This is a genomic window from Prevotella sp. TCVGH (genome assembly GCF_023522295.1).
GTDB lineage: Bacteria > Bacteroidota > Bacteroidia > Bacteroidales > Bacteroidaceae > Prevotella > Prevotella timonensis.
In genome coordinates this window covers 1-50,506 of record NZ_QFFX01000020.1, presented here as the reverse complement: position 1 = coordinate 50,506, position 50,506 = coordinate 1, and the positions used below count along the sequence as shown (strand labels likewise).

General features: G+C 42.4%; 37 protein-coding genes and 1 tRNA gene. 17 read left to right on the top strand and 21 right to left on the bottom strand.

Features of this window, described 5'->3' with window-relative positions; genetic code table 11:
* Positions 1-444: 444 nt before the first annotated feature.
* The 8 genes from DEM91_RS05625 (at position 445) to DEM91_RS05590 (ending at position 8,665) form a co-directional block, all read left to right on the top strand.
* On the top strand, positions 445-993 hold the full coding sequence (locus DEM91_RS05625) for a hypothetical protein (protein WP_410525625.1): 549 nt from the start codon (positions 445-447) through the stop codon (positions 991-993).
* 218 nt (positions 994-1,211) lie between these two features.
* Complete coding sequence (gene dnaK / locus DEM91_RS05620) at positions 1,212-3,137, top strand: molecular chaperone DnaK (RefSeq protein WP_195252386.1); 1,926 nt, start codon at positions 1,212-1,214, stop codon at positions 3,135-3,137.
* 1,098 nt (positions 3,138-4,235) lie between these two features.
* On the top strand, positions 4,236-4,442 hold the full coding sequence (locus tag DEM91_RS05615; protein WP_040557045.1) for a helix-turn-helix domain-containing protein: 207 nt from the start codon (positions 4,236-4,238) through the stop codon (positions 4,440-4,442).
* Positions 4,435-5,328, top strand: coding sequence for a protein adenylyltransferase Fic (gene fic / locus DEM91_RS05610; protein WP_195254088.1), 894 nt, complete (start codon positions 4,435-4,437; stop codon positions 5,326-5,328). The genes DEM91_RS05615 and fic overlap by 8 nt, the downstream gene beginning before the upstream one ends.
* A 35-nt stretch (positions 5,329-5,363) precedes the next feature.
* Positions 5,364-5,561, top strand: coding sequence for a hypothetical protein (locus DEM91_RS05605; protein ID WP_036906346.1), 198 nt, complete (start codon positions 5,364-5,366; stop codon positions 5,559-5,561).
* Positions 5,548-6,738: an LPO_1073/Vpar_1526 family protein gene (locus DEM91_RS05600; protein ID WP_195254089.1), complete on the top strand. Its 1,191-nt coding sequence runs from the start codon at positions 5,548-5,550 to the stop codon at positions 6,736-6,738. Before DEM91_RS05605 ends, DEM91_RS05600 begins: the two co-directional genes overlap by 14 nt.
* Before the next feature lie 230 nt (positions 6,739-6,968).
* Positions 6,969-7,871 carry a polyphosphate kinase 2 family protein gene (locus DEM91_RS05595; RefSeq protein ID WP_249858263.1) on the top strand — a complete coding sequence of 301 codons (903 nt, stop codon included), beginning with the start codon at positions 6,969-6,971 and terminating at the stop codon, positions 7,869-7,871.
* A gap of 173 nt (positions 7,872-8,044) precedes the next feature.
* Positions 8,045-8,665 carry a hypothetical protein gene (locus DEM91_RS05590; RefSeq protein ID WP_249858262.1) on the top strand — a complete coding sequence of 207 codons (621 nt, stop codon included), beginning with the start codon at positions 8,045-8,047 and terminating at the stop codon, positions 8,663-8,665.
* Between the two features lie 62 nt (positions 8,666-8,727).
* Here DEM91_RS05590 and DEM91_RS05585 read toward each other — a convergent pair whose 3' ends face one another.
* Together DEM91_RS05585 and DEM91_RS05580 are read right to left on the bottom strand one after the other, a co-directional pair.
* Positions 8,728-8,982 carry a hypothetical protein gene (locus DEM91_RS05585; RefSeq protein ID WP_249858261.1) on the bottom strand — a complete coding sequence of 85 codons (255 nt, stop codon included), beginning with the start codon at positions 8,980-8,982 and terminating at the stop codon, positions 8,728-8,730.
* A gap of 77 nt (positions 8,983-9,059) precedes the next feature.
* Positions 9,060-9,215 (bottom strand): DUF4250 domain-containing protein, encoded by a 156-nt coding sequence (locus DEM91_RS05580; RefSeq protein WP_345945831.1) that lies wholly within the window; start codon positions 9,213-9,215, stop codon positions 9,060-9,062.
* Between the two features lie 314 nt (positions 9,216-9,529).
* Here DEM91_RS05580 and DEM91_RS05575 point away from each other — a divergent pair, with 314 nt between their 5' ends.
* Positions 9,530-11,896: a TonB-dependent receptor gene (locus tag DEM91_RS05575; protein WP_249858259.1), complete on the top strand. Its 2,367-nt coding sequence runs from the start codon at positions 9,530-9,532 to the stop codon at positions 11,894-11,896.
* Between the two features lie 14 nt (positions 11,897-11,910).
* Positions 11,911-12,957, top strand: a complete 1,047-nt coding sequence (locus DEM91_RS05570; RefSeq protein ID WP_249858258.1) for a DUF4249 domain-containing protein — start codon at positions 11,911-11,913, stop codon at positions 12,955-12,957.
* An 89-nt stretch (positions 12,958-13,046) separates the two neighbouring features.
* Here the strand turns inward: DEM91_RS05570 and DEM91_RS05565 are convergent, their stop codons facing one another.
* The 9 genes from DEM91_RS05565 to DEM91_RS05525 form a co-directional block, all read right to left on the bottom strand.
* Complete coding sequence (locus DEM91_RS05565) at positions 13,047-14,288, bottom strand: D-alanyl-D-alanine carboxypeptidase/D-alanyl-D-alanine-endopeptidase (RefSeq protein WP_249858257.1); 1,242 nt, start codon at positions 14,286-14,288, stop codon at positions 13,047-13,049.
* 75 nt (positions 14,289-14,363) lie between these two features.
* Entirely contained in the window at positions 14,364-15,017 is a 654-nt protein-coding gene (locus tag DEM91_RS05560) for a carbohydrate-binding family 9-like protein (RefSeq protein WP_249858256.1), read from the bottom strand.
* A 2-nt stretch (positions 15,018-15,019) separates the two neighbouring features.
* Positions 15,020-16,123 (bottom strand): phosphotransferase enzyme family protein, encoded by a 1,104-nt coding sequence (locus DEM91_RS05555; RefSeq protein WP_008123445.1) that lies wholly within the window; start codon positions 16,121-16,123, stop codon positions 15,020-15,022.
* A gap of 130 nt (positions 16,124-16,253) precedes the next feature.
* Positions 16,254-17,642, bottom strand: a complete 1,389-nt coding sequence (locus DEM91_RS05550) for an MATE family efflux transporter (protein WP_249858255.1) — start codon at positions 17,640-17,642, stop codon at positions 16,254-16,256.
* A 1,315-nt stretch (positions 17,643-18,957) separates the two neighbouring features.
* Positions 18,958-19,620 (bottom strand): FKBP-type peptidyl-prolyl cis-trans isomerase, encoded by a 663-nt coding sequence (locus DEM91_RS05545; RefSeq protein WP_008123447.1) that lies wholly within the window; start codon positions 19,618-19,620, stop codon positions 18,958-18,960.
* A 10-nt stretch (positions 19,621-19,630) separates the two neighbouring features.
* Positions 19,631-21,175 carry a glycine--tRNA ligase gene (locus DEM91_RS05540; protein ID WP_249858254.1) on the bottom strand — a complete coding sequence of 515 codons (1,545 nt, stop codon included), beginning with the start codon at positions 21,173-21,175 and terminating at the stop codon, positions 19,631-19,633.
* A gap of 250 nt (positions 21,176-21,425) precedes the next feature.
* Positions 21,426-23,189 (bottom strand): RagB/SusD family nutrient uptake outer membrane protein, encoded by a 1,764-nt coding sequence (locus DEM91_RS05535; protein WP_249858253.1) that lies wholly within the window; start codon positions 23,187-23,189, stop codon positions 21,426-21,428.
* A gap of 25 nt (positions 23,190-23,214) precedes the next feature.
* Positions 23,215-26,301, bottom strand: coding sequence for a SusC/RagA family TonB-linked outer membrane protein (locus tag DEM91_RS05530; RefSeq protein ID WP_249858252.1), 3,087 nt, complete (start codon positions 26,299-26,301; stop codon positions 23,215-23,217).
* Between the two features lie 4 nt (positions 26,302-26,305).
* A complete protein-coding gene (locus DEM91_RS05525; RefSeq protein WP_249858251.1) occupies positions 26,306-28,879 on the bottom strand; it encodes a zinc-dependent metalloprotease in 2,574 nt (857 codons plus the stop codon).
* 434 nt (positions 28,880-29,313) lie between these two features.
* On the opposite strand from DEM91_RS05525, the gene DEM91_RS05520 reads away from it, so the two are divergent.
* From DEM91_RS05520 to DEM91_RS05495, 6 genes are all read left to right on the top strand, one after another.
* The gene (locus DEM91_RS05520; protein WP_249858250.1) at positions 29,314-30,072 is read left to right on the top strand and encodes a YaaA family protein; all 759 of its coding nucleotides are present in this window, start codon (positions 29,314-29,316) and stop codon (positions 30,070-30,072) included.
* Positions 30,073-30,614: 542 nt separating this feature from the next.
* Positions 30,615-33,335, top strand: a complete 2,721-nt coding sequence (locus tag DEM91_RS05515; protein ID WP_103003737.1) for a DNA gyrase/topoisomerase IV subunit A — start codon at positions 30,615-30,617, stop codon at positions 33,333-33,335.
* A gap of 7 nt (positions 33,336-33,342) precedes the next feature.
* The gene (locus tag DEM91_RS05510) at positions 33,343-34,152 is read left to right on the top strand and encodes a DUF3316 domain-containing protein (protein WP_249858249.1); all 810 of its coding nucleotides are present in this window, start codon (positions 33,343-33,345) and stop codon (positions 34,150-34,152) included.
* A complete protein-coding gene (locus tag DEM91_RS05505; RefSeq protein ID WP_249858248.1) occupies positions 34,149-35,165 on the top strand; it encodes a S41 family peptidase in 1,017 nt (338 codons plus the stop codon). Before DEM91_RS05510 ends, DEM91_RS05505 begins: the two co-directional genes overlap by 4 nt.
* Before the next feature lie 58 nt (positions 35,166-35,223).
* The gene (locus DEM91_RS05500) at positions 35,224-35,511 is read left to right on the top strand and encodes a hypothetical protein (protein ID WP_195254081.1); all 288 of its coding nucleotides are present in this window, start codon (positions 35,224-35,226) and stop codon (positions 35,509-35,511) included.
* A gap of 71 nt (positions 35,512-35,582) precedes the next feature.
* Positions 35,583-35,667 (top strand) — tRNA-Leu (locus DEM91_RS05495).
* A 95-nt stretch (positions 35,668-35,762) separates the two neighbouring features.
* Here the strand turns inward: DEM91_RS05495 and DEM91_RS05490 are convergent.
* From DEM91_RS05490 to DEM91_RS05480, 3 genes are read right to left on the bottom strand one after another with little or no spacing between them, the layout of a single operon-like run.
* Positions 35,763-36,686, bottom strand: coding sequence for a S1 RNA-binding domain-containing protein (locus tag DEM91_RS05490; RefSeq protein WP_249858247.1), 924 nt, complete (start codon positions 36,684-36,686; stop codon positions 35,763-35,765).
* Positions 36,687-36,728: 42 nt separating this feature from the next.
* Positions 36,729-37,460: an ABC transporter ATP-binding protein gene (locus tag DEM91_RS05485; RefSeq protein ID WP_249858246.1), complete on the bottom strand. Its 732-nt coding sequence runs from the start codon at positions 37,458-37,460 to the stop codon at positions 36,729-36,731.
* Positions 37,457-39,589 carry a cation:proton antiporter gene (locus DEM91_RS05480; RefSeq protein ID WP_249858245.1) on the bottom strand — a complete coding sequence of 711 codons (2,133 nt, stop codon included), beginning with the start codon at positions 39,587-39,589 and terminating at the stop codon, positions 37,457-37,459. Before DEM91_RS05480 ends, DEM91_RS05485 begins: the two co-directional genes overlap by 4 nt.
* Positions 39,590-40,525: 936 nt before the next feature.
* Here DEM91_RS05480 and DEM91_RS05475 point away from each other — a divergent pair.
* A complete protein-coding gene (locus DEM91_RS05475; RefSeq protein WP_249858244.1) occupies positions 40,526-41,533 on the top strand; it encodes an aspartate-semialdehyde dehydrogenase in 1,008 nt (335 codons plus the stop codon).
* Positions 41,534-41,691: 158 nt separating this feature from the next.
* Here DEM91_RS05475 and DEM91_RS05470 read toward each other — a convergent pair whose 3' ends face one another.
* From DEM91_RS05470 to DEM91_RS05440, 7 genes are all read right to left on the bottom strand, one after another.
* The gene (locus tag DEM91_RS05470) at positions 41,692-42,069 is read right to left on the bottom strand and encodes a RidA family protein (protein WP_008124457.1); all 378 of its coding nucleotides are present in this window, start codon (positions 42,067-42,069) and stop codon (positions 41,692-41,694) included.
* Between the two features lie 114 nt (positions 42,070-42,183).
* A complete protein-coding gene (locus tag DEM91_RS05465) occupies positions 42,184-43,338 on the bottom strand; it encodes an OmpA family protein (protein WP_249858243.1) in 1,155 nt (384 codons plus the stop codon).
* Between the two features lie 21 nt (positions 43,339-43,359).
* Positions 43,360-45,576 carry a hypothetical protein gene (locus DEM91_RS05460; protein ID WP_195253384.1) on the bottom strand — a complete coding sequence of 739 codons (2,217 nt, stop codon included), beginning with the start codon at positions 45,574-45,576 and terminating at the stop codon, positions 43,360-43,362.
* Complete coding sequence (locus DEM91_RS05455; RefSeq protein WP_195253382.1) at positions 45,573-46,061, bottom strand: T9SS type A sorting domain-containing protein; 489 nt, start codon at positions 46,059-46,061, stop codon at positions 45,573-45,575. Before DEM91_RS05455 ends, DEM91_RS05460 begins: the two co-directional genes overlap by 4 nt.
* A 28-nt stretch (positions 46,062-46,089) precedes the next feature.
* The gene (locus DEM91_RS05450) at positions 46,090-46,488 is read right to left on the bottom strand and encodes a DUF1573 domain-containing protein (RefSeq protein ID WP_249858242.1); all 399 of its coding nucleotides are present in this window, start codon (positions 46,486-46,488) and stop codon (positions 46,090-46,092) included.
* On the bottom strand, positions 46,463-46,948 hold the full coding sequence (locus DEM91_RS05445) for a hypothetical protein (RefSeq protein ID WP_195253378.1): 486 nt from the start codon (positions 46,946-46,948) through the stop codon (positions 46,463-46,465). The genes DEM91_RS05450 and DEM91_RS05445 overlap by 26 nt, the downstream gene beginning before the upstream one ends.
* Positions 46,949-47,056: 108 nt before the next feature.
* Positions 47,057-50,413, bottom strand: coding sequence for a hypothetical protein (locus DEM91_RS05440; protein WP_195253377.1), 3,357 nt, complete (start codon positions 50,411-50,413; stop codon positions 47,057-47,059).
* Positions 50,414-50,506 lie beyond the last annotated feature (93 nt).

Sequence of the window (50,506 nt, the reverse complement as noted above, 5' to 3'; positions counted from 1 at the left end):
TAAATATATAAATGGAACAAAGGTAATGATTTACAAGTAGTTGAAACGTTTTTATGCACATTTTTGTCACATTAGCCGGTTTTCTCTATAAATTCTGATAAGACAGAGCAACTTGACCTTGTCAAGATACGGACAGCCTTAGCTGGCTAAGGTATTTCAAGCATTTAACCATATCAACCGCCATGAGGCGGAATGATATGGTTTTCTTATTGATTATTTTTATTAAAATATAATGTCAAGTACAAAAATAGATATCGCTTTTGTAACTACAAAAGAACAGTAATGTTTTTTGAAAATATTGTTGAGTGAAGTAAAATTGCAAAACTTTCTATTTGCCCCTTTGTATTCAACACAATAAATTCGTAATTTTGCAATACATCAATTGTGGTAATGATAAAACTAAGGGATGCCTTCTAACTTTGCCCTTTTCAAAAGAAATATATGATGAATGAGAATCAACCTGTCACCGAATTTGCGAGAACACTACAAAAAGACCTTTACAACTACCTGCTATCTCTGAACAAAGTGGACACCCACCTACCCGATGCACCCGACATTGAAGAGAAGTGGCTACAAATAGCTAACGCTTATATGCCCGATGCTGTACGTGAATTTAATAAATACCCTACCGTTGTTTTTGGTTGGATGATGTACATTGGCATGGCTGTAGCCAAATATTGGGATGAAGATTGGGAACTATATAATAAGGTGGAAAATTTGTATCTCTATTTGCGCAACCGCATCGACTTTGATCACATGGACGACTACATACGTGAAAAAGTGTTGTGCTTGAACGCAGAACAAGCGAAAACACTACAATCCATCGTTGGCGAATGTGCTGCCCGCACCAATAACACTCTCCAACATTTTCCGATAACACATGGATCGGAAGATGCGTATCGTGCGGTAGTAACAGCTCTGCACCAACTATATTCTTTGGGAGCTGCCATACAACTTAAGTCCATGGGCTACCACATGACAAAATTAGAATGACATCGGTGGCTCATTCCTCTTCCTTGGCTCTTTCCACGCATGACAATGAGAATATGGAAATGACAGATTGACATATTCCTTGTCAGTATGCACTTAAATATTGTTTTTGGCATGGCATTTGTTTTTATATGAGCGAAACGATGAAATATGTAATATTACATGTGAACTCGTAAACTTATAAATTTATAAACTCGTAAACTAAAAAAAACAATATAAATATGGGAAAGATTATTGGAATTGACTTAGGAACAACAAATTCATGTGTTGCTGTATTTGAAGGCAATGAGCCTGTGGTAATTGCTAATAGTGAAGGTAAACGCACAACGCCTTCTGTAATAGGTTTTGTAAAAGATGGCGAGCGTAAGGTTGGTGACCCAGCTAAGCGTCAAGCTATTACCAACCCTGTGAACACCGTTTACTCCATTAAACGTTTCATGGGTGAAACTTATGCACAGAGCCAAAAAGAAGCTGAGCGCGTACCCTTTAAGGTGGTAGACGAAAATGGCTACCCAAGAATAGACATTGAAGGACGGAAATATACCCCACAGGAAATATCAGCCATGGTTCTTCAGAAAATGAAGAAAACCGCTGAAGACTACTTAGGACAAGAAGTTACCGATGCTGTGATTACCGTTCCTGCTTATTTCTCTGACTCACAACGTCAGGCAACCAAAGAGGCAGGCGAGATAGCTGGTCTTAAAGTTCAGCGAATTGTCAACGAGCCTACGGCAGCAGCTTTGGCATACGGTGTTGACAAGGCCCACAAGGATATGAAAATTGCTGTTTTCGACCTTGGTGGTGGTACTTTTGATATCTCTATCTTGGAATTTGGCGGTGGCGTGTTTGAAGTGCTTTCTACCAATGGTGACACACACTTAGGTGGTGATGACTTTGACCAAGTGATTATCGAGTGGTTGGCAGACGGTTTCAAAGCTGACGAAGGAATTGACTTGCGAAAAGATCCTATGGCTATGCAACGCTTGAAAGAGGCTGCAGAGAAAGCTAAGATTGAACTCTCAAGTACTACATCTACAGAAATCAACTTGCCTTATATCTCGGCAGAGGGAGGCGTGCCAAAACACTTAGTAAAGACGCTAACACGATCGCAGTTTGAGCAGTTGGCACATGACTTGATTCAGGCTTGCTTGGTTCCTTGTCAAAACGCTATTAAGGACGCTAAGCTATCCACATCAGATATTGATGAAGTGATTCTTGTAGGTGGCTCAAGCCGTATTCCTGCTGTACAAACCTTAGTAAAGAATTACTTTGGTAAAGAGCCTTCAAAGGGAGTGAACCCTGATGAGGTAGTTGCTATTGGTGCCGCTATTCAAGGAGCTATCTTGAATAAAGAGAGTGGCGTTGGTGACATCGTATTGCTTGACGTAACTCCGCTAACATTGGGTATTGAAACCATGGGTGGTGTAATGACCAAATTGATTGATGCCAACACAACCATTCCTACCAAAAAGAGCGAAACATTCTCTACCGCAGTAGACAACCAAACGGCTGTGACTATCCATGTATTACAAGGTGAACGTCCAATGGCATCACAAAACAAAAGCATTGGACAGTTTAATCTCGAAGGTATAGCTCCTGCACGTCGTGGTGTTCCACAGATTGAAGTAACTTTCGACATCGATGCCAATGGTATCTTGAATGTATCGGCAAAAGACAAGGCTACAGGCAAGGAACAGAAGATTAGAATTGAAGCTTCAAGCGGTTTGAGTCAAGAAGAAATCGACCGTATGAAGGCTGAGGCAGAACAAAACGCTGCTGCTGACAAGGCTGAACGTGAGAAGGTGGACAAGCTGAATCAGGCAGACTCTATGATCTTCACTACAGAGAACTTCTTGAAGGACAACGGTGACAAGATTCCAGCCGACCAGAAGCCTAACATTGAAAGTGCTTTGCAACAGTTGAAAGACGCACACAAGAATGCCGATGTAGCAGCCATTGATACTGCCATCAATAACCTGAATACCGTCATGCAAGCTGTCAGTGCCCAAATGTATGGACAAGCAGGTGGCGCTCAGCCAGGTGCAGACGCAGGCTTTACTGGTGAACAGCAAGCAGGTGGCGAACAGTCTCAAGGTAGCACAACCGACGACACTGTCCAAGATGCAGACTTTGAGGAAGTGAAGTAAAGCTGAATAAAAGCTAATTAGTAAATACAAGTGAATCCCAGTAGCGCAACAAGCTACTGGGATTTTTGTTTTCGAACAATGCTTAAATGTTGCTATTGTCAATCATTCCTATGCTTACATTTCTATCCAAACTTAGAATTATTAGATGCATTGGAATGATATGTGTTTGCAAAACTGATTTACAAGGATCATTTAATCTGCATTCTTTACGATAAAGGAGAAAGAGAAACACTATCGGATGTAAAGACTTATCAGCTTGAACTTGAAGATTGTCACTCGACTGGGACATTGCTAAAAAGGTTGGAATATATTACAGCACAGTGTTTCTGCATATTCGCAAATATTTATTATAAGGAAATATGGTGTGCACGGCTTACTTTTTGATGCCATATTCAAAAACATCTCGTTCGTCATTCCACTACCTTTTAAGCTGTATTTTGTCAATAAAATATCATAAAAATAAGTACTTCAAAATCTTGAAAATAGCTTTTCAATCGGTAGTAAAAAAAGGTAAAAGCACAAATTGTGTGGCAAAAAACTGACTGTCCGCAGTTCAAAAATGCAAAAAGCAATGACTTTTTCCCATTTTTTCATCTCTCCGCCGTGCTATGTCATGGTAATAGAGTGGCTATTCACACCACTTTCCCTGCCTATTTGTATGAGTTAATGCCCTTATCTCCATGCTTCAACTTTGATGAGAGCGTATCATAAAAACGAATAATTGCAAAACGCACTGATTTACATTGAATTATACGAGACTGAAAAATACGACGATATTTTCGACAAAAGTATTGATTGGCGAAAATAATCGAAGCATTTAGCATCATTTGTCAAGATATTTCTAATGGCGCCGAATCTATATCAGGCGAAAAAATGAGTGCCCCAACTATCAGTAAAAGTACCAAAAAGTAAACGGATAATGACCACATGTAACTGAAAGCAAAAGTGGATAGTCTGATACATCGGTATCTACAAAATAAAAATTGTAAATAGAATTGTAGATATATAACTTTTGACAGAGGAGGAGAAAATATCTTTTCTTTATTAGCTACCTATAAAATAATATTTATTATATTTGCATATAATCATATCACATTGATGGAAAGTCCAACCAACAGAATAAAAGAGGTGCTGACCGAAAAAGGGATTAAGCAAACATGGCTTGCAGAGAAACTCGGTAAGAGTTTCACTATTGTGAACTCATATGTTTGCAATCGTCGACAGCCAAGCCTCGAATTGCTATTTCAGATAGCAGAGATTTTACAAGTCAATCCAAAGGAATTGATTAACACCCCAGATGAGTAACTTTATTATGGTAGAGCATAAAAAATCTATTCGTTTTTTCAACGACCGTGAAGTGAGGGCGGTATGGGATGAGGAACAAAACTGTTGGTGGTTCTCAGCAACAGATATTGTTCGTGCTATTAACAATGAACCAGACTATACTAAAGCCAGTAACTATTGGCGATGGCTTAAAAGGAAGTTGAAGCAAAAAGATGTCGAAGTCGTGAGTGCCACTCACGACTTCAAGTTTGAAGCTCCTGATGGGAAGTTACGCGTGGCAGATGTTCTTAATAGTGAGGATGTTATATTGTTGGCAAAGAACTACCCCAACAATCGTGCTAATGACTTTCTTGATTGGTTTACCTACAGCGACAACACCATTGATGGGCAGAGTAAGAAAAAAGCTTATCAACTCTTTGAAAGTGGCATCTTGCAAACGGCAGAACCTGGCAGTATCAAGTGTCTGCAACAGATACATGCTTATCTCTTTGGAGGATTGTATGACTTTGCAGGACAAATCCGTACCAAAAATATTTCAAAAGGTGGTTTTACCTTTGCTAATTGTATGCACTTCCCTGCTACGCTACAAACGATTGAAAGAATGCCAGAAAACACCTTCGATGAAATATTGGACAAGTATGTCGAAATGAACGTAGCTCATCCATTTATGGAAGGCAATGGTCGCAGCACTCGTATTTGGCTTGACCTCATGCTGAAGCGTTCTCTCAAGCGGTGTGTGGATTGGAGTCAAATTGATAAGAACGAATATTTGTCTGCAATGCGTGAAAGTGTTTCTGATAGTACACACATCAAGGCTTTAGTGCTACCAGCACTCACTACAAAGATTGATGACAGAGAAATGTTTATGAAGGGTATTGACTATTCGTATTATTATGAGCAAGAATAAATTAACGAAGATCAAATCAATAAGTATAATGTTATATGGAAAATTACCAATGGATTTTTGATGGCATAGGAACTACCATTATAAGTACAATATTAGGACTAATCTTAGGGGGAACTATCGGTTATAAAATAGGTATCCACCAAAGGACTAATTTGAACCAAACTGCAGGTGATAATGCTACCCAAAGTCAATCAGGAATCGTAAATAACTATAACGGAAATGAGCAAAAGTGAACAAACTGCAGGCGATAATTCTACACAAGTACAAGCAGGTACTGTGAATAACTACTATAATACTACAAATATAGGCGGAATTGATGAAACACGTGCTCGTGATATTTGTAAAGAAGAATATGCTATTGCGAAAGCTAATTGGACTCATGAAGCTCAAGGTATTGCGCAAGAGCGTGTGATGGCACTAGAAGATAAAATAATGCCAAAGATGAAACAACATGATGAGGCTCTAAGAATTTTCGGTGATCCTGCTTTTCAATTTGTTATAAGAAAAGCGCAAATGTCAGCAGCGTCAAGTGGAGAAGAAAGAGACTTAGATATGCTTTCAGAGTTAATTGTGCATCGTGCTGAGCAAAATGGTAATAGAGAAAGGACGTTAGGAATATCAAAAGCAATTGAGATTATAGATCAAATTCCAGAATCTAGTTTAGTAGGGTTGTCTATTTTCTATGCGATAAGTAGGTATGTTTCAAATGCTTTTGATATACATATACAATTAAGAAATCTTGATGATTTATATAAGCAGATTCTTTGTGGTGTTAATTTACCTATAGGTAATCAGTGGATTGAGAATTTAGATGTGCTTTCTGCAATCCGAATCGGTTCATCAGGAATAGAATCATTCAAGAAGATGGAAGAATTCCTATCGAATAAATTAAAACACTTGCCTATTGGAATTGAGAGGAAATCAGTGGAATACAACGAAATCCTATTAGAATTGGGCGCTGTTGGATTAAATGATCTTAAAGAAAAAATCGAAGTTTCTAATGAGCAAAACGGAGGGAATACAAATACAGTGAATCTAACTTTACCTCTATTTAAGGAACATCCTCTTAGAGAAGGTTTCCTTTTATGTACGTATTCACCTGAACATTTTGCGGAAGGAAATACTATTACAGCAACAGTAAATATTGGATCACAAGAATTGCAAATACCATTAAATCGAGAACAATTTCTTGCATTTAAACATCTTTCGGAAATAACGTACAAGGATGGACGTAATATTGATTCATTAAAAACAAATCTTATCAAAGAATGGGATAAATTTGAAAATCTCCGAAATGCGCGTATATGGTGGAATCAACTGCCTATGTATTTTACTATAACTCCTATTGGAGTTGCTATTGCAAATGCCTATATTAGGACTAAATATCCTACAATTCCAAGTATGTATTAATTTTTGTTATAAATAAGATGACAACATCCAAGATATTTTCTAATCAATAGTACTCAAATTGAGGAAACTTATTTGTATCATGTAAATGTAAATCATTGATAATCAATATTGAATAATTTAGAGAAAGTGAAGTACGTACGAGATTAAAGTCGATGTATTCTTGTCAAGACATTTCTAAAGATTTCATATAACAGAGTCGTCATAACATTAACCATAAAATACAAAACACCATGGACAAAGATTTATTAAAAAAGCTGATAGCCGAACCAGGGAAGAAGCATCAGGTTGCAGATTTTGAAACTGATGATACGGCAACATTAACCAAAGACCAAGGTAAGAAGCTGCTCAAAGAGAATATTAAGGTGTTGGCTTCTCTGCAAGACAAGCTCTATGCTTTTAACAAATATGCTGTGCTGATAGTGTTCCAAGCTATGGATGCAGCTGGCAAGGATGGAACTATTAAGAATGTGATGTCGGGCATCAATCCACAAGGATGTCAGGTATTCTCTTTTAAAAAGCCATCGGATAAGGAGCTGGATCACGGATATTTGTGGCGCATACAAAAGAATGCACCTGAACGGGGACGCATCGGCATCTTCAACCGCTCGCATTACGAGGACGTACTGGTAGGTAGAGTTCATCCTGAAATATTTGTAGGTGGACAAATTCCTGGGATAGACAAAATAGACGATGTCAATGAAAAGTTTTGGGAAAAACGCTATAGCCACATTAATGACTTTGAACGCTATCTCACAGAGACGGGAACAGTTATCATCAAGTTCTTCCTCAATGTGTCGAAAGAGGAGCAAAAGAAACGATTCTTAAAACGACTGAACAGGGAAGAAAAGAATTGGAAATTCTCTTCCGCAGACTTAGAAGAGCGCCAATACTGGGATTGCTATATGGACGCTTATGGCAAATTGCTGACCAAGACATCCACTGATTATGCTCCATGGTATGTTATACCAGCTGACCATAAATGGTTTATGCGCTATGCCGTTAGCAATATTATCTGTGAACGCTTGGAAGAACTTCAGATGAGTTACCCACAACTCAGTAAAGAGGAAACCGAACAACTAAAAAATTATCGTGAGCACATCATGAAAGAAGAGGAAGAAAGTAAGAAAAAGTAAGAAAAATTCTATCAAGTTTCATAAGTATGAAGTTTGTCAGAAATCATTTGTAAATATTTGTCTGCATGCTTTGTTAATTCATTTATTTTCAGTATATTTGCGATACAAGATATAAATTTGAAAGCAATACTTGTCTACAAGTAAAAAAGCATCACCCTTTAATTTAAAAAAACATGGATAAAGAAGAAATGAAAAAGACTGCTGATGAATTGAAAGATAAGGCAGAAAAGAAAGTCGATAAAGTTGAAAATCAAGTAGAAAAAGCTGCTGATAAGGTTGCAGAAAAGGCTGACAAGGCGAAAGATAAAGCCGAGGAGGTTGTGGATAAAGCTGAAGAGAAGGTAAAAAAAGAGATTGACTCTTTAGAAAAGAACGAACATGTTCAAGAGGCGAAACAGAAAGTTGAAAAGGCTCTAAATGAGACGAATAAAGACGAGAACTGTGAAAAGGCCAAAGAAAAAGTGGAAGAGACAGCTAAAAACTTGAAAGAAAAAGCAAAAGACACAGCCGAAGATGTGAAAGAGAAAACGAAGGAAGCTGTAGAAGACGTAAAAGACACTACGAAGAACGTAGTAGAAGAAATACGCGATAAAACAAAAGAAGCTTCTGAAACGGTGAAAGAAAAAACAGAAGAACTTGCTGAAAAGATGAAAGACAACGAGAAAGTTCAAGAGGCAGCTAAATTTGTCAAAGAAAAGAGTGACGATGTCAGTCAGACTGTTGACAAGGCTGCTGACAAAGTTGAGCACTCAAGCTTTTGGCAGAAACTGAAAGACATTTTCGGATTTAAATAACTAACTGTCCATAACTCCACGCTGAATGACAAGTAAAGGCTGCACTCTGATGAGTAGGGGCTTTACTTGTCATTCTTCATTTTATCTAACTTGTCAACGGCATCTGCCAAGTCAAAAGCAAAGGTTTCTGGTTGCTGCAAATATTCCTCTCTTCCCTGTGACAACAGTGCATATAATTCTTGATTCATACGCTCCACATACGAACTAATAGCATATTCTATGTCCTCTTTCTGCCACTCCATGGTGGAATTACGATATACTTGCCACTTCTGATGAAAAAAGCAGTAAGCGGTCTCGATACTATCTTTGGTTATCATGAGGGGAAGTTTTTAAGTTGACGAGTTAACAAGTGCAAAGTAGATAAGTTTCGTCCATATACAGAACTCATAGACGGTTACCAAAATCTTTTATGCTCCGTAGAATAAGAGTATCCCGCAGCAGCCAGACGCTTTTCCAGATCTTCCCTATCAACATTGAAGTGATAACAGATTTGGTCAAGATTGTCGAACTCCTCATCACGCAACAAAAAATTAATGGCGGACACCAACATCGGTATATCATGTAATGGTAAATGATCCATGTTTCTTTCTCCTATCAATTAATGAATGCAAGCAAAACTACAACTGCTGGCACCACTGTCCCCTGCGACCAAGAGCCTCAAACGGGCATGGCTTATGGGGAGTACAAAGGTAAATAAAAAATTATCATCAATATTGATAAGCGTTAAAAAAAACGTTCGTCGAAAAAATATGATGGTGTCATAGTGTCTGCATCCTGCTTTTTTACTAATTTTGTAGCCAGTTTCTTATAACTCATTCTTTAGTAACGCCTTCGAAGCAAGAAGGCAAGACGTTTTTTGTATTTATGAACATTTGGAAAAAATGTGTATTATGCTTGGTCGCCTTACTGTGTCTTGCGGCCTCAGCCCAAAAGCGCATCACCATCAGCGGATATGTCAAGGACATCCACTCCAGTGAAACACTCCTCGGGGCAACCGTTCAGGACGCTATCAGTCACATGGGGACCACAACCAATTCGTATGGATTCTACACGCTGACGCTCCCCGCTGGACAAGTTCAGGTGAGCTATTCGTATGTAGGCTACGCACGCATGCAGAAGTCATTTGTGTTGAACAAAGACACCGTCATCAACATCCAACTGGCACCATCCGCCAACCTGCCAGAAGTGGTGGTATCATCGGCGAAAGACAATGCGGGAATCCTCGCCACCGGCATGGGCGTGACAGACATCGGTGTAAGCCAGATAGAGCACACGCCCTCACTGCTTGGTGAGACGGATGTCATCAGAACCATACAGCTCATGCCTGGCGTGCAGCCGGGATCAGATGGTGGATCGGCTTTCTACGTCAGGGGAGGCAATGGCGACGAGAACCTGATTTTGCTTGACGGCACGCCCATCTACAAGATTGACCACCTGTTTGGCTTCTTCTCGGTGTTCACACCAGAGGCCTTAAAGAAGGTCACCTTCTACAAAAGTTCCTACCCCGCACGCTACAACGGGCGATTGTCATCGGTCATCGATGTGAGGACAAAGGATGGCGACATGAACCACTTTCACGGAACGGCATCGCTGGGTTTGCTCACCAGCAGGGTGCAGTTGGAAGGGCCTATCGTAAAGAATCGCACATCGTTCAACTTCTCGGCGCGCACCACCTACATCAACTGGGTGCTGCAACCGTTTATGAAGGGCGACGAGAAATTTGGCTACCAATTCTACGACCTTCACTTCAAGCTCAACCACCGCTTCTCGCATACGGACCGTTTGTATCTGAGTGTGTACCGAGGACACGACATGTTGAAAGAAGACTACAAGGACCGCTACAGCTCATCCAGCTTCGAAATCAATTCTGCCTACGGCGACGACATCAACTGGGGAAACACCATCGCCTCACTGCGATGGAACCACATCTTCAGTAACAACCTCTTTGCCAACATCACAGCTGCCTACAACCATTACAACATGCACTTGGACAGCTACGAACACTCGTGGCGCACCGACATACTTGAGAAGAGCAGCGCCAGCTACCAGTCGAAAATACGGGACTGGTCAGCCGCCATCGACTTTGATTACGAGCCGCTTCCCTCACATAGAATCAAATTCGGGTCGTCCTACACCTATCATACCTTCAGCCCAGAGACTTCTGGAAACAGCTTCACCGAAGAGGGAAAGGATGGAAAGGTCAACAGATCGGGCGAGTATTCTTCCCCCAGCAATCCCATCTACGCTCACGAAGCCTTAGCTTATGCCGAGGACGATTGGCGGATTCTGCCATCGCTTACCCTCAACGCTGGTGGGTCTGTGTCAATGTTCCATGTCAGAAATAAGTCGTACCTCACGTTTCAACCGCGTGTTTCGCTGCGCTGGCAAGCCCTGCCCGACGTGGCATTGAAGGCATCGTACAGCGAGATGTCGCAATATATCCACCTGCTCACCTCGATGCCCATTGCCCTTCCCACCGACTTGTGGGTTCCCATCACCGACAACATCAAACCAGAAAGGTCGAGACAATACAGTGTTGGCGCCTACTACACAGGCTGGAAAGGATGGGAACTGTCGGCGGAAGGCTATTACAAGCTGCTCAACAACGTGCTGGAATACAAGGACGGCATGAGCTTTATGGGATTCTCGGGCAACTGGGAGCGTTTGGTCAGCATGGGCGAGGGACGTTCAAAAGGCATCGAACTGATGTTGCGACGCACTACAGGACGCGCAACAGGCTGGCTGTCGTACACGCTTTCCAAGAGCGACCGAAAGTTTAGCAAGGACAGTGGCGTGAATGGTGGAGAGCGATTCCCCTTCACCTACGACAGGCGACACAACGTAAATATGGTAGCAAACTGGAAGATGACCAAGCGCATCGACTTGGATGCGACATGGTCGTTCTACTCCGGAGCAACCGCAACGATTTCCTTGCAGAAAGGATTTGAGATGACTCCCGAAGGCACGGAAGAGAGTAGCTATGTATCAAGTCGCAACAACTACAGACTTCCGCCTACGCACCTGCTCTGCTTAGGCATCAATTTCCGCAAGACACTGAAACGAGGCGTTGAGCGAACATGGAACGTCAGCGTGTACAACGCCTATAATGCAATGAACCCAAACTTCATACTCAGAAAGACTGACGAGTACGCAAAGGAACAGCCGAACAAGCTAACCAAATTCACGTTGCTACCCTGTTTGCCGTCATTCACCCTCACTTATAAATTCTAATGACAATGATCAGAATGAAAACTTACATATATTGTTGCCTCTCGGTCATGCTCTTCGGTTTGTCAGCATGCGAGAACGAGTTGGAGCTTGACACGAAGACGGCCAGCAAGCAACTGTCGGTAAATGGATTCATCAATGCCGACAGCACCGTTAACAGACTGTTGGTGTCGTTCACGGGCATTGATCATCCTACGATTGTCACCGATGCCACTATCAAAGTATCGGTCAATGGAAACCTGCGCGAGACCGTTCGTGAGCTTCCAGCGGGTTCGGAGCAATACATTATTCATGGCCGTTTCAACCCAGGCGACCATGTACGCATCGAAGTATCTACACCTGACAACAACTATCAGGCTACTATTGAGGAAACGGTGCCGCAGCCCATTGACAAGATTGAGCGTATCAGCACCGAGTTTGTCAAGGATGTAAGCTATGTGGACGAATATGAAATGGCGCGAGTAGACAACCTGTATAAGATTAGTCTCTCATTTCAAGACAACGGAAAGCGAGCCGATTATTACCGTCTGACGCTGGCTGGATACCAGACAACCATGAACACACAGTTTAACTACACGCTACACAGAAAAGAGGCCACCTACCGATATTTCGCCAGCGACATGGGCAGTTCGTACATTGCCACGGGCGACCCAATCATCATGGAAGGCAGAGTCTACACACCTTCAACCGACATGGGCTTTGCCTCACCCAACAATGTGATGAACCGGCTGGGCGTCTTCAATGATCTTTTGTTCAACGGAAAGGAATGTTCCATCAGCGTATATTCCAAACTGTACCCATTCAATAGGATATCTGATCCAGATATAAAGACATCGCTTGACCTGGTAGCAACCATCTCATCGTACACATCAGCGGCCTATTACTATCTGAAGGCCATGAATTTGAAGAAGTCAACATACTATGATGACTACAACGACTTGACCGGTCCCATCAAGATGCCATCCAATGTAAATGGCGGAACAGGCTTGGTAGGATTCTATACTTCGACTTCAATACCAGTTCATGTCTATGGAACTTATCGATATCCGCACCTATACGAGTGATAGGATAGGAAGACAAAAGATGCGAAATGCCGTGTATCAATGCTCCAATCGTGATATTGATACACGGCATTTCCGTAAAATCATATAGGTCACTCAACAAGTTTCTCGCACAACCTGCGTTGCAACACGCGGGCATCGAGGACAGACATCTCGCTGCTCATTACGGCAAATGCCAAGTCGTGTCCGTTGCTTCCACGGCAATAACCCGCCAGTGAGCTGATGCCATAAGGATGAGACAGGGTACCCGTCTTGGCGTGTATCTTTCCCCCTGTCTTTGGTCCTGTCATCTCATGAGCCAACGAACCATCTACACCTGCAATTGCCAAGTTCTGCATGAGCATCGTATAGAGATTCTTATCCTTATAGCCATACACGAGAATCGCCGTCAACGCTTGGGGAGAAAGATGATTGTAAGTACACAAACCACACCCATCGTGTACGACCAATGAAGTGTCGGTCATACCGAGATCTTCCCTTAAAAACTTTCTAAGATATGCAACTCCCGTGGCTGTTAGGTCGGCTTGCGTGTTAATACGGTTGCCAATGGTGTACAGCAGTGCGGTGGACTGGGTGTTGGAACTGTTCTTCCACATGCGCTTAACAATGCGATGGATAGGGGTACCGTATCTGTAAATAACCTTTGAACCAGCAGGCATCGTACCCAACACCACCTGACTATCAGCGAAAGCGATACCCTGAGTGTGCATCACACTCTTCAAACTCTTCATCACCCGAGGCGCACCTTTGTAAAACAAACCGTATCGACTGAAAGATAAATCCCAAGGATACCAATGCTCTTCGCTTTTCACAGGTTCCTGTATCACGAGATCTACATAAATCTTGCCATTCACCTTATTGATTCCTCGCTTCTTTGCAGCCTGCCCAAATCGCACAAGTTCCTGTTCGGTGAGCTGTGGATCAAGGCTTCCCTTGAAGGTCAGGTCGCCCTGAAGGACACCATCAGACACCTTTCCTCGCTGATACAAGCCTGTAATGTACAGATAGTCGCTGCCCAAGAGGTGAAGACCCGCCACGCCACAAAGCAACTTCAAGCACGAGGCTGAAGGTTGTGATAAGGTTTCTTGGTAACCATATACGGGCTTGTCCGCTGTAAGGTCGTACACATGAAAGGCAAACTTACCCTGCACCCTGCGGTCTTGTGCGAATGCTGCCAACCGAGAACGCAGACTATCGTCAATAGCAATATCAACTTGCTTTTCTTTTGTTTCTTTCCGGTGCTTATCACCACAAGCCATGAACAGCAGCACGATACTCATCAAAACCAACACCGAAGTTGGCGCCACCGCCATCTTTCTAAAGATTTTCCTCATAGGTTGCAAAGTTAATCAATTCTTTCCTAAACAGCTTATCGAAAAGGAGAGAATGAGAAACGCCTTGCTACTCGTCTACTCAAATGTTAGCTCACCAAAGAAATCTGGGCGATGAAAATCGGGCTTCTCTATATCAATAGGATTCCAAGACAGAAAATGTGGTTTCTGTAAGGCATCGCCACACTTATAGAAATTGGCACGAATAGTTCGCCCACTCAAGGGTTTTATTTGATGTTGGAAGAATGTACTCAAAGGGATGATAAGTGCCAATTGCCAATCGTATGTTCCCACTCGTTCCTCAAAAGAACTACGTCCAAAAGTTGACCAACGGTCAATCTTTTCAAGAACTGATAGTGGAGCCAACTCGCGTCCTTCTCTTCCTTTGCCACAACCCACTAAAATGGTACCTGCACAATTACACTCTATATTATAATAGGTATCATCATCTGCAGGCTGTGAAAAGAATTCGCAGCATGAATCTTCCCAAACACGTCCGTTATCCTCGGTCGCCACAGCTCGCACGCTGTCTTCAGACACACAGTAGTGCAAATAAACAGCCACCTCATCATGAGCCATACGAAACCGCACCTGCGGTGTATATGGATATTGCTCACGCCAATTGGCAACCGAAATAGTCTCAAACGCAATCTTCTGAGAATCCATGATGCCAGGTATCATCGCGGCTGCGGATGGACGTTGGTGCAATTTTTGTATATTTAATGTCTTCATTCCTATTGGATTTCATTTAAGCATGCCTTGATAAATGTCCTCATTGCTGGCTCGTGTGTACAAGCACTTCTGAAGAGACAGAGCTGGTTTTTGGCACGAACTAAATTATGCTTGTCATACTTAATTTTATAATAGGTGTCACCATTGATATAATCTGCCAAGAAGCGCACACATTGCATAAATGGGAACAATTTGGCTGCGTAGGGTAAATTTTCTATTTCAATGGGCTCTAAAAAATGATGAGCAGACTCTAAATACCCTTTTGTAAACGCCTCGAAGATATCCATTCTAAAGTCTATTTTATCAAATTCGGAGGAATCTTCGGCTACCGTATTAGCCCCTGTTCGTAAGAAATCGCCATAATCTGAGAAGATAAAGCTCGGCATGACAGTATCTAAATCAATGACGCAAAGCACGTTGCCATTCTCGTCAAACAACATATTATTCACCTTGGTATCGCAGTGGCAGATACGCTTTTTCAGTTTTCCATCACGATATAACTGTTCTGCCTTGCACATCTCGTTGGCATGTGTCTCTAATTCGTCCAACATATCTTGCACTTCTGCCACCCTGCCGACGGGATTAGCCTCAACAGCTTCCCTCAGCTGATTCATACGCAGTTCCATGTTGTGAAAATCAGGTATCGTCTCGCCTAATTGTTCCGGTACATCTGTTAGCATTGACTGAAAATGCCCAAATGCCTTGCCTGCATCGTACGAGTGAGCTGCATCTACTAACTCATACGTTTTGGCATCTGGGATAAATACACTAATTCGCCAGTACTTGCCATCACTATCCTTAAAGTAGGTCTTTCCCTCCTTCGTTGGAATGAAACGAAGCACCTTTCTGTCCAACTCAGACTCACCTTGTTTTTGTAGTTTTTCACGAATGTGATTGGTCACCACCTCAATATTGTGCTGTAGCAAATCAACATCTGTAAACACTTCATTATTCACACGTTGCAAAACATAATCGGGAAAATTATCCTCTTTTGTTTCAATCTTATAAGTGTCATTGATAAGTCCATTTCCTAAAGGTGAAATTTTACTAACAGTTCCCTCGATGAGGAAAGGGCTAATCACTTGGTTGAGTTTTTCGGTTTCCATACAATTGTTTTTATTTATTGCTTATTATAAAGATTTAGATTTGTGCAATATTAGCTATTTGCACACCTCGTTTAACAAAAACGACAGCCACAAAATTATAAAAATATTATGATTTTCCCAAGTTCTAAGCCTACAAACTTATTTGATGCAGCTGATGTAGCCATTTCCCAGAAAACAACCGATATAGGAAGATACATCCTCTCAAGCATAATTCTATGGCCATGGCTATCCATACTCCCTTCAATCCATACTGTGGCGCCAACATTGCTGCTAACGTAAGTCGAACGCACCACATGGACAGCAAGTTCATGATGGCAGGTTTCAAGGTGTCGCCAGCACCTACACATACACTATACGTCACAATGGCAGCTGCAAAGAATGGCTCTGCAAACGCCTCAATTCGCAAGCTCTGAATGCCCAACACACGGATTTCCTCAACAGGTGTAAGAATACCTATCATTTCTGGTGCAAAAATATACATCAACACTGCCATGACGGACATCACTGCCATTCCTAAAAATACCGTCATATAGGCAAAACTTTTACACACGTCATAACGCCCCGCACCCACACTTTGTCCTACAAGCGTAGTTGCTGCTTCGCCAATTCCATAACCTGGCATATAGCATAAACTTTCTGCCGTTATGGCGAAAGTATTGGCTGCAATTGCAACTTTGCCCAACGGTGCCACAATAATGGTACTCACAATCTGTGCACCACTCATCAATATGGATTGAGCCGCCATGGGTGCACCAATTTTCAAGGCATTTTTAACGTAGTTACTCATCCACCGAAATGGCTCGTGATCTTGTCCAAGTGACAGTATCTTATTACGAAAAATGGCAAAATAGGCTTGAAGTAACGAACCTATTAAAAAGGCAGTAGCCGTACCAAATGCGGCGCCCAACACGCCCAAATGCAACACATAAATGAAAAAATAATTAAAGACGACGTCCATCACGCACATCCCCACGCTGATAATACTCGGAATGTGCATATTTCCAGAGCATTTTAGCATGGCTCCTGTCAAGCTGGCGAGTTGCATGAAAGGCATGGCTAATCCAAACACTAAGAAGTAAAGGGAGGCATCACGTGCAATATCCGATGTACCTCCCAGCCAAAAGGGTAAGGGTTGATAAATAAAAAGTGCAATGAAGGCTATTACCACACTCAACATCAGGGTACAAATCAGTCCATGCCGAAACACTTGTCGGGCTTTCACAAAATCATTGGCTCCAATAAAATGGGCTACTTGCACCGAGAAACCCATCGATGCAGCGGCAGTAACACTGCCCAATAGCCACGTGGTACTTTCCACTAAACCGATAGAAGCCGACGCCTCGGTGCCTAAATGGCCTACCATGGAGGCATCTATAAAGAACATTAACACAGTGGTTATCTGCGCAAGAATTGACGGAATACTCAACTCTACAATTAAATTGAGCTTTTCGCCTCGCGTTAATGTCCTATTTTCACGAATATTCGCTAATAAAGCTTCACTTTTTTTACTCGAAAACATTCCTCTTTATTCTCGCACAAAGATACAGATTAAAATTTACATATACTGAAATTTGAAAGAAAATCGCAAAAGACAAACAAAAATATCGCTGCCGATTTTTGGAGTGAACTTGAAACGATGAAAGCGCTTTCAAAACAAGTTTTTTGTCGTATAAATTTACCAAAAAACGACTATCTAAAATCTGCGAAATAGAAAAAATCAATAGGCAAACGACCAACAAAATGATGCCGATTTTGATAAAATTGAGGTCTCTTCGTGTTAGAACATTAACTTAACGGTCTTGGAAACATGTATTAGAGGTGTTATTCACATACCATAGCAGCCTTAAAGCATGCAAATTCTAAGCTTATATCAATGCTTTAATCGACAAAAAATCGTAAAAATGAGAATGAAAAGAAAAGATATCAGCGTAACATCTTCAACAGCAACAAATTATGAACATCGCTCATTTCTCGCGTATTTGCGACCCACTTTGCCGTTGGTTGTTTTCACGCGAGTTTTGAGAGGCTCTTTGTAAAGAATTTTCTGATTTAATTATCCTTCCATAGAGCGTTCCACCAGTATTACATACACGACATTGTCGGTGCTGTTTTTGATGTGGAGACCGTTATTAAATAAAAGACTCGCTATAACAAAAAAGCGACTCACTTTGTCTGTGAAATCGCTGTTGATATTCTATTTAATCATGAAGTTTCTCAAAAAATGGGGGAATCTTCTTCGAACTGTTTGTCCCACCCCCAGCATAGCCAGTGCAGCAATGCTGCAACTTGGCTTTTCATCTTGTCCTAAACAATCTTTTTCCTGTCTTTACTCCTTCTCTATGGAGTCTACCGCTATTGAAGATTTTTCCTTACTAACAATCCTAGATTTTACCTCTAAACCATCTACCTATTGGTTATCCTTTATCTTCGACCTTGAACTAATATCCTTCTTTTTACCTAACGACTAATACCTTTGTTACCCTTACTGTCTTTTCACCTTATCTAATACCTGACGATACCTGAATATTCGCTTTTACCTTAAAAACTAATAACCTAAGTATATCTCTCAAATAATATCTTTAATCGTATTCAATGGATGCCTCTCGGCATCTCCTTTTTGTCTTATTGACGTTGCAAAGATACGGCTGTTTCCGCACACAACAAAGAAAAATAGGACAAAAGGCGATGAAATATATTGATTCTTGACCTAAATCAACAAAACCGAGTTAAGCATATCCACCCCGACCGTATGCAGTACAAAGTTGCCAAGAAAAAGAAAGCGAACAGTTTCAACATAAAACTGCTCGCTCAAATATCATTTTCAACGGTGCAAATTACCGCTCTATCCACTTTCCTGTGGATGCGCTGGCTCGAACTGTAGGAGCCTCTGCACGATAAAAGCCTGCTAATCCGATATCAAAAATAAGGGTTGAATAAGCTGGAATAGTTCCGTTCGATTGCTCTTTGTTACCATACCCTAACTGGTGTGGTATATACACTTCCCAGCGATCTCCTATCGTCATATGCATCAATGCGGTGGTAAAGCCATCTACCAAACCATTCACTGCAAACTTTGCAGGACGCATTGTCTGTGGATTGTACTTACCATTATAACTACGGTCAAAGACATAACCTCCTGTATAGGTCGCAGATGGGATTAAACGTCCCCGATAATTCACCTTGACCGAATCGGTGTACAAAGGACTTCCTGATGTGCTGCTCCCTGCATTCAATATATGTACAATGATATAATCTCCCAAGTTCGCATGAAAATGTTGGTTATCTTCTGGCAATGACCACTTACGGATAATCTTCCAACTTTGGTCTCCCTTGGCAATACGCTGCTGCGTTGAGGCATACAACTGGTTAAAATAGGTCTCATTCTTATTTTGCCAATCGGCAAATTCCTCTACCTCACCATCATTTTCGCTACATGCCGCCATGATTCCCATTCCCAATAAGAGCATCATGAGATATAACAACTTGTTTCTTTTCATATCTAATATCTTAAGCTTGTAGTTTTTTCAGCAAGCTAACAATGCTTACCTTATCTTCAATATGCGCACACAGCTCACTAATGTCGATGCGCTCTTGCTGCATTGTGTCACGATGGCGCAAAGTTACCTTGTTATCTTTCAACGTATCGAAGTCGACTGTGACGCAATAAGGTGTTCCCACTGCATCCTGACGACGATAACGCTTACCGATGGAATCTTTCTCGTCATAGCTGGTATTGAAGTGGAATTTGAGCAAATTAACTATCTCGCGAGCTTTTTCTGGCAATCCCTCTTTACGCACCAAAGGCATCACTGCACACTTTACAGGTGCCAAAGCGGCAGGTAGACGTAGCACAATGCGCTTGTCGCCTCCTTCCAACTCCTCTTCTTGATAGCTGTGACACATCACAGAAAGGAACATTCTATCCACACCAATAGAAGTCTCAATAACATAAGGTACATAACTCTCGTTGGTTTCAGGGTCAAAATATTTGATGCTCTTTCCACTAAATTTCTCATGTTGTGAAAGGTCAAAGTTGGTACGTGAGTGCACACCTTCTACCTCCTTAAAACCAAATGGCATCTTAAACTCAATATCGGTGGCTGCATTGGCATAGTGAGCTAACTTCTCGTGGTCATGGAAACGATAGTTTTCCGCACCAAAGCCTAAAGCTTGATGCCATGCCATACGCAGCTCCTTCCATCGCTTAAACCAGTCCAGTTCTGTGCCGGGTTTCACGAAAAACTGCATTTCCATTTGTTCAAACTCACGCATGCGGAAGATGAACTGACGCGCCACAATCTCGTTGCGAAATGCTTTACCTATCTGAGCAATACCAAAGGGCAACTTCATTCTACCCGTTTTTTGCACATTAAGATAATTCACGAAAATTCCTTGTGCCGTTTCTGGACGCAAGTAAATCTTGTTCGTGGCATCCGATAGCGACCCCATCTCGGTTGAAAACATCAAATTAAACTGTCGTACCTCCGTCCAGTTCTTGGTTCCACTAATAGGGTCAACGATTTCCTCGTCTACTATAATTTGTTTCAATTCATCCAAATCTGGTCCCTGCATCGCCGCAGTATAACGCTCATGTAAAGCATCGCGCTTGGCTTGATAATCCAAAACACGTTTGTTGGTTGCCTTAAACTGCGCCTCATCAAAAGCATCACCAAACCGTTTGGCAGCCTTTGCCACCTCTTTGGCTATCTTTTCTTCATATTTGGCGATTTGGTCTTCTATCAAAACGTCAGCACGGTAGCGCTTTTTAGAATCACGATTATCTATCAATGGGTCGTTAAACGCATCTATATGTCCACTGGCTTTCCAGATAGTAGGGTGCATGAAGATAGCCGAATCAATGCCCACAATGTTATCGTGCAGCAGCACCATGCTTTTCCACCAATATTCTTTGATATTTTTTTTCAGTTCAACGCCATTCTGACCGTAATCATAAACGGCTGCCAATCCATCGTATATATCGCTACTGGGGAATACAAAACCGTATTCCTTACAGTGGCTCACAATCTTTTTGAAAACATCTTCTTGTGCCATTTCTTATATCCTATGAGTATATTTTATCGGACAAAGGTACGCAATATTTTTGAGTACTTGGCTATCTCAGCTTAAATTCTTTAGATTTTTGCAACGGTTCTCTTATTTATAAGAACTTTGTTCCTTTACAAATACCGCTTTATAACGTATCTGTGACAAAACAGCATCAACCAAAAAACATCCGCGACACCCTTATGAAAGAGCGCCGCGGACGTATAAATAATTTAAGAGCATGCTATAACGAGAAATACTATTTAATCTCGTGCCATCCCTCATTTTGTTCTATCCCATGATACCGCACCTCCGACCAAGGTATGGGATAGTAATATTGGTTAGCTCTAAATACCCGTTCGGCAGCCTGACTCTTCAGGTCGCTGACTGTATAGGTAGTTGTACCATCTGCTAACTTGACAATCTTCATGCCCTGCAAAGGGTTAGTGGAACCGTTCAATTTATCGAACGCTGTTCCCAATCGAAGATAATCCCAATATATAGACTCCTCGAAAGCTAACTCCACACGACGCTCATGAAGTATCTGCTCAAGCGTAATGGAGGGCAAAGCGTCCATGTGCACTCTCTTTCTAACCTCGTTAACAGCCTCCAAAGCCTTGGCAACATTGCCCACACGGAACTGAGCCTCTGCATAATCGAGCAGCGCCTCAGCATATCTCCAAATGATATAATGCTGTTTGCTGCCATATTTGCTATCACCGAAAAGCTCTGTTTTAGGGTCAAGAAACTTACGCATGTAGTATCCCGTGCGTGTTACAGCAGCGTTACGACTGGTACCGTATTTTGTAAGGTCAGCGCCAGGCACCTCCTTTCCCTTATCCACAGCATAATGTATCTCAAACTCATGTTTGTTATACGTTGAGCCATCATAAGTAATATTGGCGTAAAAGCGATAATCACGATTAGCGTACGGATGTTGTGCGTCATAGGTTTTGCCATCTCGCATACCATATTCATCCACGTGATTCTGGGTGGGAACATAGGCACAACTGGTTCCAGCAAAGAATGGTGAGGCAGCATCTTCGTCGAGACGGTGTCCGAAATCATCTACAATACCGTCAGCACTGTGTTGAACCTCATAGATAGACTCCGAACTGTTGTGAAGTCGGAAAAGTGAATTGTAGCTCTCGGCTATCTCACTTTCGGTATTGCCTGTAACTGGCACTAATGAGTAGCATCCCAAACGCATCAATTCTTCATAGGCATTAACAGCTTTTTGCATCATCTCTTTGGAACGGTCAGACTTGAAGCCGTAGATGGTTTTGCCCTTGTTTTGGAACGCTGGCGACCCCACCCAGAAGTACGCTTTGGCCTTGAGCATGATAGCTGCACCCTTTGTTACACGTCCCACATTCTCTGGTTCGTTTCTCACGGCGAGTAGACTGGCTGCTTTGTCGGCCTCCGAAGCGATATAAGCCACCATCTCCTCGTATGAGGAACGCGGGAATTTGCGTTGATCATTCAACGGGTCGTACAATTCTTGAATAAGCATTGGTGCACCAAAACGACGGAGAAGTTGGTAGTAATACCATCCCCTAAAGAAGTGAGCCTCACCCAAAACACGATTTTTATGTGGTCCATCGGCTATTTCGTTTGCATTGGCTAACAGCCTATTGATGTGCTGTATCATTTCATAGTCCTTGCCCCACTCATTTAAGCCCGCAGTATTGATAGCTTCTTCTTCGCCAGCAACTTCCTCAGCGAAAATAGTACGGCTCCATTCTGTACGCGAGTAGGTGATTTGGTCGGTAAACCATCCTGTGTACGGCTTTGACAGATAGCGCAAGAACCAACTTGTGGACATCATTGTACTGAAGCCGTTGGAGATGTTGTGATACCATACTAAACTGTACTCGTCCAAAAGGTTGGGGCTTGCCCAAATACTCGGCTCCGCAAGTTTATCAACAGGCGCGTCGTTAAATAGGTCGTCACAACCTGTTGTCACAAAAGTAAGCGACAAAGAGGCAAAGCCAGTCAATATATATTTACTAATTCTGTTCATAATCATAAGTTTATGTATTCCTTGTTTAGAAACCAATATTCGCATTGATACCATAAGTGCGCTGGATAGGATATCCTCGCATCGATTCGGGATCCATGTACTTGAGCTTGCTCCATGTATAAAGGTTGCCACCCATCAATGATATACTAAGCGATGATAGTTTGAGTTTGCTCAACACAGAAGAGGGCAGCGAGTAGCCAACACTGACAGATTTTAAGCGTACAAAACTGTTGTCTCGCACCCAGAACGATGACTTTTTACGGTTGTTGTCTCTTGCCGTTGCCAACTTGACACGTGGAAACGAGGCGTTGGGGTTATCGGGAGTCCAACAATCTGTGAGATGGTAATCCTGGAACTTGGGCAAGCTGTTGTTTTCTAATGAGTACATCTCGCTTACATATTGCTTGAAACCTGACACTCCTTGGAACATGACACTCACGAAGAACCCTTTGTAGCTCGCACCCAAACGTAAACTTCCTGTGAAATCAGGATATTGTGAATCTCTGAAAGGTTTCAAGTCTTTGTCATCCAAAACGCCATCATCGTTCTGATCCTTGTATTTGATATCACCAGGCTTTATCGTTTTGTTTTTGCCTTTGTACGTTCCGTCTTGGTTAAGTTTCCAATTATCGATCTCTTCTTGCGTTTGGAACAAACCTAACGACTCGTACATCCATGTGGTTCCAGTGCTTTGACCCTTTCTTCGCATGTTTTCCAATTGGTTGGATTCATCGCCCCAGTCTATCACCTCGTCACGTCCTAATGACAGCGTGAGTGCAGCGTCATACCTAAACTTGTTGATGCTGTTTCTGTGCGTGAGCGTTAAATCCCATCCCCAAGCCTTCAACTTACCAAAATTCATCAATGGTACACTACCATTGGTACCTGTGGAGGCGGGGTACAAATAGTCGGGAGCAGGTGTCAGCATATCCGTGCGGTAGCGAACGTAATACTCGTAAGTAAGCCCAAACCTGTTATCCCAAAATCCAAGGTCTATGCCAACATTGTAATCGCGGTTCTTTTCCCATGACAAGCGTGTATTAGGATAATTTCCAGTAGCCACGATAACTGCGGGTTTGAACACGCCGCCAACATTATAGCCATAAGCGGGCGAATAAATGTATTTAAGCAAGTATGAGTAATCTTGCACACTTCCATCACGCCCTAACAAGCCAGTAGACAAACGAAACTTAACATTGCTCAACACTTTCTGTCTCCAACTCTTGAAAAACTCTTCATTAGAGAGAATCCATGATGCAGAGACTGTTGGGAAAAACGCCCAACGATGATCGGGGTGGAACTTTGTAGATCCGTCCATACGGAAGCTGAACTCAGCGAAATATCGATTAGAGAATCCGTAAGTGGCACGCCCAATCAACGATGCACGCTGTACTTCGCTGTCAACTCCATGCAACGTTCCCGTATTGGTAGAACCAAGAACCTCGGGATATAAACCTGGCAAGTCGTGGTTGGTTCCATCCATAGATTTGCGCTTATAAGATTGATAGTTAGCCACTAATAATCCTGTAACATGATGTTTGCCACCAAACGTGCGGTCGTAATTGGCACCAAATTCTATCAAGGCGTTATCAACAAACTGGGTTCCCTGATATACACTTATTTTGGCTTTAGGATAAATAGTAGTCTTGTCCACCGTTATCTCCTTGTTTTTTTCGTTGTATAGATACAGCGTAACGGGGTTGTTATAGTTCTTGTTTAACGAGCTATTATTATCAACGGTTACCCTTCCGTAAACCGATAGTCCCTTAACCCAAGGCAATTCCCACTTGAGATTAGCCGTAACGGTGTTCATCTTGGTTGTCATTTGTTTATAACCTCCTAATCCACGCACCGATATCAAAGGGTTGGCATGACCGATACTTGCCAAATCGCCATTATCATAGACAAACGGTTGAGTCGGGGCATAACTGTATGCTGCGTCGATAGTGGTGTAGCTTGTGTTCTTATATTCTGAACGAACGCCACTCATGTCAAGCGATAATGTCAATCCTTTGGCTAACGTGGCATCGAGCTTTGCAGCGTAATTGAAACGATCGCGTCCTACGCCACTATACAATCCCACCGTATTGGTATAGGCACCAGAAATGTAATACCTTACAAACTTATTACCACCAGAGAGAGATACAGCGTTTGTGGTGGACGTTCCGTGCGATTTCAAATAGTCGAGCAAATTGGTATCAGCATATTTATTGGGCATGGATTGTGTCCTAATTAGCTCCAATTCTTCCTCTGTATAAGGCTGAGCGTTTCTCACACCCTCCACCGCTTTGTTATAGAGCTTGGCATATTCGTAGCTCTTTAGGAAATGAGGGAATTGCGTAGCTTCTTGGATATTAAACTGTCCACGATAGTTCACACGCACTTTAGAGTCGCCAGAGGCGCGTTTTGTTTTAACGAGTATAACGCCATTGGCGGCGCGCACACCATAAACGGCAGCGGCAGCAGCGTCCTTAAGGATGGAAATACTCTCTATATCATCAGGATTGAGGTCAGACAGACGCTGTTCTCCCTCTGTGGTGTTCTCCGAAAAACGAGGAATACCATCTATGACCAACAATGGCGAACTGACCGCTCCCGACATAGCACGAATACGAATGGTAGCTTCTCGAGCCGCACCTGGGTCGCCAGAGAGTGACATTACTTGCAAACCAGCCACCTGACCATTCAAAGCTTGGTCGAGGTTGGGGGTGGGCATGCGCAGTAGGTCTTCGCCCTTCACCGTCTCGATAGAGCTCGTCAGCGCCGACTTTTTCTGTGTTCCGTAACCCACCACGACGAGCTCATCCAAGTTTTGAGCGTCTTCTTTCATCTTGATGTTTAAGAGTTTGCCAAGAATGGCTTGCACTATCATCTCTTTATAACCTAAATAAGACACGACAAGGTTGTTCTTTCCCTTAGGCATCACAATCTTGAAATTGCCGTCCTTATCAGTAATCACACCTGTTTTTTCTCCTTGTGCTTTCACCGCTGCTCCTATGATAGGAGTGCCTGAGGAGTCAACAACTTTCCCTGATACGGTGATGTCTTGTGCCAATACAGGCATGAAACACACAACCGACAACAGCAATGTTAACAAAAAGAATTTTCTCATAGCCTTACTTTTTTAACAGTTTATCTATTTGCAAAATTTGATATTCGTAATAATTGCGCGTCTTCGCATCTCCCGTCGCTCTTTTCTGCTTGTAGAGAGCTACCACTTTTTTCAGTTGACTAAGCATAAGTGGCTCCAGCAAGTTGGGCGACAAGGCTGGTAAACCGTAGTTAATGCGCATGAAAGAATATTCTGCTTCTGTGTGGCTGCATGGCAGAGAGGGCAGGCAAATGTTGTCATCCGTCAACTTCTCTTGGAGCAATGACAGTCCTTTCTTTTTAGAAGCGTCGCTGTCCAATCCAGCACTCTTCTTGAAAAGTGAGATAATGGAAGCCTGCAAATTAATGTCCGATTCAGAAAGAGCCTTACCCTTCAATGTGTTTTGAAATATCTCATTGAAAGCGTCGTTCATATATTGTCCGAGACTATAATTCTTGTTCGGATTAACTTTATAACCCTCGCTCACCCTGAACAACGTGGTAGCGCCATAGATCCCACCAGCCAACGATTTTTGTAGCTTCATATTTACAGTGGACGGCAAATCCAATTTCACTAACAACGATTGCGGAGACAACCACGAGTTGTATGTGAGTGCTTGATTCACCAACCACTTCATAGCCTTGCGTTGTGTAACCTTGTCCACATAGGTCTTGGCACCTTTTTGGTTGTCGCCTTGTCTAATCTCATGGAAACAAACACCACCCAAATATGGTATGACATGATGAAGATGTCTTGAGTATTGAGACACCACCTCTTTGTACATTGCAGTCACGTCATCATAGCTCTTACCCTTCTCAAAGGTCCATTTCTCAAGGTTTTTCACGATAATTTTTAAGTTGCTGATGGCATAATTACCAGCCTTGATATGGTCATTACCCAAGTCTTCCGACTGTGCAGTAGGGTCAACAGTTCCCATAAATTGCTGAGCGCCAAACTCAAACATAGGATTTCCCTTCTTCGCATCTATCCAAGCCTCCAATGTTTTTTTCTCCGCCTCTGGCGTGTCAGCGCCTTTAATCAATCGATACCCCCAGTTGATGGCATAAATATCAGCCACGCCCAATACGGGTGGCGTAAGTTTTACACCACGCTCCAAATCACCGGGTTGTGCAACGAAGTTGTTGCGAGCATAATCCATGATACTTGGCGTAGTGCCGTATTTTTGTGTGAACGAGGGGCTGCGCAATGAATCCACAGGAAATGCGTAACTTGCACCCATGTTATGCATTAGGCCAAGGGTGTGTCCCACTTCGTGGGCGGCAACGTAACGCATGGACTCTTGCATGAGGTCATCATCAAAAACAGCCTTATGTGTGCGTGCGTCGACAGCGGCAGTTTGGACAAATCGCCAATCGTGCAACAACGACACCACATTGTGATACCATATCACATCAGCAGTCAATATCTCTCCCGTGCGCGGGTCAACATAGCTCGGACCCATAGCATTGGCAATGTCGGTAACAGCATATTTCACACAATTGTAGCGCATGTCATCGGGGTCGAAGTTGGGATCATCCTTAGGATAGTCTAAGGCCTTTACCACATTCTTGAAACCCGCAGCCTCAAAAGCTTTGTTCCAATCCTCGATACCTTGTCGAACAGTGGCGCGCCATTTTTCGGGGAAAGCCGTGTCCACATAGTAAACAATTTGTTGTTTGGGTTCAACAAGTTCACCGTTATAATATTTTTCCCATTCCCCATCCTTGGGTTCCAACCGCCACCTATTAATATAGGTCTCTGTCTCTATATTATCTTTGTTCGAAGAATAAATGTTCTTTTCTGTGTCGAAGAAACCTACGCGTTTGTCTTTTAGACGCATACGCATGGGCTTATCAGGTGCCAAGAACAGTGAGCGGTGCATCTCCACTGTGTATGGCATGTCCTTGTCTGTCAAATTGTAAGACAGCACAGTCTTAATCTCCACATTCTTAGGAAAAGCTTTCACTTCGGTGATACCCGATGCATCAGCGACGAAAGTTCCTTTGAGCGATTTTTTTCCACCAAGAAGAATAGACAGGGGGTTGTCCTTCTTTATCGGACTAATACATCTTTCATTACCACCAAAGAAGCTCGTTACCTCAATGAGCACGTTTTTGTCCTTTTGTCCAACTATCTTGAACGCCTTTAAGACTGGATCAGCAAAGTTAGAACGAAATGCCACAGCTATCGGATCGTCTTTCGCCACCACATTATCATTTTGAACCAAGTGCATGTACACACGCGTGCTGTCCTTGGTGAAACGCAGCAACATGGGGTACGTAACCATCTGTCCAGCCACATAGTCGCTGGTGTTGCTGGTCTTTGAAATACGATTGGACAATATATAGAAGTGCGAGAACACCGAATCTGGCATTTCAAAATACAACTTCCCATCCTTTTTCTGATAGGTATTGAACATTCCTTTGCACACCTTGGCGTCCTTGATAGCTTTGTTATAATCTTCTATCCCACCCGTTTCCTTGGGTTTATCGGTCAACACCTTGAGTGCATCAGTCTTCTTCTTGTCTTTTTTCTTGGCAAGTGTAGGATTGGGGAACATCATTCCCATCAAAAAAAGAATCATCAAAAATTTTCTCATAGTAGCATTTTTAATTATTAATATTGTTTACAGTTCTTAAAATTGCCGCTCTCCATCAATACCCTAAACACGGTGTCCCAACTCGTCCTACATAGGGAGTGCGATTCATGAACATGGCGATTTCTTTTCTATAATTTTGCAAATATATAGATTTTTTGCCTATTCTTTATCTTTTCTTCAAAATTTGTAACGAAAACTATCATTTTAACATATAAGCAGATGCTTATTTCTGCGACAAACTCTTTGCTCAAGCAAAAATTATTTGCTACATGAATAGAAGTCGCCCCTGCACATACCTCAACTTTCATAGCGCATTGCAAGTTGGTAACTGCTGAAGTAAAACCATCATCATAGAAAAATGGTCGTGAGATTTTGCATTTGTTTCCCCTAAATTGTCTAATACTTTTCGTACTTTTGTTGCCAAAACTATCAAGATGCAAATACTACTCTCTTGCGCAAAGGACATGGCTGATGCTGCACCAAACTTGGCTTTATCAACCACGCTGCCACAGTTTCAGCAAGAAGCTGAGCAAACGTCGGTGTACTTAATGAAATATAGCACCACTGAATTGTCGGAGATGTTACAAATCAATCCCCAATTGGCTTCACTCAACAAGCTCCGTTATACGCATTTTTTAGAACCTTCGCCCACCCTACCCGCTATTCTTGCTTACAACGGAATCGTATATAAGAGGTTGGATGCAGCATCGATGGCGGTTCAACAACTTCAATATGCCGACCAACATTTGTGGCTCACTTCGTTTCTCTATGGACTACTACGCCCTCTCAATGGCATTAAGAACTATCGACTGGAGGGGTGCGTTCAGCTTCCCGAATACGACAACCAAACGATGTTTGATTTTTGGAAGCCACGCCTCACACAACTCCTCATTGATGCCGTTCGTGCTGACGACGGTGTGCTGCTGAATTTGGCGAGTGCGGAAATGAAGAAAATGTTTGATTGGAAGCGCATCAAGCAATCGGTTCGCATCATAGAACCCGCCTTCAAAGTGCGAAAAAATGGGAAGCTGAAGACCATTGTAGTGTACACTAAGATGTGCCGTGGCGGTTTAGCACGTCATGCTATTATACATCATGCCCACACTGTCGATGCCCTCAAAGCCTTTGAATACGAAGGATTTGTGTATAATGAGCAAGAGAGCAAGGGCGATGAGCTGGTATTTGTCCTCTAATCGTTTGACTAATTTGCACTATGTGGACATCTTTTTGTTGCATTAAAGATGATTTTTATCTTACACTAAGAAGCACAAAAACACGCCTGTTTTGTCCGAAAATTTCAAAATTTTAAAGTTGCAAAATAGAGAAAAAACGGAGATGAAAATGGGATAAAATCTCCATTTTAAGTGCTGAAAATACATAAAGCATTGAGATAACACTCCTATATATCGCAGATAAGAGTCTTAGAGTATGTAGATTGAGCGGTTAACTACATGCTTCAACGCCATTATAGCATTGCTTCAACAAACGAAAGGATATACTATTTTTAGTAAAGTCGTTGATTATCAGCCAACTATAAAATTCGCATATTTCCGACCAAAGAGACACTTGGTTGTAAAAACGCGCGTATTTTGAACGAATGTCCTAATTTTTCAACATTTTTATTTGCTTTATTTTCATCACATCATGGGCGTGTAAAGATGGTAAATGATTTGCAAAAGTGCCATTTTTTTCCTACTTTTGCAAGTTGAGTAAATCTACCTATACAGAAAAGTTCATGAGCAAAGAGACAAACCAACAAGACGATATAGAATTAGAAGACGACGAATTGACTACCGACCAGCATTCTGACTACCAACCAGCCGACCGATTTGATGCTTCGGCAGTGCACCATTTGAGTGGGATGTACAAGAATTGGTTTTTGGATTACGCCTCGTATGTCATCTTAGAGCGTGCCGTTCCACACATAGAGGACGGACTAAAACCTGTGCAACGACGCATTCTGCACTCCATGAAGCGCATGGATGATGGACGATACAATAAGGTTGCCAACATTGTGGGGCATACCATGCAGTTTCATCCTCACGGAGATGCTTCTATTGGCGATGCGTTGGTGCAAATGGGACAAAAGGATTTACTCATTGACACGCAGGGTAACTGGGGAAATATCTTGACAGGTGACCGTGCTGCTGCACCACGTTACATTGAAGCTCGACTGTCTAAGTTTGCCCTTGATGTTGTTTTTAACCCTAAAACGACCGACTGGCAACTCAGTTATGACGGCAGAAACAAAGAACCTATCACACTACCAGCCAAGTTTCCATTGCTCCTCACACAGGGTGCCGAGGGCATTGCGGTAGGTTTGAGTTCGAAGATACTACCTCACAATCTCAATGAAATCTGCCAAGCCGCTATTCACTATTTGAAAGGCGAACCCTTTACATTGTATCCAGACTTTCCTACGGGTGGCAGCATTGACGTAGAAAAATACAACGACGGACAACGAGGAGGAACGCTAAAAGTACGTGCCAAGATTGAAAAGTTAGACAATAAGACGCTGGTAATCAAGGAAATTCCATTTAGCAAGACAACGACAACGCTCATTGACTCTATTCTCAAAGCCATTGACAAGGGAAAAATAAAAGCCAGGAAAGTAGACGACAACACAGCTGCCGAAGTGGAGATACAAGTTCATCTGTCGCCGGGAATTAGTAGCGACAAAACAATTGATGCCCTATATGCTTTCTCCGATTGCGAAATCAATATATCACCCAACTGCTGTGTGATAGAAGATAATAAGCCCGTGTTTTTAACTGTGAGCGATGTGTTGCGCCACAGCGTAGATAGCACCATGGGATTGCTGCGCAAGGAATTGGAAATTAGACGCAACGAACTATTAGAACAATTATTTTTTGCTTCGCTTGAGAAGATATTTATCGAAGAACGTATCTACAAAGATAAGAAATTTGAAGAAGCCAAAGATATAGATGCGGCTGTGGCACACGTGGATGACCGATTGGAACCCTTTAAGCCGCATTTCATCAGAGAGGTAACACGCGACGACATCTTGCGACTGTTGGAAATCAAGATGCACCGCATCCTAAAGTTCAACAAAGACAAAGCAAATGATTTCATTGTACGTACCAAAGCCGAAATTAAAGAAATAGACCACGACTTGGCACACATGACCGATGTAACCATCAATTGGTTTGAATTTATCCAAACCAAATATGGCAAAGAGCATCCACGACTTACAGAGATACGCAGCTTTGACACCATTGAAGCCACGAAGGTGGTAGAAGCCAATGAAAAGCTATACATCAACCGACAAGAAGGGTTTGTAGGAACAGGACTGAAAAAGGACGAGTTTGTATGTAACTGTTCGGACATTGACGACATCATTATTTTTTATCGTGACGGTAAGTACAAAATCATAAGGGTAGCAGACAAGATATTTGTGGGCAAGAATGTGATTCATGTTCAGGTGTTCAAGAAAAACGACAAGCGTACCACTTACAACGTTGTTTACAAGGACGGCAAAAGCGGAATATATTTCATCAAGCGTTTTAATGTTACCAATTTCACTCGTGACAAAGAGTACGACTTGACTCAGGGTAAGCCCAATTCCAGAATAGTATATTTTACTGCCAATCCAAACGGAGAAGCTGAAGTGATAAAGATAACGTTAGAGCCTGATCCTTCCAAGCCAAGACAAAACATCTTCATCGAAAAAGATTTCTCTGACATCATGATTAAATCGCGCAGTGCCAAAGGAAATATTGTTTCCAAGAAGCCTATTCACCGAATAGGACTAAAGAGTCATGGGCACAGTACACTGGGCGGTAGAAAGGTATGGTTCGACCCTGATGTAAATCGCATTAACTATGAGGAACACGGACGCTATTTAGGTGAGTTCAACGATGATGACTCTATCTTGGTGGTGCTTGACAACGGGGAATTCTACATCACCGACTTCGATGCCAACAATCACTATGATGACAATATCCAAATCATAGAGAAATGGGACGATGCGAAGGTATGGACAGCCGTGCTGTTTGATGCAGACAACCAAAACTATCCGTATGTAAAGCGCTTTACAATGGAGGCAATGAAGAAAAAGCAAAACTACTTAGGAGAGAATCCAAACAACAAATTGGTTTTACTTACCGAAGTTGCCTATCCTCGCTTGCTACTTACCTTTGGAGGTAATGATTCCTCACGTCCCAGCCAAGAGATAGACGTTGAGGAGTTTATTGCCGTAAAAGGCTTTAAGGCAAAAGGAAAGCGTCTTACTACTTGGGAAATAGACCAAATAGAAGAACTCGAACCAACACGCCAACCTGTAGTTGAGCAAGATGACGAGCCAGAAGAAGACGCCAATGATGATGAAGAAGAAGAAAATCTTGACCCTGATGCTGGAAAGAGTCAGCAACAAGTGATTGACGAAATAACGGGGCAACTAAGTTTGTTTAACGATGAGGAACTGGCTCCTAAATAAGATAAGCGTGAGGGGAATAGCAGTCGCTTTCATCTTGATGGGCGGAGTGACAAGCACAATAGCGCAAGAAGAGAGGGCAATACCCCAACGTATCACGACAAAAAGCGATATGATAGGCTATGGACAAGCGTCTTTGTTGGACACTTATCTGTCTGCCGAAACATATACGGGGTATCGCATTGACTACCTTTCACACATCATGCGAACAAAAGAAGAGAGTCACTGGATGCAACTGAAAATTCATCAAGGCAACTTCACTTACGCCAAAAATCGGGCAAAGAACGCTTACGAAATGGAAGGAATGTACCAGTTTGAATATGGTGTCTTTTACCAATGGCAGCTCTTTGAAAAGCATTTACAGTTGATGACGGGTGGAAAAATGAACCTTCATGCAGGCGCACTCTATAATGGAAGGAACGGGAATAATCCGATGCAAGCCAAGTTAGGAATCAATATCGCTCCCGCTCTCATCCTTTCCTACGCATTAAAAATACAAAAAGTTCCATTACAATTACGCTATGAATTATCTACTCCTATCGTAGGAATGATGTTCTCGCCTAATTACGGACAGTCTTATTACGAGATTTTTTCAAGGGGCGACTACGACCACAACATCGTTTGTACCCATTTAGGAAACGCACCTGCTTTGAAACAGTTGGTTACACTTGACTTTACACTTTGGAAGACAACTTTCAGAGTGGGTTATTTGGGAGATTACCAACAAGCAAACGTGAACAACTTGAAGTATCACTCCTATTCAAACGCTCTCGTAATAGGCTTAGTGAAGAAATTTACACTCACACATATCCTACCATGAAAAAACTCTTATGCATACTCGTCGTAAGTCTGGGACTATGTAGTTGCACGCAGAACGAAGTGTTTGAAGATACCCCACAAGGCAATTTAGAAGCCCTATGGAAAATTTTAGATGAGCATTATTGCTTCTTCGAAGAGAAAGGAATCGACTGGTATGCTATCTATCAACGATACGCTCACCAAATGAATCAACGGCTCACGGAGTACCAACAGTTTCAAATTATGGCTAAAATGCTTGCCGAACTCAAAGATGGACATGTGAATCTTTACGCAAGCTTTGATCATGGACGGTATTGGAAATGGCATGAAGACTATCCAAAGAATTTTGATGAAACACTTATTGATCACTATATCGGCACCGACTATCGCATCACGGCTGGCATGAGGTATTGCATTTTAGACGATCACGTGGGATACATCTCTTGTCGTTCGTTTGAGGGAGCTATTGGATCGGGCAACTTGGACAACATTTTATTCTATTTAGCACCTTGCAATGGACTCATTATAGATATTAGAGGAAATGGCGGTGGGATGTTAACTTCTGCAGAACAGTTAGCAAGTCGCTTTACCAATGAGGATTTATTGGTTGGCTACATACAACACAAAACAGGCAAAGGGCATCAAGATTTTTCAAGGATGCGTGAACAAATTTTACACCCTGCCAAAGGTGTTAGGTGGCAAAAGAAAGTGATTGTGCTAACCAATCGGGAGGTTTTTAGTGCAGCCAACGAATTTGTTAAATACATGAAGGCTTGTCCACAAGTGACAATAGTAGGAGATAAGACTGGTGGAGGAGCAGGACTTCCTTTTTCGAGCGAGCTACCGAATGGGTGGGGAGTAAGATTCTCTGCATGTCCTATATTTGACGCCAACAAGAAAAGTACAGAATTTGGTATAGCCCCCGACCACGTTGTCATGATGAAAAAGACGGACACCTTAAAAGGCGAAGACACGCTTATTGAGTTTGCACGAAAGCTATTATCAAGTACTCACGTTTCAACAACAACGAAATAGCGAGATGTCATACCATTATCTTCACTGTTATTGCTAACCCAAAAGTATCATCAACAGCATGAAACAACTATTCACTCTCTTTCATCAATGGTTAAAAAGCATGTCCTTTCGGACAGGTGTCATCGTATTGGGCATGTGCATTCCTTTTTACATTCTTTCCTTTGCACAAATGTTATTGCCAATAAGCGCAACTGCCAAAGGTGTTTGGTGGACAATACTCTTTGGTTTGGCTAAAACCTGTCAGTATAGTGGGCTTACTATCATCGGAGTGGAAGGGTGGAAAAGGCTGAAGAAAAAGTTACAACTTGAGAAGAAGTCTCCTAAAAGAGGAACTTCTGAAGAATAAAACAACATTTTTCGAGCAAACAAGATTATTTTATAAAATTATTGATTAACTTTGCAACCGCAATGTTTTTTGCGCCCGTGGCGAAATTGGTAGACGCGCTAGACTTAGGATCTAGTGTTTTGCGACGTGTAGGTTCGAGTCCTATCGGGCGCACCACAAAACTTCCGAAATGCTGTAGCGATGAATCTACAATATTTCGGAAGTTTTTTTAGATTGTATAGACGGGAGTGCTGAAGATGTTCGCAATCCTATCAAGAGCGGTCGTCAACTAATCGGATGCCATCTGGTTGAATATTAATCAGCCGACGTTTATACAAGTCACCAACAGCCTTTTTATACGTTTTCTTGCTCACCTGAAAACGTTGTTTGATGAGTTCGGCATCGCTCTTATCCCCCAACTCACAATATCCACCATGCGAACGGAGATATTGCAACAACTCTTCTGCAAAGTTCTCTGTTTGTTTCTGCCCAAACGGTTGCAACGTTACATCAATCTTTCCGTCTTCACGCACCATAGAAATGTACGCTTTTAGCCGATCACCAGTATGTACTGGTCGAAATATCTGATTGCTATAAATAAGTCCGCCATAACGATTGTTGATGATCACCTTAAAGCCCAAATCTGTTTTTTGCCACACCAAGATATCTACCTCTTCTCCACTCTTATACGAAGGTGTGTCGGAAGAGAGAAAATGTTCCACCTTCGCAGAAGAAACAATTCGATAACTTTCCTCGTCCACATAGACATAAACAATGTATTGATGCCCTATCTCCATGCGTTTCTTCTGTTCACGAAAGGGACAAAACAAGTCTTTCATCAAGCCCCAGTTCAAGAACGCTCCATACTCATTGACCCATGAACACGACAAGAACGCAAACTCACCAACCTTAGCTAAAGGAGTTTCGGTGGTTGCTACCAACCGTTCATCTTGATCTAAATAGACAAAGACATCTAAGGCATCGCCAACCGTATAATGTGCTGGCACATAACGTTTCGGCAACAATATTTCGCCTTCATCCCCACCATCAAGATATAAACCAAATTCCACCTCTCTTAATATCACTAAACGATTGTAATCGCCGAGGCGAACCCATGAGTGTTCGGGTGCATGGGCTTGTTCAAGCACTTCTTCTCCCGTATGGTCTTTATGCTGTTTTTGTTGATTGTATTTCATTATTCAATTGGATATTTAGATAGAAGATTCTTGTGAATGCTCCTAAGAATGACGTGTATCATCTTCAGAGCATTGAGCGGAAGGTTGACATTGCGCATCATTTTCTGCTTGGCATGGCGTAGTCTGGATAAGCCTACCGTCTTTCATGTGGATGGTGCGGTCGGTGATGGACGCCAAGCCCTCGTCATGTGTCACAATAACAAAGGTTTGCCCAAACTCTTTACGCAAATCAAAAAACAACTGATGCAGCTCTGTCTTGTTCTTAGAATCCAAACTACCACTGGGTTCATCTGCCAATATCACGGCTGGATGGTTCACCAATGCTCGTGCCACTGCCACACGCTGCTTCTCACCTCCTGACAATTCATTGGGTTTATGACGAGCACGATCCAACAGTCCCATATATTGGAGTAGCTCTTGGGCACGCTGCTTTGTTTCAACTTGGCTTTTACCTGCAATCAATGAAGGAATCATGACATTCTCGAGTGCAGTGAACTCGGGCAATAATTGATGGAATTGAAATACGAAACCAATGTGTTGATTTCTAAAATCACTTAGTTTTTTGGAAGATAACTGGTCTACTCTAACGCCATCTACCATGATTTGTCCTTGGTCTGCTTGGTCTAATGTACCCATTATCTGAAGCAAAGTCGTCTTGCCAGCACCACTCGGTCCCACAATACTCACAACTTCTCCTTTGTTGATGTGCAAATCAATGCCTTTTAATACTTGGAGATGACCAAACGACTTTGTAACGCCTTGTATATCTATCATATCTTTTTTGTTTTTTCAATTTTATTCTTTATCCATCCTCCAACAACGTCATACGCTGAACGTTCTTCTTGATGTTGGGATTGAGAGTAAGTCATATCGCCCTCTACAGCCTCATATTGATCGGGGAAAACAATGAGAATCGTTTTTCCTGAAAAGTTCTGTCGTATCTCTTCTGCCAATTCCTCTAATGCATTTTTATAAGAAACGGTGCCTTTGCGCGCTGTAATAACCACAAACATGTGATCGTCAGCAATCGTAGAAGCCAACTGCGGAAACTGATTCCAGTGTTCCATGTCCTTAAATGCCGCTCTCACCACAGGATGTTTCTCTTGTATATATGCACTTATCAACGCCAATGTGTCTTGTCTGCCATGGAACTCTATTCGACAATCTAAATGCGTCGCCATACGCAAAAGGCGTTCCAACCACCGGTAGAAGCCAGGTTCAAATTGAGCTCTCGAAGGTACTGCCACCACAATACGGCGGAGTGTGTTGAGGGGTTGCATCAGTCTTGCCATGATAATCTGACAATTCAATCCGTTAAACAAACTTTGATGAAATTGTCCCCAGAACTTCTTTGAAACCTCAGCGTGCGTGTGCATCCCAATAATAATCTCATTTGCGTGGAACTCTTGGAAAGCATGCTTGATGCCATTGGCGATATTCACGGCTATTCTCACCTGCGACTGTACTTGCACATCCGACCCTGCCGCATAACGTGTAACTTGTTCTAATAAATGTTTGCCTTTTTCCTGATTCACTCGCATTTGCTCATCTTCATACACCACGTTAATAGCCGTGAGTGGTCTGTTGAGCTTTCGACTTTTCATCAAGATTGCCAAACCAATGAGTTGTTCTGCATAATTGGGATATTTTATAGGAACAAGGATATGCTCATCGTCGAGAGACGCCTCTTCATCCGATGCAATTTGCTGATCACGCAATGTTATTTTCTGGGCAGAACGCTCTGTGATTAACGAAGAAATGATACAGGTGAGCAGTATCATCAGCACCACACTGTTGAGAATTTCATCATTCACAAGAAACTCTCCTGGTGCCAGTTCTATCCTCATCCCTACCATCACCATGGCGATAGCACCTGCGGCATGCGCCGAAGTCAATCCAAACATCATTGTTCCCGAAGAGAGTGGAAGCTGAAAACGATGGCTCGCAAGGTAGGCAGCTAACATTTTTCCAACGGTTCCCACAAAGGTTATCACCAATAGAAAGAATACTACTTGTCCGCCTGCAAAGAGGATTCGCAAATTGATGAGCATCCCCACCCCTATCAAGAAGTAAGGAATAAACAGCGCATTGCCTATAAACTCTATCCTGTTCATCAGTGGAGAAACGGCTGGTATATAACGGTTCAGTATCAAACCTGCAAAAAAAGCGCCAAATATACCTTCAAAACCAACGGCTTCACTCAGGGCTGCACTCATGAACATCATCGCCATTACAAACACATACTGCATCACCGCATCACTATAGCGACGCAGAAAGTAACGTGTAAATCGAGGAATCAAAAGAATCATGGCGGCACAATAGAGGGTAAATTTCAACGTGAGCAGCAACCAAAATCCCACATCCGACCCACTTTCAGCAGAAGAGACAATGCCTGCCAACAGCACTAACGCTAACAACAGCGACAGCATAGTGGCACCGACACTCAGCATCACACTGGGTTTGCGCTGTAATCCATATCGGCTTACTATGGGATAAGCAATAAGAGTATTGGAAGACATGATGCACCCCAACAGCAACGAAGCCTGTGCGGAGAAATGTAAAAGGTAAACACATGAAAAATAAACCAGCACAAGGGGTACTGCAAAGGTAAGAAGACCGAACGCCAACATACGATATTTGTTCTTCTTCACCCCCTCCATCTCCATTTCGAGCGATGCCAAGAACATGATGTAATACAGCCCTACTTTGCCAAACAATTCGAACGAGTTGTCACGAACCAAGATATTTAGTCCATACTTCCCTAACACAACGCCCGCCAACACCATGCCAATGATATGGGGAATACGCAATTTTCCCATGATTATCGGTGCCAAGAGTATGACCGATAATACTACTAAAAACACCAAAGTGGGGTCCGTAATGGGGAAATATGCTGATATCATGCGGTTAGTTATTTTTACACATCAAAGGTAGCGCAAGCCGAAGACAGAGAAAATTTATTTTCTTTGTTAAGGCGCAGCCTACCTTATGCAAAAAGAGTACGAGCCGAACGCAATCAGGCAAGCCTGAAATTGCTAAGGCGAAGTCTCTTTTATGCAAAGGTGGCGCAAGCCGAAGACAGAGAAAGTTTACTTTCTCTGTTGAGGCGTAGCCTACCTTATGCAAATGTAGATAAATTTTCCGAATTATAAGCGAGTGGAAGAAAGAAAGAGTTTTTTCTTTGAGAGCAGAATCAACAAAAGCACTTTCCAAATAGCATTTTTGTCCTGTTAATTTACCAAAAAACGGCCATCCAAAATCTTCAAAATAGAAAAAACCAATAGGCAAACGACATGCAAAAATGGGCTGATTTTGCCAAAATTGATGCCTTTTCAAGTTGGAACATCGACTTAACGCACTTAGAAACACTCTTTAGAGGTGTTATTCACATACTTCAACGACCTTAAAGCATGCAAATAGCAACCTTATCTTAATGCTTCAGTCGCCAAAAAGTGGTGAAAAGACGAAAGAAAGGAAACTGTTTAAGCGTAACACACGCAACAACAACGAGTTATGAAAGTTGCTCATAATTTGCGTATTTGCGACCCACATTGCCGTTGGTTGTTTTCACGCGAGTTTTGAGAGGCACTTTGTAAAGAAAATTCAGCATTAATTCTTCTTTCTTCCAATGTACCTTCAATTTTACAGAAACTATATTTTTGATATTTTTCATAGTAAGAATATCACTCTTCAATAAAAGAACCAGCATAACTTAAAGAAAAAAGCATTTTCTTTATTCTACAGGCTTATAAATCACAGTTTTTATGTAAATTTGTCGGGTACTATGTACATAAGAGAAGTTGGAGCTTTGCTCAGTTTTAATAAAAATAGATACGACAATGAAAGTAGCAATAGTAGGCGCAAGTGGCGCAGTAGGTCAGGAGTTTTTACGCATCTTGGAAGAACGTAATTTCCCTATCGACGATTTAGTGCTGTTCGGCTCTGAACGCAGCGCAGGTAAGACATACAACTTTAAGGGTAAAGACTACACGGTGAAACGTCTTCAGCACAACGATGATTTCAAAGGTGTCGATTTTGCCTTTACCTCGGCTGGTGGTGGCATTTCTAAAGAGTTTGCCGAGACCATCACAAAACATGGAGCCATTATGATTGACAACTCCAGTGCATTTCGCATGGATAAGGACGTGCCGTTGGTAGTACCCGAGGTGAACGCTGAAGATGCGCTCAATCGTCCACGCAACATTATTGCCAATCCCAACTGCACGACCATTATGATGGTGGTGGTACTGAAACCCATTGAGCAACTAAGTCACATCAAACGGGTTCGCATTTCCTCCTACCAAAGCGCAAGTGGAGCTGGAGCGGCAGCCATGGCAGAAGTACAGCAACAGTATAAAGAGTTAGTGGAAACGGGCGAGGTGAAAACCATTCAGAAATTTCCACATCAGTTGGCATACAATGTCATCCCGCAAATAGATGTGTTCACAGAGAACGGTTACACCAAGGAAGAGATGAAAATGTTTAACGAGACGCAAAAAATCATGCATTCGGACATCAAGACGAGTGCCACTTGCGTACGTGTGTCTTCGCTTCGTTCGCACTCTGAATCAGTATGGATAGAAACCGAAAAGTCACTTGATGTTGAAGAGGTGCGCAAAGCTATAGCTGCTGCACCGGGTTGTAAGGTAAAGGATAACCCTAATGCAGGACTTTACCCCATGCCTTTGGAATCAGCAGGACACGATGACATCTATGTTGGTCGCATCCGTAAAGACTTGGCAGACGACAACAGTATCACGCTATGGCTAACAGGCGATCAGATTCGCAAGGGTGCTGCACTGAATGCTGTGCAAATTGCAGAATATTTAATCAAAAAGGAGAGATAAACGAACCAGCCTTTCTCCTTTTTTCAATACTTTCACTGAAAGCTCATTGGTATAACCACAAATCTAAAGCTCAGTGAAATATCTTACTATTGCAACGGAATTTCATGAAACGGCACAAATATACTGTGCAAATCCGTGAAATTCCGTTGCAATTAACTTTATGCTTTCACTGCGATGCACTCTACTTCTACCAAAGCTTCCTTAGGGAGTGTGCGGACAGCAACAGCAGAGCGAGCTGGATAAGGTTCTGCAAAGAACTCTGCATACACTTCGTTCATGGCACCAAAGTTGGCCATATCGGATAGATACACCGTTGTCTTGATTACTTTGGACAAGTCTAACCCAGCCGCTTTTAATACCGCTTGAGCATTAAGTATGGACTGACGTGTTTGCTCCTTGATACCACCCTCGGGGAACTTTCCTGTTGAAGGGTCTATTGGTAATTGACCAGATGCGAAAACAAAACCGTTGGCTTCGATAGCCTGACTGTAAGGTCCAACAGCTGCTGGAGCCTTTTCTGAATGTACTGATTTCATTATGTTGTGTTTTATAGGATGATGATGCAAATTTAATCATAAAATCTGAATCATGCAAAAAAGAGAGCCCAACATGATGAGCTCTCTTTTTAATGCAACTTTATATCGTAAGTATTATTCTGCGATACAAATCGTAACGCGGTTTTTATTGTTTACAGCAAATGGTTGTACTCTTGAACCCTTTGAATCTGAAATAATGCGATCGGCAGGGATATTGTACTTCTCCTTTAAGGTCTTCACTACGATTTGAGCACGAAGACGAGCCAAGCGGTCGTTAATTCTATTGTTACCAGTACCAGCGTCAGCATAACCTGTAACAGATACCTTTGCGTTAGGGTTGGCATTGAGGTAGTCGACCATTTCTTGTATCTTACCTGCTTCTGAATTACGAATCTTAGCAGAGTTAATCAAGAAGAATACATCACGACGGAAAGGTTCTACTTTCTTTTCAACCACTTCTTCTTTAACCTCAGGTGCTGGAGTTGGAGCAGGTGTAGGCTCTACATACTCTTGAACAGGAGCTGGCTCGGGTGCAGGAGCTTCAACCTTCTTATAGGTCTTTCCCAAGTTGATACGGAATCCAGCCAAAGCATTGAAGTACCAGTCTGGATTGTCGGCTTTCTTGGAGTTGTACTTGTCACTCAAGATGTTAGCATTACCCTCTACCAAGAAGCTAACAGCATCGCTCAAGCGGAAAGCTAATTCAACACCACCACGACCATAGGGCTGTACTTTAGTACCATCCCATAAATTCTGCAACTGATAGTTGTCTAAATTCTTCAAGGTCTTGGCAATGCCATTCACCTCATCATTTTTCCATGCGATGTTAGCACCACCGCCTAAGAAAGCTGTTACGTTGAATACGCGGTTGGGATTCCAGCCACAGAATAAATTTGATAAATTAAACATCAAATCTAAACCTGGAGCCACATAATTAAATTTATAGTCAGCAGTGTATGGATTACCAGTACGAGCCAACTCATAACCGTTCCAGCCTCCCTTGCTCTGCCAGCCATTGGCTTGCAAACGCAATGCAAAGACAGGTGAGAACTGATAACCAAGACCCAACTGTACATTTGGAGACAACAATTTGTCAAACTTAGCTTCGCCAAGTGTGTACTGTGCACCACCCTGAAGATTCAGGAAAGCATGTTTCTTAAACTGATACTCGTTGTTGTTTACATCAGTATAAGTAGCTTGTGCAAAAGCGGTGGCAGCGCTCATAGACAACAGAGCAACAGCCATGAAAGTTTTCTTAAACTTTTTCATAATTATTGTATTTAGATAAAATTAATAATTCATCACAGGCCTGATCAAGGCTCCGTATTCCCTAGACAGACTGCTTACATAGAAACCGCTACTGGCTAAAGACAGGGCATAGGCAGTGCTCTTGCTCGTGTCCTTATAAGTAAAAATTCGGTCAGTCCAATATTTTCCAAAAGAATCGGTACCAGCAACTGAAGTTCCATTGTTATAACCACCAGCAGGCAGGAAGATATGATTCTTCACATTTTTCTTGTTCGTAATCAGATAACCAGAGACTCCATCCTGGAATGTCCACTCCAGTGTGCAATTGTTCTTTAGTTCACCCACCTCGTCATCGGTTGGCATTCGCCATGTTCCGCCCCACAATACACGGGCAGCATCAAACTTGCTCCCAGCAATGTGGCTCACGGAAACGGAGTCGGTGAACGCTCCAGTCATAGTATCATATCCGGCAGTGTAACTTTTCCTGGTGTACTCGGTCTTGTCACTGATTTCAGCCCAAGCGAAATACTTACCTGCATCTGAAGCCTTAACAGCACCTATGTTACGGTCGGACCACATGACAGACACGCCCAAATCAACTGCTTTTCCAGCCGTAGGAGATGGTGGCTCGGGGTTAGGGCCTGGTTCTGGATTTGGATTTGGCGTAGGATCAGTTCCTGGATTAGGTGTCGGATCGGGTGTGTAGTTTTCGCCTGGTTCGTCATAAATGGCACGGACAGGAATCAGGATAGTCTTCAAACTCAACTCTATTTCAACATAATTCTTTCCTAAGAGCTGAGCATACTTGGCTGAGTTTGGGCTGTTGTCGGCTAACTCTGACGACCAATAATAGGCGTCGTCACCAATACCGTGCGATGAATTATCTGACCTTCTCCAGCCTGCACGTGGGAAGAAAATTTGCTTGCCATTGTTGGAAACAATCCACCCCTCGATGCCCTTGTCGTTGTAATTTGGAGTATACGACCAAGTGCATTTCTCTAATTCCTTTAACTCCTTGGTTGTAGGCAGTCGCCATTTACCACCCCACTGCGCACGTGCAATGTCATACTTGGTTCCACCAATGTCTTTAGTGGTCAATCCCTTGGCGTATTCAGTGACATCATTCGAGAACAACTCGCCCGTTGGATCACCCCAGCCAAAGTAACCTCCATAATCGGCCTCGGTCTTAGCGCCCATGTTCCACTTTGCCCATTTGACCGACAACCCCAAGTCTACAATCTCAGGCTCTGGGAATTTGGGTTGTGTGGTAAATTGCAACTTTTCACCATAAACGTAATCACTCCCAACTAAAGCATAAGCTTGATAATAATAAGTGGTTCGCTGAGATAAATCTGTGAGGACAAACGTTTTGGTATTTCCTTCAGGTATGGTTGTATCTGAAACCTTAGGTCCTTTGATAGGATCTAAATCAACAGGATTTTTAGCATAGCAAACACCGTACTCTTTTACCTGGTCAAGACCTCCTGAAAGAGAAACGTTAACATTAGCAGTTTGATAGGTTACCTCTGCAGCTGGGGCGGTTACAGCATATACAGCTTGTACATACTTTCCATAAACGGGTCGCACGCTACAACCTACGTAACGTTTCAAAGCTGTTTGCAGCTTGTCGGTATCTGTAAACTTCAAGGCAACAGCGTTGGTCTTATCGGTATCCAAGATACCAGACCAATAGTAACCAGCAATGCCTTCCTCGGCCATGATGGCTCCGGTACGCGAACCCGTGACAGGGATGAAAATGGAATTAGTATTTCCTGGCTTCTGACTGGCAACTTGGTAACCAGATACGCCATTCTTTGTGGTCCATGTCCATGTACAGTGGTCTATCAACTCTTCTATTTCGTCAGTTGATGGCAATCGCCATAGGTCGCCCCACTTCTGCTTGGCAATGTCATACTTGCTCATGATGATATTGCCCAGCGGATGCTCAACGGGGAAGTATTTCAAATTGACGGACCTGTTGGTACCTGTCACGTCACCCCATCCTACCAAATAACCTCTCTCTGTTTCGCTGCTGGCACCTAAATTAAAGTCTGCCCATTGCACGGAGAGCCCTAAGTCAACAGGCTTGGCTTTTGCGGGAACAACAAGAGGATCTGCCTCTTTGAATGTGATGCTATCCACCTCCCATGTAAACCAGTCAAAGGTTTTGTCAAGTGTGTGTACATAAACCTTCTGCTGAGCTTGCACCTGAAAGAATGAGGCGAAAAGCAATAATATAGTTAGTATTCTTTGTTTCATCGTTTGGTTACTTTGAATGAATGATTGTTACAACGAATAATGTATATGCCCTTTGGATAAGCCGCTAAATCAACTTTGATGGAGTTAACTTGTCTTTCAACATTAAGCGACATCATCTTACCATCCAAAGCAAATACACGAATCGCAGTGTTTCCTTTGAGTCCGTCAATCTGAACAGTGTGCCCATCAAGATAAGTAAAAGTCATCTCATTTGCTTGAACATCTTGCGGTAAGGTCACATCTGTAGTATATTCTTCAAAATATATTTTTTGAACGTCTTTGTATTCTGCACTAAAGTCGGACGAAACTATTTTGATTCCGTCTGGCCAGAAAGTAACAACAGGACGCTCTGTCAAGTGAAATTTATACAAATCACCTGATTTCATCTGAACCATCAGCACATCATCTTCGTTACTTGCCATGGAAGGTGAAGTCACCATACACAGCAACAACACAAGCATGGCAAAAATTCTTAATCTTCTCATGCTCTATTCATTTATCTATTACTCCTACTCATATAACATGTCCTTTAATGGTTATCACCACAGGCTGTGGTTGCCCATTGGTATAAATAGCCACTTTTTTTAATATTGGACCAGGAAAGAAAGGAGTTAAATCCACTCTAATTTTAATTTTATCGCCCGAACGGTGCTTATATGCATCCTTCGGATACTGAACAGTTGTGCAGTCGCAATCGGTCTTAATATCATTAATTATCAATTCCCCTCCACCTTTATTTGTAAAAGGAGCGAGTATAGTCTGCACTCGATGTTCGCTGTCCAAGTTACCTAAATCGTATTGCTGCGTTTTGAGCTGAAGCTCAGGCTTACCTGTTGCACACGATAGTGTAGTACAACATACTATAAGCAACAGCCATGCGAATAGGTTACTGGTTTTCTTTATATTTATCATAAACGCTTTCTACGCCATCAGCGTATTCATCCAACAACGTAAGATACCATTTCCCGTCTTTTAACACAGGATTCAAACAAAAAGTTGTAACACCTTTCTCTTCTTCAATACTACCGTTAGGCATAATTTGTACTGACACCTGCACCTCGTTGTTCTTATCACTTCGTAAAATAATACCCTTCACAGCGCAATCGTAGATGGGCATATGCGAATAGGCATCAATATATTTCTGTTTCATTTCTTCAGACAATGGCAAGATACTATCATTTCGCAAAGTATACAGCATACTGGCTGTAACTCGGAAGTTCTTGTTCTTGAAATTCTCCACATAGTTATCTACTAATGTCTTTATCTCAGATGAGTCTTTGCTAGAATAATCCATCGAGGCTGGTCGTAAATACTCCGAACGCAATGGGTCTTTCTTTTTGCCAGACTTACATCCAACAAATGTCAATGTCATGCAAAGCATGCATATTGTAAATATCTTTAATTTCATAAAGTCAATTTAAGAAAAAAAGGGAAGGAGTAAATTACCCCTCCCCTTCTAATATGATGATCTAATCGTTAATTAGAACTTTTTTGCGTTATTGGCAGTCTTCTTCACTGTAATAGTTACATTCTCAGTGATATAACCCCAGATGTACTTCACAGTTACAGGAATCTTAATCTTGAACTCCTGAACAGTAGCACTCAAGTTCTTGTAGGTCAGTGTACCACCATCAGCTGCGGTGTAAACGAAGTCAATGTTCTTAGTAACATCGCCTAATGGAACGAACGTATTAGGATTGCTCTGACCCAAGTTGGTCAACACATTAGGATTGAGACTAATAGACTGTCCGTCTTTAATGCCTTCAATAGACACACCCGTTACTCCATAGTACTTCTCGTATTCACCACCGATACCAGCAGCTTGGTTTTTGTTCCAAGCATCACGCCAGTCGGTGAACTTCAAGAGGTCAACAGCCTTGATCTTCTGCATTTCTACATAGCTTGCATCAACAATTTCCTTGTTGGCATTCTCAGCATTGATTGGACGGAGGAAGCGAACGTCGAACGTATTCTTAGTTAGCGGCAATTCCTTAGCACATCCATTCTGAGCCTTGATACCGATAATAGCCTTCACTACGTCGTTAGCCAATGAGTTATGATCCTTGTAGTTCAGCAACGCATGAGCATAATCATTGTGCTGGTAAGCAATCATCGTCTCACTTGGATCTTCAGGACTGGTAAGAGTTGCAACAGGATTCTTAGCCTGATTACCCTTAATCTGGGCATTCAAGGTCTTACCATCGTCAGACACTGACATTACATAAGTCTTGCCGTCAATACCCATGTATTCCTTGCCTGTGTTTGCAGCATCGAATACGAGACTGAGCTTCAGTTTAGCAGCTGCATACTCTTTACCTTCAGTAAGGTCTTTAACAACGTTTATCAAACTTGCACCAATCTTATTGCCCTTGAATACGTCGCCAAATGTGGTCACCATCTTATCGGCTGTTCCGTTAGGATTATCCTCAGGAGTCAAAGTATTACTGTGAATCTCAGCAGTTCCAGGTTTAGAAGTATTAGCTGTATACCAGTAGTTAGAGATGATGTTGTCAGCCAACTTCACTTCACCAGCAGGAGTAGAATCAGTACCTGTGCGCTTGCCTGTCTTGAAGGTAACGAATACATCAGGATACTTAGACTTGTCCTTAGACTCGTACTTCACGGCAATTTCTACATTAGCCTTCTTCTCTGTAACGAAGAGTTTCTTAGCCTCAGCAGCTGTCAACTTCCAGCCTAAGATACTGGTCAGTGTTCCGTCCTCAGGAGAAGTTTCGTTTCTTGTATAAGCCTGTCCGATAGGCTCAGCCATCTTCTCAAATGTCTTACCATTGTCACTCAACTTATACTGCTGCAAATTACCATTCGTTAAATCCTTTACAGGAGAAGTACCATAGTTAGCTTCGAATTCTTCACGAGTAATACCTAACATGTGGTACAAATCGTACTCTGTCTGGATCCACTTTGTCTCGTACTTCCACTCTGTTGCAGGATCTGTACATTCACCATTGTATGAGTAGTTATAATCAGGTCCTTGATAATCAACATGCTTATCTGGTTCAACTGTAGCAGGAGTCTTCTTCTCTGTAATCTTGATACGGATATAACCATAATCAAGCACTTTACCATCCTTGTCAAGCAAAGATACGCGTACCAGTGGTGTACGACCAATGGTAGGACGAGCTTGCTCAGCTCCGTAAGCTTGTTGCTTCCCTACATGAGCCTTGTCATATTCAGGCATCTGTGGACGGAATGTGTAACCGTCTTTAGGATTGATAGCAGCGTGAGCAGACTCAGAAGTCTCGTTAGATCCTAAGTAAAGTGCGGTAATCTCGAACTTATACTTCATGCCATTAGCTTCCAGCTCATCGGCTGTCATCAATCTGGTGACACCCTTTGCATTCTTATAATGTACTTCTACAAGCTTGCGAAGATCCAAAGTCTCATTGTAGTTAACAGAATCCTGAGGACCGAACTTGCCACTTACAGCTGCTTCAAATGCATGCTGCATCAAGAGCTGGTGATGTTTGTGATCTTTGTCAAGACCACCCAGTACAGACTTATTAGGACTTTCAACACCTAAGAAAGGAACATCGTCTCCTGCACGGTGAGCCAACTTCAGGTCAGAAATAGACTCAGCATATAAAGTAGCATAATCAGAGGTAATGGTTCTTTCAGCCAAGTTTTGATCCTTATTCAAGGCCATACCAGGAAGTGTCACCTGTGTAGCAAAGACTGTAACCATTTCGTTTTCCTTAACAGACTTAATCTTTTCAGGATTTGTTACGTCCAAGTTAACCTTTAACATGCCGCCTTCAACATTCCAGCTTGCAACAGACAGGCCAGCTTCAGCAGCAGCACGAGTATTCTCATACTCCTTATCGCCAGAGAGAACATTAACCTTAGCAGCAGCTGGATCTATAACAGCTGTTGAAGGATTCATGTGGTAGTTTGCTACAAAAGCAAGCACTCTTGAACCATCCTTTGCTTCATAACGCTCAGCCTTGTCATAACCCTTGGTTTCTTTCACGTTCCAAGCAACAGGAGACAGCGTGTAAGCGTTAAACTTCAAGGTTTGAATCTTGGCAGCCTCGATACCCCAGTAATATGAATCCGGAGCGAAGACGATACTGCGAAGCTCTGTAGGCAGCAATACGTTCAACACGTTAACGTTTGTACTTACCGCATCAATCTTATCAGACAATGACTTAGCATCAGCCTTGAGCTGGGCGATTTCTTCAGACAATTTCTTATCCAAAGCTTTCGTAGCCTCTTCGATCTTGTCATAAATCTTCTTGATGTCAGACTCTGACAAGCCTTGCTTCTCAAGAGCCTCTAAACGAGTCTTGTAGCCTTCAAGAGCATCTTTTTGCTCTTGAATATCAGACTTGATACCCTCTTGCGCTGTCTGCACGTCGTCAAGACCAGCCTTCAGTTCTTTGATTTGTTTCAAAGGCTCAACAAGACTGCTTTCTACAGCAGCTACCTTTCCAGCCAATTCTTTCAGGTCAGCTTCGCTTGCCTTACCTTTCAAGGCTTCGTTTACTTTAGCTAAAGCTTCTTCAGCTGTCTTTACACGTGCCTCTAAGCCAGATACATCAGCAGCAAGCTTGGTAATCTGCTTTGCCTGATCTGCATCAGCTGTCTGCAGCTTGGTAATAGACTCTTGCAGTTGTGCATCTTTGGCTTCCAACTGCTTCTGCAAGTTGGCGAGTTCACTCTGCAATTCTGTTTTTACAGTCTTGAGTGGAGTCAATGCATCAATCTGTGTTTGCAGATTGTTGATGTCATCATCGTAGTCCTTACAAGATGTAAACGTACTCATAGAAGCTGTTACTAAAGCTCCCATTAGCAGCGTACTTAAAAATTTCTTTCTCATACGATATAAAATTAAATAGTGTTTACTGAATAATGTATAACTCTCTGATATTTAAGTTTATATAACTTTATTTCTTCGTTTGTTTAACTAGAA

Coding starts and splice junctions, on each gene's coding strand:
- DEM91_RS05465 (WP_249858243.1), bottom strand. CDS start 43,338: ATGAAAAAGTTTAAGAAAACTTTCATGGCTGTTGCTCTGTTGTCTATG.
- DEM91_RS05520 (WP_249858250.1), top strand. CDS start 29,314: ATGCAAATACTACTCTCTTGCGCAAAGGACATGGCTGATGCTGCACCA.
- fic (WP_195254088.1), top strand. CDS start 4,435: ATGAGTAACTTTATTATGGTAGAGCATAAAAAATCTATTCGTTTTTTC.
- DEM91_RS05505 (WP_249858248.1), top strand. CDS start 34,149: ATGAAAAAACTCTTATGCATACTCGTCGTAAGTCTGGGACTATGTAGT.
- DEM91_RS05560 (WP_249858256.1), bottom strand. CDS start 15,017: ATGAAGACATTAAATATACAAAAATTGCACCAACGTCCATCCGCAGCC.
- DEM91_RS05595 (WP_249858263.1), top strand. CDS start 6,969: ATGGACAAAGATTTATTAAAAAAGCTGATAGCCGAACCAGGGAAGAAG.
- DEM91_RS05450 (WP_249858242.1), bottom strand. CDS start 46,488: ATGATAAATATAAAGAAAACCAGTAACCTATTCGCATGGCTGTTGCTT.
- DEM91_RS05625 (WP_410525625.1), top strand. CDS start 445: ATGAATGAGAATCAACCTGTCACCGAATTTGCGAGAACACTACAAAAA.
- DEM91_RS05575 (WP_249858259.1), top strand. CDS start 9,530: ATGAACATTTGGAAAAAATGTGTATTATGCTTGGTCGCCTTACTGTGT.
- DEM91_RS05590 (WP_249858262.1), top strand. CDS start 8,045: ATGGATAAAGAAGAAATGAAAAAGACTGCTGATGAATTGAAAGATAAG.
- DEM91_RS05570 (WP_249858258.1), top strand. CDS start 11,911: ATGAAAACTTACATATATTGTTGCCTCTCGGTCATGCTCTTCGGTTTG.
- DEM91_RS05565 (WP_249858257.1), bottom strand. CDS start 14,288: ATGAGGAAAATCTTTAGAAAGATGGCGGTGGCGCCAACTTCGGTGTTG.
- DEM91_RS05480 (WP_249858245.1), bottom strand. CDS start 39,589: ATGATATCAGCATATTTCCCCATTACGGACCCCACTTTGGTGTTTTTA.
- DEM91_RS05515 (WP_103003737.1), top strand. CDS start 30,615: ATGAGCAAAGAGACAAACCAACAAGACGATATAGAATTAGAAGACGAC.
- DEM91_RS05535 (WP_249858253.1), bottom strand. CDS start 23,189: ATGAACAGAATTAGTAAATATATATTGACTGGCTTTGCCTCTTTGTCG.
- DEM91_RS05580 (WP_345945831.1), bottom strand. CDS start 9,215: ATGTTGGTGTCCGCCATTAATTTTTTGTTGCGTGATGAGGAGTTCGAC.
- DEM91_RS05545 (WP_008123447.1), bottom strand. CDS start 19,620: ATGAAAAGAAACAAGTTGTTATATCTCATGATGCTCTTATTGGGAATG.
- DEM91_RS05600 (WP_195254089.1), top strand. CDS start 5,548: ATGAGCAAAAGTGAACAAACTGCAGGCGATAATTCTACACAAGTACAA.
- DEM91_RS05605 (WP_036906346.1), top strand. CDS start 5,364: ATGGAAAATTACCAATGGATTTTTGATGGCATAGGAACTACCATTATA.
- DEM91_RS05500 (WP_195254081.1), top strand. CDS start 35,224: ATGAAACAACTATTCACTCTCTTTCATCAATGGTTAAAAAGCATGTCC.
- DEM91_RS05485 (WP_249858246.1), bottom strand. CDS start 37,460: ATGATAGATATACAAGGCGTTACAAAGTCGTTTGGTCATCTCCAAGTA.
- DEM91_RS05615 (WP_040557045.1), top strand. CDS start 4,236: ATGGAAAGTCCAACCAACAGAATAAAAGAGGTGCTGACCGAAAAAGGG.
- DEM91_RS05555 (WP_008123445.1), bottom strand. CDS start 16,123: ATGGAAACCGAAAAACTCAACCAAGTGATTAGCCCTTTCCTCATCGAG.
- DEM91_RS05530 (WP_249858252.1), bottom strand. CDS start 26,301: ATGAGAAAATTCTTTTTGTTAACATTGCTGTTGTCGGTTGTGTGTTTC.
- DEM91_RS05470 (WP_008124457.1), bottom strand. CDS start 42,069: ATGAAATCAGTACATTCAGAAAAGGCTCCAGCAGCTGTTGGACCTTAC.
- DEM91_RS05460 (WP_195253384.1), bottom strand. CDS start 45,576: ATGAAACAAAGAATACTAACTATATTATTGCTTTTCGCCTCATTCTTT.
- DEM91_RS05490 (WP_249858247.1), bottom strand. CDS start 36,686: ATGAAATACAATCAACAAAAACAGCATAAAGACCATACGGGAGAAGAA.
- DEM91_RS05585 (WP_249858261.1), bottom strand. CDS start 8,982: ATGATAACCAAAGATAGTATCGAGACCGCTTACTGCTTTTTTCATCAG.
- DEM91_RS05440 (WP_195253377.1), bottom strand. CDS start 50,413: ATGAGAAAGAAATTTTTAAGTACGCTGCTAATGGGAGCTTTAGTAACA.
- DEM91_RS05445 (WP_195253378.1), bottom strand. CDS start 46,948: ATGACATTGACATTTGTTGGATGTAAGTCTGGCAAAAAGAAAGACCCA.
- dnaK (WP_195252386.1), top strand. CDS start 1,212: ATGGGAAAGATTATTGGAATTGACTTAGGAACAACAAATTCATGTGTT.
- DEM91_RS05550 (WP_249858255.1), bottom strand. CDS start 17,642: ATGTTTTCGAGTAAAAAAAGTGAAGCTTTATTAGCGAATATTCGTGAA.
- DEM91_RS05525 (WP_249858251.1), bottom strand. CDS start 28,879: ATGAGAAAATTTTTGATGATTCTTTTTTTGATGGGAATGATGTTCCCC.
- DEM91_RS05540 (WP_249858254.1), bottom strand. CDS start 21,175: ATGGCACAAGAAGATGTTTTCAAAAAGATTGTGAGCCACTGTAAGGAA.
- DEM91_RS05455 (WP_195253382.1), bottom strand. CDS start 46,061: ATGAGAAGATTAAGAATTTTTGCCATGCTTGTGTTGTTGCTGTGTATG.
- DEM91_RS05475 (WP_249858244.1), top strand. CDS start 40,526: ATGAAAGTAGCAATAGTAGGCGCAAGTGGCGCAGTAGGTCAGGAGTTT.